The sequence below is a fragment of the Bacteroides cellulosilyticus DSM 14838 genome, from assembly GCF_000158035.1.
Lineage (GTDB): Bacteria > Bacteroidota > Bacteroidia > Bacteroidales > Bacteroidaceae > Bacteroides > Bacteroides cellulosilyticus.
The window spans coordinates 513,606-568,871 of the sequence record NZ_EQ973495.1 but is presented as its reverse complement, the minus strand read 5'-3'; the positions used below and the strand labels follow the sequence as shown (position 1 = coordinate 568,871).

At 45.1% G+C, this 55,266-nt stretch carries 32 protein-coding genes and 1 pseudogene; 18 read left to right on the top strand and 15 right to left on the bottom strand.

Annotated elements, in window-relative coordinates:
- Positions 1–21 precede the first annotated feature (21 nt).
- From BACCELL_RS24410 to BACCELL_RS24395, 4 genes are all read left to right on the top strand, one after another.
- Positions 22–2,280, top strand: coding sequence for a TonB-dependent receptor domain-containing protein (locus BACCELL_RS24410; protein ID WP_044154408.1), 2,259 nt, complete (start codon positions 22–24; stop codon positions 2,278–2,280).
- 41 nt (positions 2,281–2,321) lie between these two features.
- Positions 2,322–4,511: an alpha-galactosidase gene (locus BACCELL_RS24405; RefSeq protein ID WP_007214830.1), complete on the top strand. Its 2,190-nt coding sequence runs from the start codon at positions 2,322–2,324 to the stop codon at positions 4,509–4,511.
- Between the two features lie 154 nt (positions 4,512–4,665).
- Positions 4,666–7,431 (top strand): substrate-binding domain-containing protein, encoded by a 2,766-nt coding sequence (locus BACCELL_RS24400; protein ID WP_081450850.1) that lies wholly within the window; start codon positions 4,666–4,668, stop codon positions 7,429–7,431.
- A 68-nt stretch (positions 7,432–7,499) separates the two neighbouring features.
- Complete coding sequence (locus BACCELL_RS24395; protein WP_007217384.1) at positions 7,500–8,387, top strand: PfkB family carbohydrate kinase; 888 nt, start codon at positions 7,500–7,502, stop codon at positions 8,385–8,387.
- A 36-nt stretch (positions 8,388–8,423) separates the two neighbouring features.
- On the opposite strand, the gene BACCELL_RS24390 is transcribed toward BACCELL_RS24395, so the two are convergent.
- From BACCELL_RS24390 to BACCELL_RS24380, 3 genes are all read right to left on the bottom strand, one after another.
- Positions 8,424–8,612 (bottom strand): hypothetical protein, encoded by a 189-nt coding sequence (locus BACCELL_RS24390; RefSeq protein ID WP_007214827.1) that lies wholly within the window; start codon positions 8,610–8,612, stop codon positions 8,424–8,426.
- A gap of 102 nt (positions 8,613–8,714) precedes the next feature.
- Positions 8,715–12,272 (bottom strand): pyruvate:ferredoxin (flavodoxin) oxidoreductase, encoded by a 3,558-nt coding sequence (gene nifJ, locus BACCELL_RS24385; RefSeq protein ID WP_007214826.1) that lies wholly within the window; start codon positions 12,270–12,272, stop codon positions 8,715–8,717.
- A gap of 33 nt (positions 12,273–12,305) precedes the next feature.
- Complete coding sequence (locus BACCELL_RS24380) at positions 12,306–13,484, bottom strand: ATP-binding protein (RefSeq protein WP_007217386.1); 1,179 nt, start codon at positions 13,482–13,484, stop codon at positions 12,306–12,308.
- A 162-nt stretch (positions 13,485–13,646) separates the two neighbouring features.
- Between BACCELL_RS24380 and BACCELL_RS24375 the strand changes: the two genes are divergently transcribed.
- A complete protein-coding gene (locus BACCELL_RS24375; RefSeq protein WP_007214823.1) occupies positions 13,647–14,849 on the top strand; it encodes a hypothetical protein in 1,203 nt (400 codons plus the stop codon).
- Positions 14,850–15,739: 890 nt separating this feature from the next.
- Here the strand turns inward: BACCELL_RS24375 and BACCELL_RS24370 are convergent.
- A complete protein-coding gene (locus tag BACCELL_RS24370; RefSeq protein ID WP_007217388.1) occupies positions 15,740–17,215 on the bottom strand; it encodes a glycoside hydrolase family 10-like protein in 1,476 nt (491 codons plus the stop codon).
- 171 nt (positions 17,216–17,386) lie between these two features.
- On the opposite strand from BACCELL_RS24370, the gene BACCELL_RS24365 reads away from it, so the two are divergent.
- The 3 genes from BACCELL_RS24365 to BACCELL_RS24355 are packed head-to-tail and all read left to right on the top strand — an operon-like array spanning position 17,387 to position 19,545.
- On the top strand, positions 17,387–18,817 hold the full coding sequence (locus BACCELL_RS24365) for a carbon starvation CstA family protein (protein ID WP_007214820.1): 1,431 nt from the start codon (positions 17,387–17,389) through the stop codon (positions 18,815–18,817).
- Positions 18,817–19,050, top strand: a complete 234-nt coding sequence (locus tag BACCELL_RS24360; protein WP_007214819.1) for a hypothetical protein — start codon at positions 18,817–18,819, stop codon at positions 19,048–19,050. Before BACCELL_RS24365 ends, BACCELL_RS24360 begins: the two co-directional genes overlap by 1 nt.
- A gap of 9 nt (positions 19,051–19,059) precedes the next feature.
- Positions 19,060–19,545 carry an outer membrane beta-barrel protein gene (locus BACCELL_RS24355; RefSeq protein WP_007214818.1) on the top strand — a complete coding sequence of 162 codons (486 nt, stop codon included), beginning with the start codon at positions 19,060–19,062 and terminating at the stop codon, positions 19,543–19,545.
- Positions 19,546–19,724: 179 nt separating this feature from the next.
- Here the strand turns inward: BACCELL_RS24355 and uvrA are convergent, their stop codons facing one another.
- Positions 19,725–22,502 (bottom strand): excinuclease ABC subunit UvrA, encoded by a 2,778-nt coding sequence (gene uvrA, locus BACCELL_RS24350; protein ID WP_007214817.1) that lies wholly within the window; start codon positions 22,500–22,502, stop codon positions 19,725–19,727.
- A gap of 162 nt (positions 22,503–22,664) precedes the next feature.
- Here uvrA and BACCELL_RS24345 point away from each other — a divergent pair, with 162 nt between their 5' ends.
- Together BACCELL_RS24345 and BACCELL_RS24340 are read left to right on the top strand one after the other, a co-directional pair.
- Positions 22,665–24,602, top strand: a complete 1,938-nt coding sequence (locus BACCELL_RS24345) for a sensor histidine kinase (RefSeq protein WP_025726243.1) — start codon at positions 22,665–22,667, stop codon at positions 24,600–24,602.
- A 26-nt stretch (positions 24,603–24,628) separates the two neighbouring features.
- Positions 24,629–26,134 carry a glycoside hydrolase family 10-like protein gene (locus BACCELL_RS24340; RefSeq protein ID WP_007214815.1) on the top strand — a complete coding sequence of 502 codons (1,506 nt, stop codon included), beginning with the start codon at positions 24,629–24,631 and terminating at the stop codon, positions 26,132–26,134.
- 15 nt (positions 26,135–26,149) lie between these two features.
- Here the strand turns inward: BACCELL_RS24340 and BACCELL_RS24335 are convergent, their stop codons facing one another.
- From BACCELL_RS24335 to purL, 4 genes are all read right to left on the bottom strand, one after another.
- Positions 26,150–26,698 (bottom strand): chromate transporter, encoded by a 549-nt coding sequence (locus BACCELL_RS24335; protein ID WP_007214814.1) that lies wholly within the window; start codon positions 26,696–26,698, stop codon positions 26,150–26,152.
- Between the two features lie 50 nt (positions 26,699–26,748).
- Positions 26,749–27,297 (bottom strand): chromate transporter, encoded by a 549-nt coding sequence (locus BACCELL_RS24330; RefSeq protein ID WP_007214813.1) that lies wholly within the window; start codon positions 27,295–27,297, stop codon positions 26,749–26,751.
- A gap of 44 nt (positions 27,298–27,341) precedes the next feature.
- Positions 27,342–31,355, bottom strand: a complete 4,014-nt coding sequence (locus BACCELL_RS24325; protein ID WP_007214812.1) for a hybrid sensor histidine kinase/response regulator transcription factor — start codon at positions 31,353–31,355, stop codon at positions 27,342–27,344.
- A 187-nt stretch (positions 31,356–31,542) separates the two neighbouring features.
- Positions 31,543–35,247, bottom strand: a complete 3,705-nt coding sequence (gene purL, locus BACCELL_RS24320; RefSeq protein WP_044154361.1) for a phosphoribosylformylglycinamidine synthase — start codon at positions 35,245–35,247, stop codon at positions 31,543–31,545.
- 182 nt (positions 35,248–35,429) lie between these two features.
- Between purL and BACCELL_RS24315 the strand changes: the two genes are divergently transcribed.
- The 7 genes and pseudogenes from BACCELL_RS24315 to BACCELL_RS24285 all read left to right on the top strand — a co-directional run bounded on the left by BACCELL_RS24315 (position 35,430) and on the right by BACCELL_RS24285 (position 43,194).
- Positions 35,430–36,083, top strand: coding sequence for a LysE family translocator (locus BACCELL_RS24315; RefSeq protein WP_007214810.1), 654 nt, complete (start codon positions 35,430–35,432; stop codon positions 36,081–36,083).
- 16 nt (positions 36,084–36,099) lie between these two features.
- Positions 36,100–36,642 (top strand): DUF4924 family protein, encoded by a 543-nt coding sequence (locus BACCELL_RS24310; protein ID WP_007214809.1) that lies wholly within the window; start codon positions 36,100–36,102, stop codon positions 36,640–36,642.
- Between the two features lie 46 nt (positions 36,643–36,688).
- Positions 36,689–37,546, top strand: a complete 858-nt coding sequence (rfbD, locus tag BACCELL_RS24305; protein WP_007214808.1) for a dTDP-4-dehydrorhamnose reductase — start codon at positions 36,689–36,691, stop codon at positions 37,544–37,546.
- 23 nt (positions 37,547–37,569) lie between these two features.
- A complete protein-coding gene (locus BACCELL_RS24300; protein ID WP_007214807.1) occupies positions 37,570–39,144 on the top strand; it encodes a peptide chain release factor 3 in 1,575 nt (524 codons plus the stop codon).
- Positions 39,145–39,817: 673 nt separating this feature from the next.
- Complete coding sequence (locus BACCELL_RS24295) at positions 39,818–40,078, top strand: OadG family protein (protein WP_007214805.1); 261 nt, start codon at positions 39,818–39,820, stop codon at positions 40,076–40,078.
- A 37-nt stretch (positions 40,079–40,115) separates the two neighbouring features.
- The gene (locus BACCELL_RS24290; RefSeq protein ID WP_007214804.1) at positions 40,116–41,951 is read left to right on the top strand and encodes a biotin/lipoyl-containing protein; all 1,836 of its coding nucleotides are present in this window, start codon (positions 40,116–40,118) and stop codon (positions 41,949–41,951) included.
- A gap of 6 nt (positions 41,952–41,957) precedes the next feature.
- A pseudogene (locus BACCELL_RS24285) lies at positions 41,958–43,194 on the top strand (sodium ion-translocating decarboxylase subunit beta).
- Between the two features lie 130 nt (positions 43,195–43,324).
- Here the strand turns inward: BACCELL_RS24285 and BACCELL_RS24280 are convergent.
- From BACCELL_RS24280 to BACCELL_RS24255, 6 genes are all read right to left on the bottom strand, one after another.
- Positions 43,325–44,596, bottom strand: coding sequence for a TolC family protein (locus BACCELL_RS24280; protein ID WP_007214801.1), 1,272 nt, complete (start codon positions 44,594–44,596; stop codon positions 43,325–43,327).
- Between the two features lie 50 nt (positions 44,597–44,646).
- Positions 44,647–47,679: an efflux RND transporter permease subunit gene (locus BACCELL_RS24275; RefSeq protein ID WP_007214800.1), complete on the bottom strand. Its 3,033-nt coding sequence runs from the start codon at positions 47,677–47,679 to the stop codon at positions 44,647–44,649.
- A gap of 44 nt (positions 47,680–47,723) precedes the next feature.
- The gene (locus tag BACCELL_RS24270) at positions 47,724–48,776 is read right to left on the bottom strand and encodes an efflux RND transporter periplasmic adaptor subunit (RefSeq protein WP_007214799.1); all 1,053 of its coding nucleotides are present in this window, start codon (positions 48,774–48,776) and stop codon (positions 47,724–47,726) included.
- 104 nt (positions 48,777–48,880) lie between these two features.
- Complete coding sequence (locus BACCELL_RS24265) at positions 48,881–51,193, bottom strand: family 65 glycosyl hydrolase domain-containing protein (protein WP_007214798.1); 2,313 nt, start codon at positions 51,191–51,193, stop codon at positions 48,881–48,883.
- Positions 51,194–51,421: 228 nt separating this feature from the next.
- Entirely contained in the window at positions 51,422–52,798 is a 1,377-nt protein-coding gene (locus tag BACCELL_RS24260) for an SLC45 family MFS transporter (RefSeq protein WP_007214797.1), read from the bottom strand.
- 31 nt (positions 52,799–52,829) lie between these two features.
- Complete coding sequence (locus BACCELL_RS24255; protein ID WP_007217410.1) at positions 52,830–53,837, bottom strand: LacI family DNA-binding transcriptional regulator; 1,008 nt, start codon at positions 53,835–53,837, stop codon at positions 52,830–52,832.
- Between the two features lie 556 nt (positions 53,838–54,393).
- Here BACCELL_RS24255 and BACCELL_RS24250 point away from each other — a divergent pair.
- The coding region (locus tag BACCELL_RS24250; protein WP_044154359.1) for an Rpn family recombination-promoting nuclease/putative transposase at positions 54,394–55,266 on the top strand (873 nt) is incomplete at its 3' end.

Genomic DNA, 55,266 nt, shown 5'->3' with positions numbered 1-55,266 from the left:
GCAAGTCTCTTTTCTTATGTCATATCGGCAGCCTTATCATTCGCTACTATTGCAACAGCGAGCAAACCGGTAGAGAATGACACTATCAGTAGTAAAAAAACGGAGATCAGCGAACGCAATGTAATGCTGAATGCTTCGGATGCAAACAAGCCCCGTGAAATTCAGATCGGACTTCCCTGTGAAGATGTAAATGTGTATGAAAACGGATTACCCGCTGTCTATTCTTCGGCTGTGCATAAGCTGGCTACTCACTGGCGCAGCGATGCCAGCCTGGGCGAATTAGGGCTGATGACACCGTCTGAATCTGCTATTGCTACCGGAAACATCGCTTATTCCGTAAATTCTTTCTCCAAATTGGGGCAAAAGGAGTTCAAAGGAGTCTTGAATTACCGCACCAACCATTTTGGGTGGCAAAATATAGACATGAATGTGTCCGGTGGCATCGGAAACCGCTGGCTCTATACAGCCAGCATCTATCAGAACTTCGATCCGGGTAGTTTCTCTCCTAAGTTTGAAAACTTCAGTGACCGTACCCAACTTTATCATGCAGGGCTGACGCGCCTTTTCAACAATAATCGCGGAAGGTTCTCAGTTATCTATAAGTTCTCAAAAAGCAGTGCATTGGGTTCGATGATTAACGCTGCTCCGTTTATCTATGTGGGAGATGGCAGTGTGAAAGAAATTCCTGGCTTCAAGTTAGGAACTTCTTCGTATGCTCCCGAAGGTGGACGTTTTCAGTACATGGATGTGATGGACGGAAAGATGAAGAGCGGTCGGTTTGGTGACTTTACAGGCAATAAGGCGCATGAAGTGGCTATGCTGTTTGATTATACCTTCCGTAACAATCTGAACTGGACGCTGAATGCCAAGTTTATGAATGCTCCCGAAGCTAACTATGTGGACTTTGGTGGTAGCAATATCAACAAAGCCACGGTGGCGGACGGCCTTTTTCAGGATGGTTCGGAGGATGCCTATACCGGATTGGTCGAAGGCAGGCGTACCTGGTTGCATCTTGGCAAAGTGAAGAATGCATTGCTTACTTCCGAACTGAAAAAGAAGATAGGCGACCATGACGTACGCCTGGGGCTGAATGAATGGTTTTATCATTTGGATTATCACTCTTCTTCTTTTCAATGGGTAGGCACGGTTACTGAATATCCGCAGATACTGAATCGTGTGGTAGCTGACGGGACTACTGCTAAATTCAGTGGTTTCAATGAGCTGAGTCCGGAATATACCAAAGGGACCGAAAACAAACTGGCTGCCTACTTTACGGATAACTGGCAGGTAAGTCCGAAATTCACTGTCTATTATGGTGCCCGTCTGGAATATTACCGTATGTCTGCCGATCAGATTCCTTATGGTCGCTATTCCGGCTTCCACATCGGTGATACTCACGAATATACGGACAATCAAGGGAATATACTTTCTACTGAAAAGATACAGCCGCAGAAAGTAGTAAAAGATAAGCTGAACTATGCTGCAACGGCACAATTTACTTATAAGTTGACCAAGAACTTCGGGCTGACTGCCGACGGAACCGTCGCCACCCGCTTCCCACGTATCAATGAATATGCCGGAACAGGACCTACCGAAGAGCAATATAAGCGTGTGACTATCCCTTTGCTGCGTGGCGGATTGTTTTATCAGAATGACTGGATAAACCTGACTTCGATGATTACTTATATTTCCAAGTCGAATAATATAGACCAGCAGAATGTAACCAAACCGGGAACAACGCAGTCCAAGACGACCTTGCTAATTTACGATATCAAGACATTGGGTTGGACCACTTCCGCTGAAATCAATCCTTTCAAGGGTTTCCATCTGCATACCCTGTTCACTTATCAGAAACCGACTTATAACAACTACTTCATCAAATCTCCGTTTGAAGGAGTGCCTGACTTGAATGCTAATGGCAACATAGTGAAAGAAATTCCGCAGATACTGGCTGAAATAGATCCCAGTTATAACATAACTCCCGATCTGCGCTTGTGGCTCAGTTTCCGTTATTTCGGGAAGACGTATGCCAATCTGACTAATGCCCTCTATTTCAACGGTCGTTGGGAAACCTTCGGTGGTGTGAACTGGAAAGTGAATAAGCACCTCTCACTGGGGGCAACGGTAGTGAACTTCCTGAACCAAAAGGGTGCAAGCGGAACTATCAGCGGCGCCGAACTACTGGGCAAGGAAGAAGCAGGTAAATTCAAAGATCATTATATGAGTGGTAATTACTTGCGTCCATTTACACTGGAATTCAGTGCAAGCCTTTCATTCTAAATTAATTTAATATATTTTTGTAACTAAATTCATTGTACACCATGAAAAATTTACTTGTAACTCTCTTTGCATGTGCTACATTGTCGTATGCCAATGCAGCGGAAAACAAAACGATCCGTATTTCTACGGATAACACCGACCTGGTGCTTCAGGTAGGCGACAACGGCCGTCTGTATCAAACTTACTTAGGTGAAAAACTGCTGCATGAGCAGGATTTGAATAACTTTCAGTGGAATATCCATGCCGGTGCCGATGGTAGTGTAAGTAAACGCGGTTGGGAAGTGTATGGTGGTTCGGGTAATGAAGATTACTTTGAACCGGCTATCGCTATCACTCACAATGATGGCAATCCGTCCACTATGTTGTATTATGTTTCTTCCTCCTCCAAGGCGGTTGAGGGTGGTACGGAAACTGTGGTTAATCTCCGTGACGATCAGTATCCGGTAGACGTCACTCTGCACTATGTGGCTTATCCGAAAGAAAATGTTATCAAGATTTGGAGTGAAATCAAGCATCAGGAAAAGAAACCTGTCCTGCTTTCTACATACGCCTCTGCCATGCTTTATTTCAATAATTCCGCTTATTACCTGACTGAGTTCAGTAGTGACTGGGCAAAGGAAGCGCAAATGAGCAGCCAGCAATTGCAATTTGGCAAGAAAGTAATTGATACGAAGTTGGGAAGTCGTGCTGCCATGCATACGCATCCTTTCTTTGAAGTAGGGTTGGATCAGCCGGTCAGCGAACATCAGGGAAATGTATTGATGGGTACGTTGGGATGGACCGGTAATTTCCGCTTTACGTTTGAAGTGGACAATGTTGGGAATCTTCGTGTGATTCCCGGTATCAATCCTTACGCTTCGAATTATGAACTGAAACCGAATGAAGTGTTTACCACTCCCGAATTCATATTTACTTTGAGTAATGACGGTGCCGGGAAAGGAAGCCGTAACCTTCATGAGTGGGCACGCAACTACAGCTTGAAAGATGGTAAAGGGAGTCGTCTGACTCTTCTGAATAACTGGGAAAATACAGGCTTTAACTTTAACCAGGAGATACTGGCCGAGTTAATGAAGGAAGCCAAGCATCTGGGTGTAGATATGTTCTTGTTGGACGATGGTTGGTTTGCGAACAAATATCCCCGTAAGAATGATCATGCGGGTTTGGGAGACTGGGATGTGAATCACGATAAATTGCCCGGTGGCATTCCGGCGCTGGTGAAAGCTGCCAAGGATGCAGATGTGAAGTTCGGTATCTGGATTGAACCAGAAATGGTGAATCCCAAGAGCGAACTCTTCGAGAAACATCCGGACTGGGCGATCACACTGCCTAATCGTGAAACATATTATTACCGTAACCAATTGGTACTTGACCTTAGCAATCCAAAGGTGCAGGATTATGTATATGGTGTTGTAGAGAATATAATGAAGGAGAATCCCGAAGTTGCTTTCTTCAAATGGGATTGCAACAGTCCTATCACCAATATCTATTCTCCGTATCTGAAGAACAAACAGGGACAGTTGTATATTGATCATGTCCGTGGCATCTATAATGTTCTGAAGCGTGTGAAAGCGAATTATCCTGATGTCCCGATGATGCTTTGTTCCGGTGGTGGTGCCCGTTGCGATTACGAAGCGCTTAAATATTTCACAGAGTTCTGGTGCAGCGACAATACGGATCCTGTAGAACGTATTTATATCCAGTGGGGCTTTTCCCAGTTCTTCCCTGCGAAAGCTATGGATGCCCATGTGACCAGTTGGAATAAAGCGACTTCTGTAAAATTCCGTACGGATGTAGCTTCTATGTGTAAGCTTGGTTTTGATATAGGTCTGAAAGAACTCACGGCTGATGAATTGACTTACTGCCAGACGGCTGTTGCCAACTGGAAGCGTCTGCAAAGTGCCATTATGGATGGTGATCAATATCGTTTGGTGTCTCCGTATGAGGGCAATCACATGGCACTGAATTATGTAAGCAAGGATGCAAACAAAGCTGTATTATTTGCTTATGATATCCATCCGCGTTTCCAGGAGAAACTGATGACAGTCAAACTTCAGGGATTAAATCCGAACAAGCAATATAAAGTGGAAGAAATCAATTTGATGCCCTCTACTGAATCTAAATTAGAATCTAGCGGGAAAGTTTATTCCGGTGATTATCTGATGAAAGTTGGTTTGAATGTATTTGGTTTTACAGCGACTCAGAGCCATGTTATTGAGCTTACAGCTCAATAATAGCCTTATCTGGTTTGTCTGTCCTTCTTTCCGGCAATAGTAGTCTCCCTATTCTGTCCGAGTTAAAAATCGGTGGAATAGGGAGTTTTTTTAAGAAACAGATAACGATACCTATGATAATATTTTTATATTTGCGTTACTAATAACGGAAAAGATGAGAAGATATACTATCCAATTATTACTTGTTTCACTTTCCTGGTTTTGGTTGACCACTTCGTGTACCCATCGCGAAGCACGTTTCCGTATTGGAGTTTCCCAGTGCAGCGATGATGAATGGCGACATCAGATGAACAATGAAATGTTGCGCGAGGCACTTTTCTATGACGGAGTAGAAATTGATATTCGTACGGTAAAAGATGATAATGCAGAACAGATAAAAGATATCCGTAATTTCATCAAAGAAGGAGTGGACTTGCTTGTAGTTGCACCCAATGAAGCTGCACCTATCACTCCGGTAGTGGAGGAAGCCTTCGACAGGGGAATTCCCGTCATTGTTTTCGACCGCAAGATACTTTCTGATAAATATACTGCTTATATAGGTGCTGACAACTATGAGTTAGGAAAAGCAATAGGTAACTATGTTGCTAATATGCTTCATGGACAAGGCAACGTTGTGGAGATAGCCGGTTTGACAGGTTCTACACCGGCCATGGACCGTCATCAGGGATTTGTTGCTGCCATATCTCCTTATCCCGGCATTCAGCTTCTGGCACGTGAAGATGCCGGCTGGCTACGCTCTGAGGCAGGAGAGAAGATGGATACTCTTTTGGCGCGCTTTTCTGAAATAGATGTAGTGTATGCACAGAACGACCGAATGGCGGCAGGAGCTTATGATGTTGCTGAGCGGCAGGGTAGGGCAGAAGAAATGCGCTTTATCGGTACGGATGCTTTGCCCGGTGAAGGGTATGGCGTAGAACAAGTGCTGAATGGTCAACTGGATGCCACGTTTATTTATCCTACCGGTGGTGACCGTGTGATACAGATGGCGATGGATATCCTGAATAAGCGGGACTTTCCTCGTGAAACCATATTGAGTACTTCTGTTGTAGATGCTACCAATGCGCAGATTATGCAAATGCAGACCTCGCATATTGCTACCCTTGATGAAAAAATAGAAACGATGAATGGAAAGATGAGTCAGTTCCTTGATCGTTACGCTACGCAGCAAGTCATATTATATGGCAGCTTATTGGTACTTTTATTGGTAATCGGTTTACTGGTTGCCGTTTATCTTTCTTTGCGTACCAAAAATCGCCTGAATCGTGAACTGTCCCGGCAGAAGGAGAAGTTAGAGGAACAGAAGCAACAATTAACACAGCAGAAGGAGCTGCTCATTCAGCAGAAAGAACAGTTGGAACAGCTTTCCCGCGAACTGGAAGAGGCCACCCATGCCAAACTAGTATTCTTCACGAATGTTTCTCACGACTTCCGTACTCCGTTGACATTGATAGCAGATCCTATCAACCAGCTTCTTGCCGATAAGTCTCTTGGAGAGCATCCGCATCAACTACTGGAACTGATGAAGAAGAACGCTAACATCCTTCTTCGTCTTGTTAATCAAATTCTTGATTTCCGTAAGGTAGAGAACGGGCGGATGGAACTTCATTTGGAACCATTCGATCTTTTAAGTAGTTTCCGCGGCTGGAATGATTCTTTCCGTATGGCGTTGCTGAAAAAGCATATCTCCTTTTCTTTTGAAGTTACACCTGACACAGATTTCCGCATGATGGCAGATAGTGAGAAGATGGAACGTATCTATTTCAATTTGCTATCCAATGCTGTGAAATATACACCCGAGAATGGAAAAATAGTGGTTAAGCTGGAGGCGGAAACGACTAATTACCGTTTCTCTGTATTTAACTCAGGTAGCCATATTTCCCCAAAAGAGGTGGATGCTATCTTTGAACGCTTCTACCAGATAGACGGACATCAGGCCGGTACAGGTATCGGATTAGCGCTTGTCCGTGCCTTCGTAGAGATGCATGGCGGACAGATCACTGCCCATAGCAATGAAAAAGGAGCGACTTTTACCGTTCTTTTTCCGGCGCAGAGTGTTTCTCTGTATCATCCTACGGTTGTTACTCTTCCCACTGAGGAAGCGGAAGTCTCTGCTACATTGATAGAAACAGATTTACCCTTGGATGAGGAAGACACGAAAACTGCAGATCGCCCGACAGTGCTGGTTATTGACGATAATGCCGATATTCGCAATTACGTAAAAACACTACTTGCTGAAGAATATCATGTGCTGGATGCACCGGAAGCTGCTACAGGGATTCGTCTCGCAATGAAATATGTTCCCGATGTGATTGTTTCCGACGTCATGATGCCTGGTATGGACGGGATAGAGTGTTGCCGGAGGTTGAAAACCGAATTGCAGACTTGCCACATTCCCGTGATTCTTCTTACAGCATGTTCACTTGATGAACAACGTATTCAGGGGTATAATGGTGGTGCTGACTCTTATATATCCAAGCCTTTCAATTCTCAGTTGTTACTGTCCCGTATCCGGAATCTGATAGATTCCCGTCGGCAGCTTCGCCAGTTCTTCGGTGATAATCAGACATTGGCGAAAGAGAATATCTGTGATATTGATAAAGATTTTGTCTCTCGTTTTAAATCTCTGGTAGAGGAGAAAATGAGAGATCCGGAACTGAATGTGGAAGACTTAGGCAAAGATATGGGACTGAGCCGTGTGCAACTCTACCGTAAACTGAAATCACTTACTAACTATGCTCCCAATGAATTGCTCCGCCAGGCACGCCTTAAAAAAGCAATTTCCCTGTTGGCTTCTTCAGAAATGACGGTTGCGGAAATTGCTTATGAAGTCGGTTTCTCTTCTCCGTCTTATTTCACGAAGTGTTATAAGGAACAATTCGGTGAAAGTCCGACGGATTTCTTAAAACGGAAGAATTTATAGCGTTGCAGGGGGAAGAAACGATAATTATTGGCTATTTTTGCAGTCTGAAAAATGGAACTGAATATTTTATGAAATACGATCTTTGTTGTATCGGATATATTACTTTGGATAAAGTAGTTACTCCGCAGAAAACTGTGCACATGCCCGGAGGAACCTCTTTCTATTTTGCGCATGCCATCAAACACCTGAGTACGGAAGGATTCCAACTTGTCACCGCCTTGGCTGATAGCGAGATGCCGGTGGTGGATGATTTGAGGACAGACGGCATTGAAGTGAAAGTACTCCCCAGCATCCATTCCATCTGCTTTGAGAATATTTATGGCGAGGATACCAATGAAAGAAAGCAGCGGGTTACTGCTAAAGCTGATCCTTTTACGATTGAAGGTTTGCAGGATGTAAATGCCCGGATTTTTCATTTGGGTAGTTTACTGGCGGATGATTTTTCACTGGATGTTATCAAATATCTTGCCGGGAAAGGATTACTTTCTCTTGATGTGCAGGGTTATTTGCGTGAAGTGCAGAACGAAGAAGTATTGGCGGTGGACTGGGCTGAAAAAGAAGAAGCCTTGAAATATATCCATATCTTGAAAGCTAATGAACACGAAATGGAGGTACTTACGCAATGTTCAGATCCTTATGATGCTGCTGTTAAATTGGCGGACTGGGGAGTGAAGGAAGTCTTGCTGACTTTGGGAGACAAAGGCTCACTTATTTATGTTGATGAACGATTCTATGAAATTCCGGCATATCCGGTAGAGAATGTTGCCGATGCTACCGGTTGTGGGGATACGTATATGGCGGGCTATCTGTATATGCGTAAAAGAGGAGCATCTTATCAGGAAGCCGGTTGTTTTGCCGCTGCCATGTGTTCCGTCAAACTACAGAGCTACGGTCCGTTCGGTGGAACGGAGGAAGACGTACATAGCTTAATAAAAAAAGAAAATGCCGTAATTTAAGTACGGCATTTTCTTTTTTTATACAGATAGATCTGTTTATTTCAACATTGAAGGTAAATTGTCTCTTCCCCAGAAATAATAAAAGATCAGTCCGATCCAACTGGTGAGCAATACAAGAATAGCGACCAATAGTTTCTTGACGCCATCTACCTTCCATTGCATAATTTCCAATACGGCTTTGATAGCAAGTATCAGGCCTATAATCCAAATAATAAATCCAATCATAATGTTCGTTGCTTTTGTTTGAAAACAAATAAAGGCTGCATCCGGTTCACGGTGCAGCCTTCATTTTTCAGAGTTTATTATTTACTATTTTAATAATCGAAATTATTCGGCATCAGCACCCCAGTTTCCTTTAGACAGACGCTTGTAGCTGTTATAACGCCACTTGGCATTGTCTTCGGCAGCTTGGAACAGTTCAGCAGCTTCTGAAGGATATTGTTTCATTACAGAAGAGTAACGAACCTCGCTCTTCAGGAAGTCCTGGAATCCAGACCAATCCGGTTCTTTGCTATCCAGCTGGAACGGATTCTTGCCTTCAGCTTCCAAAGCCGGGTTGTAACGCCACAAGTGCCAGTAACCGCACTTAACAGCCTTTTCTTCCTCAGCTTGGCTCTTGCCCATACCCAGCTTCAGACCGTGGTTGATACACGGAGCATAAGCGATGATGAGTGACGGTCCGGGATAAGCTTCAGCTTCACGGATTGCTTTCAGAGTCTGAGCCTGGTCAGCACCCATAGCGATCTGAGCTACGTAAACGTAACCGTAAGTAGTAGCCATCAAACCAAGGTCTTTCTTACGTACACGCTTACCGGCAGCGGCAAACTTAGCGATAGCACCCACCGGAGTAGCCTTAGAAGACTGACCACCTGTGTTAGAGTAAACCTCAGTATCCAAAACCAGGATGTTAACGTCCTTACCGCTGGCGATTACATGGTCGAGACCACCGTAACCGATATCGTAAGAAGCACCGTCACCACCGATGATCCACTGGCTGCGTTTTACTAAATATTGAGTCAAGCCTTTCAGTTCCTTGCTAACCGGGCAGCCGGCAGCGATGCCTTGCTCGATGATAGCCTCGATCTGAGGTGCAAGTTCTTTAGTCTTGTCTGCGTCGTACATGTTTTCAATCCATGCTTTCAATACTTCCTTAGCCTCAGCAGGAGCATTGTCACCTTCCAGAATCTGGTTGAACAGTTTCACGATACGGTCACGCATCTTTTCATTAGCGAGTTCCATACCCAAACCGAATTCGCAGAAGTCTTCGAACAAAGAGTTTGCCCAAGCAGGACCTTGACCCTTTTCGTTCTTAGTATAAGGAGTAGAAGGTACTGAACCGGAGTAGATAGAAGAACATCCTGTTGCATTGGCTACCATTTCGCGGTCACCGAACAACTGAGTGATCAACTTCACGTACGGAGTTTCACCACAACCGGAGCAAGCGCCTGAGAATTCAAACAACGGAGTAGCGAACTGAGAGTTCTTTACGTTAGCTTTAACATCAACCAGATGTTGCTTGCTTGCTACCTTTTCAGCACAGTAATCCCAGTTAGGAACTTGGTTCAACTGGCTTTCCAGATGTTTCATAGTCAAAGCCTTGCCACCCTTCTTCGGATTACCCGGACAGATATCGGCACAGTTACCGCAACCCAGACAGTCGAGAACATCAACCTGGATACGGAATGTCATACCGTCGAATACTTTACCTACAGCTTTCAGCATCTCGAAGTTTGCACCCTTCTGCTCTTCAGCATCCAGAACGAACGGACGGATAGAAGCGTGAGGACAAACATAAGCACACTTGTTACACTGGATACAATTTTCAGCATTCCATTCGGGAACGAAAGCAGCTACACCACGTTTTTCGTATTTAGCTGTACCTTGATACCAAGTACCATCTTCGATGCCCTTAAATGCAGATACCGGCAGCAAGTCACCATCTTGTGCATTGATCGGACGAACTACTTCGTTGATGAATGCAGGATCGTTGTTTTCAGTCTTAGCGTCGTCAGCCAGGTTAACCCAAGCAGGATCAACGGTCAATTGCTTGTATTCACCACCACGGTCAACGGCAGCATAGTTCTTGTTTACGATATCTTCACCCTTCTTGCCGTAAGACTTCTGGATAAATTTCTTCATCTGTTCTACAGCCAGGTCAACAGGGATTACACCTGTGATACGGAAGAATGCAGATTGCAGGATTGTATTGGTACGGTTACCCAAACCGATTTCCTGTGCAATCTGAGTTGCGTTGATATAGTATACAGAGATATTGTTCTTAGCGAAATACTTCTTCACACGGGTAGGCAGGTTCTTGGCCAGTTCTTCGCCTTCCCAGATTGTATTCAGCAGGAATGTACCGTTCTTGCGCAAACCGCGGGTTACATCATACATGTGCAGGTAAGCCTGAACGTGGCAAGCCACAAAGTTCGGAGTGTTTACCAAGTATGTAGAACGGATCGGAGTATCACCGAAACGTAAGTGAGAACAAGTGAAACCACCTGACTTCTTTGAGTCGTAAGAGAAGTAAGCCTGGCAGTGTTTGTCGGTATTGTCACCGATGATTTTCACAGAGTTCTTGTTAGCACCTACTGTACCGTCAGCACCCAGTCCGTAGAATTTAGCTTCGAACATACCTGCACCGCCCAATGCGATTTCTTCTTCCTGAGGAAGTGAAGTGAAGGTTACGTCGTCTACGATACCGATAGTGAAGTGGTTTTTCGGCATCGGCATAGCCAGATTCTTGAATACGGCAATGATCTGAGCAGGAGTAGTGTCCTTAGAACCCAAACCGTAACGACCGCCTACGATTACCGGAGCATCAGCTGCACCATAATAGCAGTCTTTAACATCGAGGTACAACGGTTCGCCGTTCGCGCCCGGTTCCTTCGTACGGTCAAGAACTGCAATAGTCTTAGCAGTCTTAGGCACAGCAGCCAGGAAGTGCTTAGCAGAGAATGGACGATACAGGTGTACGGCAACCATACCTACCTTTTCGCCATTAGCCATCAGGTGGTCGATAGCTTCACGGGCAGCTTCGGTTACAGAACCCATAGCGATGATTACGCGTTCTGCGTCTTCAGCACCATAGTAATCGAACAATCCATATTTACGTCCTGTGATTTTAGAAATTTCATTCATGTATTCTTCTACAATAGCAGGAACTGCTTCGTAGTAGTTGTTGCATGATTCACGGTGCTGGAAGAAGTGGTCGGGGTTTTCAGCCATACCACGGGCAACCGGATTCATCGGATTCAATGCGCGAGCACGGAATTCAGCCAGAGCTTTTTGGTCAATCAGCGGAGCGAGATCGTCGTTTTCCAACATCTCGATCTTCTGGATTTCGTGAGAAGTACGGAAGCCGTCGAAGAAATTAACGAACGGTACACGAGCTTTGATAGTTGACAAGTGAGCAACACCGGAGAGGTCCATAACTTCCTGTACAGAACCTTCTGCCAACATGGCGAAACCTGTCATACGGGTTGACATAACATCCTGGTGGTCACCGAAGATACACAGCGCGTGAGAAGCCAGTGTGCGGGCTGATACGTGGAATACGCAAGGCAGGAATTCACCGGCAATCTTGTACATATTCGGGATCATCAGCAACAGACCTTGAGATGCAGTGTACGTTGAAGTCAACGCACCGGCTTGCAATGAACCGTGAACGGCTCCGGCAGCACCGGCTTCCGATTGCATTTCCTGTACCAATACTGTTTCGCCGAAGATGTTTTTGCGTCCTGCGGCAGCCCATTCGTCTACGTACTCAGCCATCGTAGAAGAGGGAGTGATGGGATAGATAGCAGCTACTTCAGAGAACATATACGAGATATGCGCAGCAGCCTGGTTACCATCACAAGTAATGAATTTCTTCTGTTTAGTCATAACTAAATTGAATTATTATTAAGTGAATAAATCTCAATATAAAAAGCCGAACATCCAGAGTGGAATCTGATTCCCCCTTCCTATTTCCGCTTTGTGCAGGGCATAGGTGACGCCGGGATTATTTTTTATTTTCATACCTTCCGGACAAATCTTGAAAGGCATCACATCGTCCACCAGGAATGACATATTCTTGTCGCCTTTGTTCACCTTGTGATCTTTCCACAGGGAATTTGCGAAGAAAGTGTCCAGCACATCTAGTTCTTCCACTTTCACGGGATAGATGGAGTACATCAGGTTGGAGTTGTGCATCATAATCTTCGATGGTTTCTTGGGGAATTCTTCTCCCTTCGGATATACCATATTGATAAGGCGTGCATCTGCCAAATATTTGATGTAGTTCATCACCGTGGCACGGGATGTTTGTATGTCGTTTGCCAACTGGCTTACGTTCGGGGCTTTCGGACCGTCTACTGCCAGCATATAAAGCAATTTCTTGATTTTTGAAAGATATTTCAGTTCAATCTGTTTGATAAGCAGGATGTCCACTTCTACCATCATATTCATGGTCTTCAACAGATTCTCCGAGAAATTGCGTTTCTCCAGAAAGAACGGATAGAAACCATGGTGCAGATAGTCCTGCAAGTAATCCAGTGGGCGTACCTTCGAAAGGATACCTTTGGCAATCTGTTCGTGGTTGCTCAAAATCTCTTCCAGTGTATAAGCACGGAACTTCATGCCTGTTTGCAGGTTCAGATACTCACGGAAGGAGAAGCCACGCAGGTTATAACTCTTCACTATATCGCGCAGTTCCAGGTTTTCCTCTTTCAGTCGCATCACGGACGAACCGGTAAACACGATTTTGAGGTTTGGAAAGCGGTCGTAGCACATTCTCAGTTCCCTGCTCCAGTCCGGATGTTTGAATACCTGGTCTATCAGCAATACTTTTCCGCCGCGGCGTTGGAATTCATAAGCGAAATCAACGATGCTGAAATAAGAAAAGTAGAAATTGTTCATATTGATAAAGAGGCAGGAACGGTCAGTGCCGAATTTCTCTTTAGCATATTGCAACAGAAACGTGGTTTTACCTACACCACGCGTTCCTTTAATACCGATAAGACGGTCGTTCCAGTTGATCTCATCCATGAGGTCACGGCGAACGGGGGCATTGGTATGCTCAACAAGATAGGCGTGTGTGCGGTAGAATGCTTCCATGCTGTTAAATTCAGTTTATCGGGCGACAAATATACGTCTTTTTTATAGAATTGCAAAGTAGAGATGGCAAAATATCTTTTTTGTTAGTGAAGTTTATATATTTGCTTTACCTTGTTTTTCTCTGTAATTTTGCGGCCTTAAATAATAAAGAACTGTAATAGTATGAAACTCTATGTATTTAACCCAGACACGGACATGGCACTTGCTAATAATGAAGAAAATTATATGGCTCCCGCTTCTGCCTGTCGCATGGCCCAAGATCTTGCTTTATTACCCGTTTGGTATGCCCAACCCGGCAGTGCAGTACTTGCTCCTTCGGCCTATAACGCTGATTACCTGCAAAAAATGAAACAATTGTTCCCCCTTTCCGTGCAATTGGTCACTGAACCGGAATTACCCGATTATGCGGAATCCCAAATTGTACCTTGGGGATGGAATCGCGCTTTCCGCAAGCGTATGCAGAAGGCCGGTATTGCCCAACATAAACTTCCTACGGAAGCAGAGTTGCGCGAGTGTCGTATGCTTTCTTCCCGTGCGTATGGGATGGCTCTTGCTATGACGTTTGAACTGAATAAAACCCTCAAATGTGTTTGTGGACGTCATTTTCTGATATCAGGGGAGGGCAAGGAATTCTGCGTTCCGGATATAGTCGATGATTTTAAGGACGGTTACCTGTTCAAGTCCGTGTGGTCGGGCAGCGGAAAGGGGTTGCGTTGGTGTCGCCGTGGTCTGACGAAATCTACGGCTGATTGGTGTCGTCGGGAACTGGTGAACCACGGGGCTCTTATACTGGAACCTATATATAAAAAGGAGGGGGATTTTGCCATGGAATTCTACTCCAATGGTAGGGGGAAGGTACTGTTTAGCGGCTACTCGCATTTTATTACGGATGAGAAAGGTGTTTATCGTGGTAATATGCTGGTTTCTAATGAAGAAGTGGAACAGTGGATTCTACGGTATATCCCTTTAGAAGCCTTTGTGTGCATTCGTGAGTATTTACAGAAAGTTATAGAAGGAATTTATGGTAGGTATTATTCCGGTCCTATGGGGATAGATATGATGATCTGTCCGGATCAGAGAGGATATCCGTACGCCATTTATCCACATGTTGAAATTAATGTGCGCATGACTATGGGGATGGTTGCCCGTCAGCTTTATGATAATTTCGTCGCTCCCGGTAGCAAAGGAATTTTTAATGTCGACAATTTCCCTTCTGCCGAGGCTTTGCGGACGCAACATGAACAGGACATGAGGGATTATCCATTGATAGTGGAGGAAGGAAGAATCGTCTCCGGCTATCTGGCCTTGGTGCCGGTTACTCCTCAAAGCAGGTACCGGGCTTACGTGCGGGTGGAGGTGCGTTAACCTCACGGAACCTCATTTAACCTCGCGGAACCTCACGTAACCTCCGACTGTCTCACATGCTATTCTTATCTTTATGGCTTTAAACTAAAACATAAAGAAAGATGAAAAGGAATTTCTATTTGCAGCATCCGCTGATGGCTATGCACGATCCCAGAATGAAATATCTGTTGAAAATGGAAAAGCTCAAGGGAACAGGGGCTTATTGGTTCGTTATCGAGAAATTGGCTATGTTGCCCGGCTCATGTGTCGATATGGAGTTTTTGCGTCCTTACTGCAAGATGCATAAGATATCTTTTGCTTATGTCAAGAAGATCATTCTCGGTTACGAGCTTTTCGATTTTGAAGAGGACGGATCTTTTGCGCCTGCCGAACTGAACCCACTGCATAAACCGGTTCAAAAGCGGGAGGAAACAGTTGCGGATAAAACGGGAAAACCGGAAGATTCGGTTCGAAAAACGGTTCCGAAAACGACCGGAAATGTATCGGAATCGTCGGTTTCCTGGTCAAAAAATGACGAAAAACGACAAAAAACGTCGAGGGAAAAGGCGGAAAAACGCACCGAAAAATCAGATAAAACGCTGAATGATAGTGTTATTAGTGAAAGTGTTGATACGGATAATAAAGAGAATATAAAAGATATACTAACAACAGCAGCAGAAGAAAAAGAAAGAAACACTGCTGCTGCTGATTTTTCCAATGTCGAGTCTCGTCGTACGGATGCCGCGGCTTGCTGTACGGTTGCCACAGTTCAGCGTTCGCAATGTCACACTTCACCGCTTCCGGTGCCGCACTTCAGCGTCCCCAATGCCGCACTTCACACTTGTTCAAGTGTGGCGTTTCACCCATTCAAGTGTGGCATTGGGGACGCTGGAGTGTGGCATTTGGGAGGGTCATCTGCCCGCTTCGCTTTCATTGCCACAACGGTCCACGGCAGTGACAGCAAAATACTTCTTTGCCGTCCAGAAGCGGACGGGAGCATACGTGTATTCCGTTCCTTGTACTCGCTGGGCAATAATATTTTCCGGATTGGAGGTATCCACCGGGTAAGTGTCCGAGCCGTAGATGACGTAGGTCGGTACATTACGTTTGTCGTTGTCCGTGGCGGGCATCCAACTGAGGTGGATGTATCCGTCCGGCAGTCGAGTGACAGTAAGGTGGGTAGGGGCTGTCGGTGGCACGTTGTCTATCCAGGGCATGGCAGGTTGCAGGGCAGGAGCGGTATAAAAGTCCTCTTCCAATACATCATACAACCCTTGTGTGTTGTCCATCAGATATTTCACACGATAATGGGCCTGACCTGCCAGTTTGTGGGTACGGATGAAGTGCATCTGACGCTCCACTTCATCCAGTGTCCAGTTTCCTTCACTGGGATCGAGGAAATAGATACCCAGTCCGGGAATGATCTGGCGACCATTACTTTGTTCCTGCCAGTCGAGAGCAAAAGGATAGAAATGGTTACCCCGGAAGTAAAGCATGGGATATATCTGATCCTGTATGCCTTCACCCAACCAACCTTGTGCATCTTGGTAAACAGTATGAAAAGCATTCCATCCGCGGGAAGGATAACGAGAGGTATCACGGTATTTTCCTACAGGGCAGGTACTTACCTTTACCCAGGGTTTCAGAGCTTTCACACCTTTGTAGAGGTGTCGGACGATTTCCGTAATGTTATCCCTGCGCCATTGGGCGAGGTCGCGTCCTTTGCCATATTTCCGGAAATCATAGGTGTCTGGGAATCGGGGAGCATTCTCCGGATAACGCAGATAATCGAAGTGGACGCCATCCACGTCATATTTTTCCACAACCTCGCGTACAAGGCTCATCAGATATTCTTTGGTTGCCGGATTTCCGGGATTGAGGAAGTATTCACGCTTATAAGGCACACAAATAGCGGATTTCTGTTTGGTTACGGAGGCATTGCCCAGATTGGCAACATGCTTGCGATTGCCTAACGGAATGGCTACCATCCAGGCATGGCATTCCATACCGCGCTTATGACACTCTTCTATGGCAAAAGCCAGTGGATCGTATCCCGGATCAGCAGCTGTTTTCCCAGTCAGAATGGAGTTGAACGGTTCTATCTTCGAGCGGTAGAGCACGTCACCGCGCGTTCGCGTCTGGAAGAGCACAGTGTTGAAGTTGGCATCTTTCAGTCGGTCAAGTATCTCGACTAGTTCTGCCTTTTGTTTTCGGATGCCTTCGGGACTGGTGGCACGGGTACGGGGCCAGTCCAAACCATAGACGGCGGTGACCCAGGCAGCGCGCACTTCGTATTTTGGAGGACGGGTAACCATCTCACCGGCGGATTGCGCGGTAAGGGGCAGAACGAATGTGATAAATAATATAGTGAGAAGTAACTGTTTCATGTTGATAGAGATTTTATTGTAATACCTAATACTTATTCTAAACAAATTCTCTTTTCCTTCTTTATTTCTGTCATTTTTAGCGGCGAAGATAAGTAAAACACTTGAGAATGTTGTGCAGTTTCCTTAGAAACTATTACATTTGCGTCCATTAAAAATAATGAATAACGCACCATGATTACATTTACGCTTTGCCTGTTGGCATTAATAGCAGGTTATTTTCTTTACGGGCGTTTCATCGAACATATTTTCGGCCCTGACGATCGTAAGACGCCTGCTTTGACTAAGACCGATGGGGTGGATTATATCCCTTTGCCCACCTGGAAGATTTTCATGATACAATTTCTTAATATTGCCGGTTTGGGTCCTATCTTCGGTGCTATTATGGGGGCTAAATTTGGTGTATCATCTTATTTGTGGATTGTGCTCGGCAGTATCTTTGCCGGAGCCGTACATGATTACCTGGCAGGTATGCTCTCTCTGCGTAATGGCGGTGAAAGCTTGCCGGAGATCATCGGTCGCTATCTGGGAGTAACTACCAAGCAGGTGATGCGCGGTTTTACAGTTCTTTTGATGATATTGGTAGGAGCTGTCTTTGTGGCCGGCCCTGCCGGATTGCTGGCAAAACTGACACCGGAATCTTTGGATGTTACGTTCTGGATAATAGTAGTATTTATCTATTATATTTTTGCCACTTTGTTGCCGGTTGATAAAATCATAGGTAAGATATATCCGCTTTTTGCTGTTGCATTGCTTTTTATGGCGGTGGGTATACTGGTGATGCTTTATGTGAAGCATCCTGTCTTACCGGAATTCTGGGACGGATTACAGAATACGAACCCTAATGCTGTTGAACTACCCATTTTCCCGATTATGTTTGTCAGCATAGCCTGTGGTGCTATCAGTGGTTTCCATGCTACGCAAAGTCCGTTAATGGCTCGTTGTATGACGAGTGAACGTCACGGTCGCCCTGTGTTCTATGGTGCTATGATTACCGAAGGTATTGTTGCCCTGATTTGGGCGGCAGCTGCCACCTATTTCTTTCATGAAAACGGAATGGGGGAGACGAATGCTGCCGTAGTAGTGGATGCTATCACCAAAGATTGGCTCGGTACTGTGGGAGGATTCCTTGCTATATTAGGTGTGATTGCCGCGCCTATCACGAGTGGTGACACCGCTTTCCGCTCTGCCCGCCTTATTGTGGCAGACTTCCTCGGAATGGAACAAAAATCCATGCGTCGTCGTTTGTATATATGTATTCCTATGTTTCTCGCTGCTATCGGTTTGTTGCTCTACAGTTTGAGCGACAAAGAGGGTTTTGACATGATTTGGCGTTACTTTGCATGGACCAATCAGACGCTTTCCGTCTTTACGCTTTGGGCGATTACCGTCTATCTGGTACGTGAAAAGAAAGGGCATTACTTTTATGTAACTTATGTTCCGGCTGTATTTATGACAACTGTTTGTATAACATACATCTGTATAGCCCCCGAAGGCTTTGGCTTAGGACCTCAGACTGCTCTCGGTGTTGCCATTCTGGCTGCTGTGGTAGCTGTGCTCTGGTTTAGTATCTGGTATTTTAAAACGACTAAAAAACTTTGGTAATGAAGAGATTTAAAAAATCTACAAGCATCACGATTGCTCTGCTTATCTATGTGAGTGCTACGGCAGCCTATTTCCTGCCGCGCAACACTGTTATCAGTGATACGGAAAAATACGTCACTGTTGCAGCATCCTATATCATTGTGTTTATCCTCTGGTTGGTGTTGCGTAAGAAAGAAGACTTGCAGCGAAAACGTAGAGAGGAAGATGAAAAGTACAATAACACCAAAAACTAATAAGTAACAATGAAAAAATTAGCATTACTCGTTTGTCTGCTTGTGGCCACAGTGGCTGCCCAGGCACAATTTGAAAAAGGAAAGTGGATCTTGAATCCGTCGATTTCCGGCTTAGGTTTGTCGCATAATACAGAGACAGACAAGACTTCATTTGGCATTGAAGCCAAAGGTGGTGCGTTTCTGCTGGATAATGTGGCGTTATTGATACATGCAGGAGCCAAATGGAATGAAAAAGGAGGTGATACGGATGTTTATACACTCGGTGTGGGCGGTCGTTATTATTTCAGTAAGATTGGTCTATATCTGGGTGCTGATGTCAACGTAGACCGTTGGGATTGGGGGACAAGCGATGATACCAAGTTTTCTTTCGGTGCGGAAGCAGGGTACGCTTTCTTTCTGTCGAGGACGGTGACACTTGAGCCGGCTGTGTATTGGAACGTAAACGGTGACCGTTCGGTATTTGGTCTGAAGGTTGGTTTCGGTTTCTACTTCTAACTTACATAACTCCTGCTATGAATAAAGCAAGCTAAGATTTTTCCGCTTTGCAGATTATTATAAATTGTCCTATGAGATAAAACAATTTGTCTTGTGGGACGATTTTTTTTATCTCATGGGACGGATATTTTTATCTCACGAGACAGAATAATCCGTCTCATGAGATGAGTTTCACTCAATTATTTCATGTGCAGTTTTTCTTGCAGGAATTGTCCTGTATAACTTGCCGCACATTTTGCCACTTCTTCCGGTGTACCTGCCGCTACCAGATTTCCACCTTTGTCACCACCTTCCGGTCCGAGGTCTATCACATAGTCGGCACACTTGATAACGTCCATGTTATGCTCGATGATTACGATGGAGTGTCCACGTAATATCAGGGCATCGAAAGCTTCCAATAATTTGCGAATATCATGGAAATGTAGTCCTGTGGTCGGTTCGTCGAAGATGAACAGGGTAGGGTCTGCCTTTTCCTGACTGAGGTAATAAGCCAGCTTCACGCGTTGGTTTTCACCACCTGAAAGGGTAGAGGAAGACTGTCCCAGTTTGATGTAGCCTAATCCTACATCTTGTAGTGGAGCGAGTTTTTTTACTATCTTCTTCTGTCCGTGTTTAGTGAAGAACTCTATAGCTTGGTTCACGGTCATTTCCAGTACATCGTAGATGTTAGCATCATGGAACTTAACCTCCAGTGTATCAGCTTTGAAGCGTTTCCCGTGGCAGGTTTCACATTCCAACACCAAGTCGGCCATGAATTGCATTTCTACTGTGATGGTTCCGTCACCTTTACATTCTTCGCAACGTCCGCCCTCACTGTTGAATGAAAAGTAGCCGGCAGTGTATCCCATTTGTTTGGCAAGTGGTTGATCTGCCCATAGTTTGCGGATTTCGTCGTAAGCCTTGATATAAGTTACAGGATTTGAACGACTGGATTTGCCAATAGGGTTCTGATCTACAAATTCTACATTTCGCAGGTTTTGCAGGTCACCGCCGATAGAAGCGAATTCGCCCGGACGTTCGCTGCACTCATCCAGTTCGCGTTTCAGGGCACGGAAGAAGATATCACGTACCAGGGTACTCTTTCCCGATCCGCTGACGCCGGTCACTACAGTCATTACATTCAGAGGAAAGCGCACGTTTACCCCTTTTAGGTTATTTTCGCGTGCCCCGGTCAGTTCTATGTAGTTATTCCATGGGCGGCGATGTTCCGGGACAGGAATTTCTTCTTCTCCCAGCAGATAACGAACGGTGTAGCTGTCGCTGTTCGGCTGCAAATCTTTCATATCTCCCTGATAGACCACTTGTCCGCCCAGGCGGCCGGCTTTCGGCCCGATATCTATGATGTAATCCGCTGCACGAATGATTTCTTCGTCATGTTCCACGATGACAACCGTATTACCCAGTTGTTGCAATTGACGCAATACGTGTATCAACTTGTCGGTATCGCGACTGTGTAGTCCGATACTGGGCTCGTCAAGGATATAGAGTGAACCTACCAGGCTGCTGCCCAGTGAAGTGGCTAGATTAATACGTTGGCTCTCACCACCCGAAAGCGAGTTGCTGAGACGATTCAGTGTCAGATATCCCAATCCGACATCGAGAAGGAAGCGGATACGACTGTTGATTTCCATGAGAATACGGGTAGCAACATCTTTGTCGTGCTTATCCAGTTGCAGGTTATCGAAGAAGTTTTTCAACTCCGTAATCGGCAGATCTACGAGTTGGGAAATATTTCGTCCTCCTACTCGTACATAGCTGGCTTCGGGTTTTAAGCGGGTGCCATGGCACTTCGGACACAGTGTTTTGCCACGATAACGTGCCAACATCACGCGATATTGTATCTTGTACTGATTTTCCTGCACCATCTTAAAGAAGGCGTTGATACCCTGGAAGTAAGGAGTGCCTTCCCATAGCATCCGGCGTTGTGCGTCCGTCAGCTCATAGTAAGGTGTAAAGATGGGGAATCCGGCTTTTTCGGCACCTCGTATCACCATATCTTTCCATTCACCCATCACTTCGCCACGCCAACAGACAACAGCACCGTCGTAAACGGACAGCGAACGGTTGGGAACCACCAGATGTTCATCAATACCGATTACTTTACCGAAACCTTCGCACTCAGGACAGGCACCGATGGGGGAGTTGAAGGAAAACATCTGGTCGCTCGGCTCTTCAAAAGCAATACCGTCTGCTTCGAATTTGGTGCTGAAGCGATACAGGCTGGTGGTTCCGTCAGGCTGATAGAACCGGAGCAGACAGGCACCGTCGCCTTCGTACATCGCCGTTTCGGCAGAGTCCGTCAGTCGGCTGACCGCATCTTTTTCTTTGGATGCTACCATACGGTCTATCAATAAAAAAACGGTATCTCCTTTCTTGGGTTCATATTCATCAATGCGTATCATCTCTCCATTTACTTCCAGACGGTTGAAGCCCTGCTTCATATCAATGTCCAGTTGTTGTTTCATTGTGCGGTCTTCACGCAGTAGTATCGGAGCGAGCACTGTGTATCTTGTCCCTTCCGGATAGCCTAACATACAGTTTACGATATCTTCAGTGGAATGTTTTTTTACTTCCTCTCCGCTAATGGGGCTGAATGTCCGTCCGATACGGGCATACAATAATCGCAGGTATTCGTATATTTCGGTAGAGGTGCCGACAGTGGAGCGTGGATTGCGGCTGCTCACCTTCTGTTCTATGGCGATGGCAGGCGGAATCCCTTTGATAAAGTCACATTCAGGCTTGCTCATACGTCCCAGGAACTGGCGGGCATAACTGCTCAGACTTTCTACATAACGACGTTGTCCCTCAGCATAAAGTGTGTCGAATGCCAGGGAGGATTTACCTGAACCGGACAACCCGGTGATGACAACAAGTTTGTTTCGGGGTATTTCTACGTCTATATTTTTCAGGTTGTTGACGCGTGCGCCTTTGATGAGTATGGAGTTGTTTTTGGTCATAATCTGAGTCACTAAAGTGAATTTAAGTTGCAAAGATAATCACTGCAATTCAAATATGTATAATGATTGGCAGGTTAAGATTTGTTATACTTTTAAATAGTTGCTGACATACAAGCGGGAAAAGCACTATTTTTATGCGCATTTTAAAAACCAATCATCCTTATGCAATACCCTCGGATATGCCTGTGTGCCATGTTGGTATGCTTGTTTTCTTGTTTCGGGACAGTTATGGGACAAGATACAATTGATCTGAAATCGCTTGCCGACAGTGTACGGAAAGCGAATGGTAAACCGAATTTTCTGCCTTTGGGTATGCACTTCCTTGAATTGGCAAAAGAACGGAAGGATACGGCTAATATCAGTGACGCTTATGCTATTCTTGCCAGTCATTATTATGAATTAGGAGATACGGACAGTTTGCGCCTGGTGACTTATGAATATATGGACTGGGCAGATCGTTGCCACCGTAATACCGATCGCTATCAGGCATGGAGGCAGTACATCCAGCGAATGACCGAAAAAGGGATGCAGGAAGAGGTGATGAAGGAGACGGATTTACTCTGCAAAGACGCCGAGAAACGGAAAGATAAATACGGCATGGCATCCGGTGAAATGTGTATAGGTTATAATCACCGTGTGTTCGGTCAGAATATAAAGCTATGCCTTGAATATTATGACAGTGCATTGAAGCACTTTGAAGAAGGCAAATATTACCGTGATGCTTATGTCGTTTCCCTCAATATCATTCAAACTTATCTGGCACGTCAGTCATATAGTGACGCTGTGCCTTATCTGGACCGGTTGGGACAGTTGGGGAAGACAGTAGAGGGGAAGGATGTTGTAATAGGAGAAGCTTTGTATATGCGCTATTATCAGTTCCGGGTTATTGCTATTTTGGGGATAAAAGGAGAGAAAGCGGCAGCACCTTATATTCGTGAAGCAAATGCTTATTATCTTAAAAATAAAGAGTCTATTTCACAGGAGGGCTGGTTCGGCTATAAAATTATGTGCAGTCAGATCTTGGGTAACATAGGCAATGCCGTGGCTTATATGGATTCTCTGATTGATTACCAGCGTTCGATAGGCAATTATTATCCGGGAAACTACCGGCAAAAAGCCATTATGCTGGAACAGACCGGACATTACAAGGAGGCATGTCGTGCTTTTGCAGAGTATTCTCAGTTGAATGATTCTGTGCGTACGGCAGAGATGGATGAACAGCTGAACAAATATACCGCTCAGTTTGAGGTTGACCGTCTGAAGATGGAGAAGCTGGAACTGAGTGAGAAAATGAGCCGTGAGCGTCTGGCTTTTGTGTTTGGGGCGGGTTGTGTGATATTGCTGCTATTGATATTGGTTACTTACCTTTATATTCGTACTCTTTCCATGAACCGGAAACTGGATGTTGCTCGTAAGGAATTGCAAAAGATGGGGCGCATTAAGAGTTCGTTCATCCAGCACGTCACGCATGAGTTGCGTACACCGCTTAATTCTGTAGTAGGTTTTTCTGCATTGCTTGCCGAAGAAGGCTTGGATGTGGAAGATGCCCGTGAATATTCCAGTCAGGTAGAGAAGAACAGTGCTTATTTGTTAGAACTGATTGATAATATTATAGATATTGCCGATATGGACTCACAGACTGCGGATATGCCCAAAGAAGCGGTGGATGTGAATGCCTGCTGTCTTGAATGTATAGATGAGTTGGGTGGGAAGCAGAAAGAAGGTGTGGAACTGCAATGGGTTCCCTCTCCGGATGTCCCGGTGATACAGACGGTACGAGCCTGGATGAAACGTGTGCTTACCCTTTTGTTGGATAATGCCGGGAAATTTACCGAAAAGGGTGTGATCCGTCTGCAATGCGAGGAAGATAAGGAGAATAATATCATACGTTTCATAATAGAAGATACTGGTATCGGCATTGAACCGCAATATCAGGAAACTGTTTTCGAGCGTTTCTTTAAAGTAGATAGCTTTACTCCCGGTACAGGTCTGGGACTTTCCATTGCCCGTCAGGTGATGGATATTGTAGATGGAAAGATTTACCTGGATACTTCGTACAATAGTGGTGTCCGTGTAGTTGTTGAATGGCCAATGAATTGATAAACCCTAATCAGATTTTATAAAGAATGAAAGTAAGAACCCTTTTGTGCGTATGTGCCCTGCTCTTTTCTCTGACAGTGGCAGCGCAATTCCAACCCGAAAGATACCCCAAACGTGAATTTCGTGCAGCCTGGATACAAGCTGTTAACGGACAATTCCGCGGAATTCCCACCGAGAAGTTGAAACAGACCCTGATCAGTCAGTTGAACTCCCTGCAAGAGGCAGGCATTAATGCCATTATCTTTCAGGTACGTCCCGAAGCCGATGCTCTTTATGCTTCGCAACTGGAACCGTGGAGCCGCTTTCTGACCGGTGTACAGGGACAAGCACCCAATCCTTATTGGGATCCCATGGAATTTATGATTGAAGAGTGCCACAAGCGTGGTATGGAGTTTCATGCCTGGATTAATCCTTATCGTGTGAAGACTTCACTGAAGAATGAATTGGCGCCGGGCCATGTTTATAATATCCATCCCGAATGGTTTGTTACTTACGGTGACCAAGTCTATTTCGACCCTGCATTGCCGGAAAGCCGTCGCCACATCTGTATGGTGATTACGGATATTGTTTCCCGCTACGATGTTGATGCTATTCATATGGATGATTATTTCTACCCTTATCCTAAACAGGGAGTAGACTTCCCGGATGATGCCAGCTTTGCCCGTTATGGCGGTGGATTTTCTAATAAAGCGGATTGGCGTCGCAGTAATGTCAATGTGTTGATAAAGAAAATTCATGAGACAGTGCGCGAATTGAAGCCGTGGGTTAAGTTCGGTGTTTCTCCGTTTGGTATTTACCGTAATCAGAAGAGTGATCCGCTGGGTAGTAAGACCAATGGTTTGCAAAACTATGATGATCTTTATGCTGATGTGCTTCTTTGGGCCCGTGAAGGTTGGATAGACTATAACATTCCGCAGATATACTGGCAGATAGGTCATCCGGTAGCTGATTATGAGACATTGGTGAAGTGGTGGGCAAAGAATACGGAAAATCGTCCTTTGTTCATCGGTCAGTCGGTAATGAATACGGTGCAGAATGCTGATCCGCAGACTCCTTCCATGAACCAGCTTCCACGTAAGATGGCGTTGCAACGTGCTTATCAGACGATTGGCGGAAGTTGTCAGTGGCCTGCAAGTGCAGTGGTGGAGAATGCCGGAAAGTATCGTGATGCTTTGATGGCTGAATACCACAAATATCCCGCCTTGCCTCCTGTTTTTGATTTCATGGATAATGAAGCGCCGGATAAAGTGCGCAAGATGAAACCGGTGTGGACAGAAGATGGGTATCTTTTGTTCTGGACAGCACCGAAGTATAAGGATGAAATGGATCGTGCCGTACAGTATGTGATTTACCGTTTCGATGCTAAAGAGAAAGTGGACATCAGTGATCCTTCTCATATTGTAGCCATCACGCGGGATAACTTCTATAAGTTACCCTATGAAAATGGAAAGACTAAATATCGCTATGTGGTAACAGCACTCGACCGACTGCATAATGAGTCGAAGATAGTGGCAAAAAAGGTGAAGCTATAAGCTTCACCTTTTTTGTTAATACAATATGAAACCTGCTATTCCGCAGCCTATAATCATCACTATCGGATTGACTTTATATTTCCGGGTACCCACAAAAGCCACCAGGAAGATGATGCAACTGACGATAAACGAGTACATATCTTCTTTAGGTGAACTAAAATTCTCTGTATTCATTAATACCAGGGCCGCTGATGCCAGTAGCCCTACCACTGCCGGGCGCAATCCACTGAATACTGCTTCAACAGCCGGATGTTTCTGGTATTTCAGGAAAAACTTACTGATAACTAACATCAGGATGAATGAAGGAAGTACTACGGCAAAAGTAGCGATGACAGAACCCCATATACTTCCGGTAGCCGTGAAGCCTACATACGTTGCCGAGTTGATTCCGATAGGTCCGGGAGTCATTTGACTGATAGCTACAATATCTGTAAACTCTTGTGGTGTCAACCACCCGTAGCGTGTGACTACTTCACCTTGTATCATCGAAAGCATGGCATATCCGCCGCCAAAGCCGAAAAGGCCTATTTTGAAGAATGTATAGAATAACTGAAAATAAAGCATAGGAGATTTATGATTTATAATTTATGATTTATGATGCGCAGCCAACTTTCTCAACTTTCAACTTTGGGATGGTGTAACCGTCCGTATAAGTATCCTCCTACACCGGCGATGATAATTACCCAGATAGGTGAGAATCCCAGTAGCCAGATGATTAGTGCAGATACAATGGGTATCCAGACATTGTAACGGTTGACTTTGGCTGACTTAGCCATACTGAATGTAGGAGCGGCAATCAGTGCAACTACTGCCGGGCGGATACCCTTGAATATCCGTTCCACTATCGGATTATCCTTAAAATTGTGGAAGAACATAGCTATGGCAAGAATAATGAGGAATGAGGGTAGAATTGTCCCTAAAGTAGTGACTATACTTCCACGAATTCCCCGCAACTTATATCCGATAAAAATGGAAATGTTAACCGCAAGAATGCCGGGAGTCGATTGGGAAATGGCAAGCAAGTCTATAAAATCGTCTTTGGCGATCCACTTTCGTTTCTCTACAATTTCTTCCTCTATGAGTGGCACCATGGCATAGCCACCTCCGATAGTGAAAACTCCTATTTTAGAAAAAAGGCCGAATGCCTCTAAATAAATATTCATAGTTTTAATGTTATAATGTGATAATATGATATCACTCTACCACTTTATTCCCCTTCTTCACCTTCTTCTTTCTGTTTCGCATATTGGCTCGGGCTGACACTGAAATGCTTCTTGAATACTTCCCGGAAGTATTTCGCATCGCTGAAACCAGTCATTTCTGCAACTTCAGTTATGCTGTATTTCTGCTCTTTCAGTAATTGTGCGGCACGTTTCAGACGTATCAATCGGATATAGTCTGCCGGAGCCTGGTCGGTCAGGGCTTTTATTTTATTATAGAAGCTGGTACGACTCATATTCAGTAATGAACAGAGCATTTCCACATTGAGTGCACCGTTATCCATATTTTCTTCCACATGCTTCTTGACGGAAGAAATGAATTTCCAGTCAAGGTCGGTGGAACAATTGGTACAAGTTGTGGCATCTTCATCATCATTCAGTTCCAGATTAGCATATTTATGTCGCAGCAAAGAGCGATTCGTCAGGATGTTGGATATCGTAGCACGGAGAATACCTATATTGAAAGGCTTCACAATATACTCATCTGCTCCGGTCTTCAATCCTTCAATGATGTTGCGGTCATTATTCAGTGCTGTGAGCAAAATGATGGGGATGTGAGAGGTTTCAATATCATTCTTTAAGACATGACACAATTCGTCTCCACGCATTTCCGGCATCATGATATCCGAAATAATCATGTTAGGCATATATTCCTTGACTATTTCGAGTGCTTGTTTGCCATCGCTGCATACTTGTATGTTATAGTCGTCCGACAGTGTATTGCGGAGATATTCCCTCAACTCATCATTATCCTCCACAATCAGGATTTTCGGAAGATCACTGTTTTGCTGTTGTTTCTGTTTAGTTGCATCATAAGCAATGTTTGGCGTAACATTCTTAGGCACTCCCGATTCAGCATAAGCAACTTTCTCACTTCCCGGTTTCGGACTGTGAATAGCTTTTCGATAAGGTTTTTCACCTTTTGGGAATGTGACTTTAATACAGGAGCCTTTTCCTTCCGTGCTTGTAAAGTTGATTTTGCCTTTATGCAGGTGAACAAGTTTCCATACCAGTAACAGTCCGATACCACTACCCGTTACTTTCGAGTTGATGGCGTTACTACCCCGGAAGTGTATTTTAAAGAGTTTTTTCTGTTCTGAGGACGGAATACCGATACCCGTATCCTTTACTTCCACACTCCAATAGTCTTCTGTTTCTGCTGTATAGATATGTACGCTTCCACCTTCCGGTGTATACTTCAAGGCGTTGGATATCAGATTTTTCAGAATCGAATCCATCTTATCCTTGTCAAGCCAGGTATTCATGTAGCGGAAATTACTTTCATAAGTCAGGCTGATACGTTTTACGTCGGCATAAGCCCGGAAAGCATTGATCATTTCCTCCATGTAGGTGCTCAACTCATATTCGGATACATATAGGGCACTGGAATAAGTGTCTGCACGTTCGAAGTTAATAAGATTGGTCGTCAGTCGCAACAGGGCGTTCACATTTCGTATGGCAGTATTCATATTGCTTCGTCCGCTCGGTGTCAGATTTTCCTTTTCACTGAGTTCTTCCAGTGGCGCTTTGATCAGTGTCAACGGGGTACGAATATCATGCGCTGTATTGATGAAGAAACGTATTTTCTCATCCGAAGCCTTACGCTGTTTGCGCAGGATAATGACACGCAATGTGATAATGACAATTGCGGCTATCACGGCGGCATAAAGTATTAATGCCCATATGCTGAGCCATAAGGGCTGTTCTATCATGATTTCCATGTCACGCTCTTCAAGAACGATTCGTCGGTCTTCACTGGAGATGGCACGTACCCGTAATGTATATTTTCCGGGATTCAAATTTGTGAACCGGATCATGCAATCTTTCTCAGGACGGCTCCATCCGTCATAGAAACCTTCCAGTTTCCAGGAATACAGAATCAATGACGGATAATCGTAGTTGATAGAAGATATCCGTAGAGAGAATATGTTCTGATTGTATTTCAGCTTTAACACTTGAGTTTCATCTATGTCCACTTCCAGCGGTGAACCCTCATCGCCGGGGTAAACGGTTTGATAGAATACGCGCAAATCGCTGAATATCATTTTGAACTCATAATTGCGTGGAATCATCATATCTTTGTGGAACTCTATTGCTCCGTCCGTACTTCCAAGAATGAAGTTTCCGTTTTTTCGCAGTACGCCTGATGTTGAATTAAAATGATCACTCTTCAGTCCCTGTTCTTTAGTCCAGTTATGAAATATCTTTCCAGCCGGGTAATAGCTTGTCAGACTGTTTTCCGTACTCAGCAGGACACTTTTGTTTCCGTCCGGAAGAATGGTATATATGTTATTGGAAATCAGCGGGCAGTTGTCTTTGTGGAAATGCTCAAACGATTTTCGCTGATGGTTATAAATGAGTAATCCGGAGTTGCTGGTCCCGATGTACAGCAAACTGTCTGGTGTCTGATAAAGCGCGTTAATGTAGAAAGACTCTATCGGCATCGATATACACTGATACTTGCCGGTTTCTTTGTCCAGCAGATACAGTCCTGTGGCAGTACCTATCCACATGTGTTGCGCATCCTTCTCCTTAATATCCGTAATTCCGCTAAGTCCCGGATAAGCACGTATATTTTTACGGTTGAAGTCTATTTGCTTTAAATTGTAATAGCCACCGGACCAGATACTGCCATCGGAAGTTTTTATGATAGAGCGTATGTACTTATCCGGACGGATATCACAATCGCCAAATGTAGAAGGAGTAAAGAACTCCACCTTCATCTGTTTTTTATTGATTTGGTAGATGCCCGAAGTGTATCCACCTGCCCAGATAATGCCGGGTGATACCTCGCACAAAGAAATGAAAACATGGTTTTTGGTTACGTTACCATTGTCAAACACGCTGAGGAATGAGTGCCATTGTTTTGTTTTGGTAGAGTAGAGGCTGATACCGTTATTGGTAGCAAACCAAAGATCACCTTCGTGATCTTCGATGATGGCATTTACCTGATCGTTGACGAGCGATTGCTTGTTGCCAATAGAATGTTTGATCCATTCATAACTGGCATATTGATTGTTGCGTACTGTGATGCCGATAGGGTAATTGGCTATCCAGATGCGTTCATCATCTACATAGAAGTCGTAAATACTATTGCCGTTCATGGCATTATAGCTATTGTAATCCGCCACGATATAGGGGGCGCACTCATAGGTCTCCACATTCATTTTATATATGCCGGCACCATCTGTAGCTATCAATATTTCTTTGTCATTGAAGGCTTTGATACGTGTAATGCTGACATCCTGCAAACCGACATTCAGCTCTACAGTTTGATGAATATTCATATCGTACAGATAAATACCCTTCTGGAATGTACCGATGAATAGTTTGCGGTTTGCTTTGTGGAAATATAACTCGTTGACTTGCATCTTCAGTTTATCAAGCCAGTTGCATGGAGAAAGGTTGAGAACGTCGTCTTTTAATTCGGCATGATGTATACCGACGTCTGTACCGATGAAATAATGGTCAGGGCCGATTTGCTCGATATCCGTAATACTTTCTCCGATATGGTTTTTGATAACGGTGGTTTTTTCAGTATTCGTATCGTAGAGATACAATGCTTCTTCGTTACAGAGCCATACAATATTGTTGCTGTCAATAAATCCATAGCTTACGGGAGTCGGATTTCCTTTTACCACTTCATCAGGTAGCTTGTATACAAGTTGAAAGCGATCATGTTTGGCATCATAGCGGAATACTCTTCCTTTTTTGCCTATCTCCCACAGTGTTCCATCCACACCAACATATAGCCAACTCAGATTGAGCATGGAGTTAACTTCTATTTCGCTGTCTATAAGTCGGTATTGCTTGAAATTTTTTCCGTCATAGCGGTCAATGCCATTGTGCGTAAGAAACCACATATATCCTTTCGGCCCTTTCTGAATAGCATATATCCTACGATTGCTCAAGCCATCTTCCACGCCGAGATATTTATAAGTTTGGGCGATGCAGAAGGAGGAAATGTATGTGAATAAAAAGAAAATGATAAATTTTCTCATAACAGTTACGGTCGTTCGTTATTGGGGGTATTTGTGAAATTAACGCAAAAATATGCATTTTGTTTGATAAAAGCAACACGAAAGCAAGAAGAATAGTGTTCGATTCCTCGCATTGTTTAGACGACAACAGGCGCAAGTTGTATATTATAACCTGCGCCTGTGCTTCACTTATAGATTGTAGTCAGAACTACTTAACCTTTTCTTCTACCCATTTACGTGCATTGACGAAGGCTTCCATCCATGGAGTGATCTGGTCGCTGTGCAGGCGGTCGGCAGGATAACAACCGTTCTGCCACGGGAAGATAGAGCGCTCTAGGTGAGGCATGATAGCCAGATGGCGCCCGTCGGCACTTGCTATGGCTGCTATGGAGTAGTCGGAGCCATTCGGATTGGCAGGATACTCGTCATAACTATATTTGGCTACCACATTATATTTATCTTCGTCATAAGGCAAAGAGAATTTTCCTTCTCCGTGAGCTACCCATATACCGAGTTTGCTGCCACTCAGAGAGCCGAACATTACGCTGCGGTTGGTAGGAATGGTAAGTCCCAGGAATCTCGATTCGAATTTATGAGATTCATTATGCAGCATTTTACCGTTTTTCTTATGTTCGGGATTTATGAGGTTCAATTCCATCATCAACTGGCAACCATTACAAACACCCAATGAAAGCGTATCTTCGCGTGCATAATACTTGTCGAGTGCTTCTTTAGCTTTCGGATTGAAGAGGAAAGCTCCTGCCCAACCTTTGGCAGAACCCAGTACGTCTGAGTTGGAGAAACCACCACAATAAACAATCAGGTTCACGTCTTCCAGTGTCTCACGTCCGCTGATGAGGTCGGTCATGGTGACGTCTTTCACATCAAAGCCTGCCAGATACAGGGAGTAAGCCATTTCGCGCTCACCGTTTGTTCCTTTTTCGCGGATGATTGCTGCGCGGATGCCTGTCGGTGTACGGCGGTTCGGGTCGATACCATATTGAGAGAATTTACCTTTGAAGCTGGGCATGAAAGCGAATTCCAGTGGCTGCATCTTGTAGTTCTCGAAACGCTTCTTGGCGCAACCGTTCATAGATTGCTTGCGGTCGAGCAGGTAAGAAGTAGAATACCAAACATCACGCATATAGTCGATACCGAACTGATAAGTAGCATCATCTTTAGATACGAGGATGTGGCGTTCGTCGGTCGGCTTACCAATCTTCACAAAACCTACTCCGGCATCTTCCAATATTTGTTTTACTTCTTCCTTATGCTTGTCGCTTACCTGGATAACAATACCCGGGTTCTCGGCAAACAGGAGTTTCACGAGGTCGTGTTCCTTCATCTTGTCGAGATTGATTTCCATACCACCTTCTACATTGGCGAAGCACATTTCGAGTAAGGTAGTAATCAGACCACCGGCAGAAATATCGTGCCCGGCAAGAATCAGTCCTTTGTTCACCAGTTCCTGAACGGCAAGGAAAGCATCGCGGAAATATTCGGCATCTTGTACAGTGGGTACTTCGTCGCCAATCTTGCCCAATGATTGCGCAAAGGCAGAGCCACCCAGTTTCAATGTATCAAAACTGAAGTCGATATGATAAATCGTTGTCTTTTCGTTGTTAACAAGTACGGGAGAAACCACTTTCTTCACATCAGAAACTTCACCGCCTGCAGAAACGATTACGGTTCCCGGAGAGATTACTTTGCTACCGTCGGGATACTTCTGAGTCATGGATAGAGAGTCTTTTCCGGTAGGCACATTGATTTGCAGTGCACAGCAGAAGTCGCTCAATGCTTTTACAGCGGTGTAGAGACGTGCATCTTCACCTTCCTGTGAGCGGCAAGGCCACATCCAGTTGGCAGAGAGGGAGATGCTGTCCATTCCTTCAGCCATCGGAGCCCATACCAGGTTGGTCAGTGCTTCGCTGACGGAAAGTACTGAACCAGCTGCCGGATCTGCCAGTGCAGCTTGCGGAGCATGTCCTAGTGAAGTGGCGATACCTTTCTCACCACGATAGTCGAGAGCAACCACGCCACAGTCACTTAGCGGTAATTGCAATTCACCCTGACATTGTTGGCGGGCAATCTTGCCGGTTACCGAGCGGTCTACCTTATTGGTCAACCAGTCTTTGCAGGCAACAGCTTCCAACTGCAATACATTCGTCAGATATTCGTGCAACTTGGATTGTTCGTATTTAGGCATTTCGTAGTGGCGTTCCACTGTTTTGTCTACCATGTAAGTTTTGGGAGACGAGCCGAACATCTGTTCTACGGCAAGATCAAACGGACGTACACCGTCAGCTTGTTGGAAAGCGAAGCGATGGTCACCGGTAGTTTCACCTACCACATACATTGGGGCACGCTCACGTTCAGCCACTTTACGTACATGCTCGATAGCTTCTTCTTCAATCAGCAATCCCATACGTTCCTGGCTTTCGTTGGCGATAATTTCTTTGGCAGACAAGGTTTTGTCACCTACGGGCAATTTACTCATGTCTATCACGCCACCACATTCTTCCACCAATTCGGAGAGACAGTTTACGTGTCCGGCTGAACCATGGTCGTGGATGGATACCACCGGATTGTTGTCTTCTTCGCAGAGGGCACGTACCACGTTGTAGGCACGTTTCTGCATTTCTGCATTGGCGCGCTGTACGGCGTTCAACTCAATACCGCTACTGTAGCGTCCGGTATCTACTGAAGATACGGAACCGCCACCCAAGCCGATACGGTAATTATCACCACCAATCACGACTACTTTGTTACCGGCTTCCGGAGCACCTTTCAGGCAGTCACGTTTCGTACCGTAACCGACACCGCCGGCAAGCATGATTACTTTATCGTAACCGTAAACTTCGTCGTTTTCCTTATGTTCGAAAGTCAGTACAGAACCACAGATCAGCGGTTGGCCGAACTTGTTGCCGAAGTCGCTGGCACCATTGGATGCTTTGATCAGAATCTGTTCGGGAGTCTGATACAACCATTGGCGTACCGGAAGGATTTCTTCCCAGGGACGATCTTCGTCTGTACGGGGATATGAAGTCATGTAAACGGCAGTTCCGGCAATTGGCCAGGAACCTTTACCACCGCCCATACGGTCACGAATCTCTCCACCTGTACCGGTAGATGCACCGTTGAACGGTTCTACGGTAGTAGGGAAGTTGTGTGTTTCAGCCTTCAGTGAGATAACACTCTTGATATCTTTTACCTGGAAGTAGTCGGGTTTTGAGTGGTCTGCCGGAGCAAACTGTTCTATTACCGGACCTTCGGCAAAAGCTACATTATCTTTATAAGCTGAAATGATTTTATTCGGATTTTCCTGTGTAGTCTTCTTAATCATTTGGAAGAGGGAAGACTCTTGTTCTACACCGTCGATGATGAATGTCCCGCCGAAGATTTTGTGGCGGCAGTGTTCGGAATTGATCTGGGCGAAACCGAATACTTCGGAGTCAGTCAGTTTACGTCCAAGGTCTTGTTCTACTTTCTTGAGGTAGTCCATCTCTTCTTTAGAGAGTGCCAGACCTTCTTTTTCGTTGTAAGCTTCCAGGTCTTCGATATGGACGATCGGTTCCGGCTTACGGTTGGTGGTGAATACTTCCTGATCCAGTCCCTTGTACATGCGTTGCAGCATCGGGTCGCGGTCAGCGTTTTCGTCCTTTACGGGGAAATACTCTTCGATGCGTGAGATACCGCTCAAGCCCATATTCTGGGTGATTTCCACAGCATTTGTACTCCAAGGAGTAATCATTTCGCGGCGCGGACCAACGAAATGTCCTTTCAGGTTTTCTTCACTTTCGGGGGTGGCTTCTCCAAAAAGCCAGCAGAGTTTGTCGCTTTCTGCCTGGGTGAGTGCGTGGTCACATTCTACGGCCATCACGCTCTTGGATGGGGTTCTGAAAAAAAGAATCATACTGATATTTTTGATTTTTCGTTCTTTGGCGCAAAGATACATAAAATCGTTGGTGCAGAGAAAGAAAAGGAATAAAAAATAGAAGGGTGTCAAAAGTAAAGTATTGAGTGTTTTATGATAATCGGTCGAAAAAACGTTAACACAATTGGTTCGTCTCATAAAAAAGTACGATATTTGCAGCCATGATTGAGATAAGGACCATATTCGATATATTATGGAAGGGTTTTATTATTGGGGTAGTTGTGTCTGCGCCATTAGGACCCGTGGGTGTGTTGTGCATCCAGCGTACGTTGAATAAGGGGCGTTGGTATGGTTTCATAACAGGTCTGGGAGCCTCGTTGAGTGACATTGCTTACGCCTTGCTGACAGGGTACGGAATGAGCTTCGTATTCGATTACGTAAATAAAAATATCTTTTATTTGCAGTTGTTCGGAAGCATCATGCTGTTAGCGTTTGGCATTTATACGTTTCGCAGTAATCCCGTCCAGTCCATCCGTCCCGTCTCAACCAACAAAGGTTCTTATTTTCATAACTTCATTACCGCCTTTGCCGTCACATTATCCAATCCACTTATTATATTCCTCTTTATCGGCCTCTTTGCACGCTTTGCCTTCGTCAGTGAGGGGGTATTGGTGTTTGAAGCGGTCACCGGATACCTGGCTATTGCACTGGGGGCGTTGGCATGGTGGTTTGGCATTACTTACTTTGTAAATAAAGTCCGTACGCAATTCAACCTGCGTGGCATCTGGATATTGAATCGTATCATCGGAGGCATTGTCATTGTCGTGTCTGTGTTTGGGTTGGTGTTTACGTTGATGGGCGAGTCACTTTACTGAGCAGAAACATAGAATCATGAAGATAGCGCAACAACTGAAAGCGAAAAATATCGCGGAATACCTTATATATATGTGGCAAGTGGAAGATTTGATACGTGCCAATGAGTGCGATATCGATAAGATCCGCGAAAACATTATCTCCCGTTATCCGGAAGAAGAACATCCGGCACTCGAAGAATGGTATGGTAATCTGGTAGACATGATGCGTACAGAAGGAGTGAAGGAAAAGGGACATCTGCAAATCAATCGTAATGTAATAGTGAATTTGACGGAATTGCACGTAGAACTGCTGGCATCACCGAAATATCCTTATTATAGTGCGGCTTATTTCAAAGCATTGCCTTTCATCGTAGAACTTCGTCAGAAGAGTGGGAAGCAGGAGGAACCGGAACTGGAAACCTGTTTTGAGGCTTTGTATGGTGTTTTATTGCTGCGTTTGCAGAAGAAAGAAGTCACGGAGGGAACCGCAAAGGCGATAGAGACTATCAGCAGTTTCATTTCTTTGCTTGCCAATTATTACGAAAAGGACAAGAAAGGGGAGTTGAAACTGGATGAATAACCGGAATAACTTTCGAAGATAGTAAATTGTAAATAATAGATAAAGCATGAGAGTATTAGTAACCGGAGCCAACGGACAACTTGGCAACGAGATGCAAGTTCTTGCAAAAGAGAATCCGCAACACACTTATTTTTTTACTGATGTACAGGAATTGGATATCTGTGACGAACAAGCTGTACAGGCTTGCATTGCAGAGAATCAGATTGATGTTGTAGTGAATTGTGCTGCTTACACAGCAGTTGACAAAGCGGAAGATAATGAAGAATTGTGCCGCAAACTGAATCAGGAAGCTCCGGGAATACTGGCACGTGCTGCGCAGGCCCATGGTGCTGCTATGATACAGGTTTCTACGGATTATGTTTTTGATGGAACAGCGCATATACCTTATAAAGAAGATTGCGAACCCTGTCCTAATTCTGTTTACGGCTTTACCAAGCTGGGGGGAGAAAAGGAAGTTATGCAGAATTGTGAGAAAGCGATGGTAATTCGTACAGCATGGTTATACTCTATTTATGGAAATAACTTTGTGAAAACGATGATTCGTCTGGGACGTGAGCGTGAGTCTTTAGGTGTGGTTTTTGATCAGATTGGTACGCCGACGTATGCAAATGATCTGGCACAAGCTATCTATGCTGCCATTAATCAGGGTATTGTACCGGGTATTTATCATTTCAGTGATGAAGGCGTATGTTCATGGTATGATTTTACGGTGGCTATACATCGCATTGCGGATATCACGACATGCAAGGTGAGTCCCTTACATACGGATGAGTATCCGGCAAAGGCACCACGTCCGCATTATTCCGTATTGGATAAGACGAAGATTAAGAAGACTTTCGGCATTGAAGTACCTCATTGGGAAGAGAGTCTGAAAGTATGTATTGAAAAACTGAATGCCCAATAATAATATTATACCAAATTTTATATATGGCCAATAATAACGAAATTGAGAGGAGAAGAACCTTTGCGATTATCGCGCATCCGGATGCCGGTAAAACATCTTTGACTGAAAAGCTATTGCTTTTTGGTGGACAGATCCAAGTGGCAGGTGCTGTAAAGAGCAATAAGATAAAGAAAACCGCTACATCGGACTGGATGGATATAGAGAAGCAACGTGGTATCTCTGTAACCACCTCTGTGATGGAGTTCGACTATAAAGAGTATAAGATTAATATCCTCGATACTCCCGGTCACCAGGATTTCGCTGAAGACACATATCGTACGTTGACTGCTGTAGATAGCGTTATCATCGTTGTAGATGGTGCCAAAGGTGTGGAAACACAGACGCGTAAGTTGATGGAAGTGTGCCGTATGCGTAATACGCCGGTCATTATATTCATCAATAAGATGGACCGTGAGGCCAAAGATCCTTTCGATTTGTTGGATGAGCTGGAGGAAGAACTTGCCATTCATGTACGTCCGTTGACCTGGCCTATCGAAAGTGGTGTGCGCTTTAAGGGAGTTTATAACATCTACGAAAACAATCTGAATCTTTTCCAGCCTTCCAAGCAAGTGGTGACGGAAAAGGTGGAGGTAGATATCAATACCGAAGAACTGGATAAGCAAATCGGTGCGCAATTGGCTGATAAGTTGCGTGGTGAGTTGGAATTGATAGATGGAGTTTATCCTGAATTTGATAAAGAAGAATATCTGAAGGGCGAACTGGCACCTGTATTCTTTGGTTCAGCTCTGAATAACTTTGGTGTGCAAGAGTTGCTGGATTGCTTTGTAGAGATAGCTCCAAGCCCTCGTCCTGTACAGGCGGAAGAACGTGAAGTGGAACCGGAAGAGCCTAAATTCACCGGATTTGTCTTTAAGATTACGGCGAATATCGACCCGAATCATCGTTCTTGTATCGCATTCTGTAAGATTTGCTCAGGTAAATTTACACGTAATGCTCCATACCTGCATGTGCGTCATGGAAAGACGATGCGTTTTTCTTCGCCCACACAGTTCATGGCACAGCGTAAGACGACTGTTGACGAGGCTTGGGCGGGTGATATCATCGGTTTGCCGGACAATGGTTCTTTTAAGATCGGTGATACGCTGACAGAAGGAGAAATGCTTCATTTCCGTGGTCTGCCGAGTTTCTCACCGGAGATGTTCAAGTATATCGAGAATGCTGACCCGATGAAACAGAAACAGCTTGCCAAAGGTATCGATCAGTTGATGGACGAAGGTGTGGCACAGTTGTTTGTCAACCAGTTCAACGGCCGGAAGATTATCGGTACGGTAGGGCAGTTGCAGTTTGAGGTTATCCAGTATCGCCTGGAGAATGAATATAGTGCGAAGTGCCGTTGGGAGCCGTTGAGCCTTTATAAGGCTTGCTGGATAGAGAGCGATAATCTTGAAGAACTGGAAGCATTCAAGAAGCGTAAGTATCAGTATATGGCGAAAGACCGTGAGGGGAGGGATGTCTTCTTGGCGGATAGCGGATATGTTCTGCAAATGGCTCAGATGGACTTCAAGAATATAAAATTCCACTTTACAAGCGAGTTCTGATTCGTATTCTGAATTGGGATTGAGAGATACAGGGATGCAAAGGGTAGAAACTTTGTATCCCTATATTTTTTTGTATATACTGTAAGTCTTCCCTCCCTTTTATAGACATCCTTGCATACTTTTTAATGAATGACCGACTGGGGTTGTTCAATCTACCGACTAGAGTTGTTCAGTTGACCCACTCCAGTTGTTCACTCTACCAACTGGAGTGGGTCGTTTATTAATAAGTACCTTTGCCGTAATAAAGTAAGGAGATTCCATGCATCAGGAAATAAGATTTTATATAAGGTATGAACTTCTTGCAAATGTTGAGAGCTATCCGGAAGAGGGGGAGCCGTATTGTGGCATGCAGAGATGAGATGGGAAGTTGTTTCAGCCGTAATACGGAATTAGAGAAAGTCTGAAAGAACTGAAGCCTGAAAGTTCTTTATTATACTTTGATTCGTTATCCGAATACTTGTTTCAATGAACTGGATCAAGATATATTGGTAATCAGTTCTATGGTAGGCGTTAATATCTTTATGGTTTCCATGCAATCCCTCCGCTTGAAGGGAGAACATGGAAACTTTCGTTTTAGCATCTTTTAGTGTTATTTTTCTATTTTATTTCATTGATAATCCGTAATTTCGGACGATTTTTTGTAAAACAGACCGAATAACTAATAATTTATAATATGGAAAATCTCAACACAGCGCTTTTGCTGATGGTGGTAGGTATGACGACAGTGTTCGCTATCCTGCTGATTGTAATCTACTTAGGTAAAGGACTTATTCTTCTGGTAAACAAGTACGCCCCTGAAGAGGTGGTGCCGGATAAGAAAGGTGCGCAAGGTCCTGCCGCAATTCCTGGAAACATTTTGGCTGCTATCAGTGCCGCTGTAACAGTGGTGACACAAGGCAAGGGTAAAGTAGCCAAGGTCGAGAAAATAAAATGATAATCTTTAATAAAAAACACACACCTATTTATTTAGTATGAAAAAGGAAATTAAGTTCAGCCTGGTTTTCAGGGACATGTGGCAGAGTGCCGGAAAATATGTGCCCCGCGTAGACCAGCTGGTAAAGGTTGCTCCAGCTATTGTTGAAATGGGCTGTTTTGCCCGCGTAGAAACCAATGGCGGAGGTTTTGAACAGGTAAATCTATTGTTTGGTGAAAATCCTAATAAAGCTGTACGTGCATGGACGAAGCCGTTTCACGAGGCTGGTATACAAACTCACATGTTGGACCGTGCACTGAACGGTCTTCGCATGAGCCCCGTACCTGCCGATGTGCGTAAGCTGTTTTATAAAGTGAAGAAAGTTCAGGGAACAGATATCACACGTACATTCTGCGGATTGAATGATGTTCGTAACATTGCTCCCTCCATCACTTATGCAAAGGAAGCAGGAATGATTTCCCAGTGTTCGCTTTGTATCACTCATTCTCCCATCCATACGGTGGAATATTACACCAATATGGCGTTAGAGCTGATCAAGGCAGGTGCTGATGAAATCTGTGTCAAGGATATGGCAGGTATCGGACGTCCGGTATCATTGGGCAAGATCGTAGCAAATATCAAGGCTGCACATCCTGAAATTCCTATTCAATATCATAGTCATGCAGGTCCCGGTTTCAATATGGCAAGTATCCTCGAAGTTTGCGAGGCTGGTTGCGATTATATTGACGTGGGCATGGAACCGTTGTCATGGGGTACGGGACACGCTGACTTGCTGAGTGTGCAGGCTATGCTGAAAGATGCAGGTTTCCAGGTTCCTGAGGTGAATATGGAAGCATACATGAAGGTACGTGCTTTGATTCAGGAATTTATGGATGACTTCCTCGGTTTGTATATCAGTCCGAAGAACCGCTTGATGAACTCTTTGTTGATCGGTCCGGGACTTCCGGGGGGTATGATGGGTAGCTTGATGGCTGACTTGGAGTCCAATCTGGAATCTATCAATAAATATAAGGCGAAACGTAACTTGCCGTTTATGACGCAGGATCAGTTGCTTATCAAGCTGTTCAATGAAGTGGCTTATGTATGGCCGCGCGTAGGTTATCCTCCGTTGGTAACTCCGTTCAGCCAGTATGTTAAGAATCTGGCGATGATGAACGTGATTGCTATGGAAAAAGGTAAGGAACGTTGGGGTATGATTGCTGATGATATCTGGGATATGCTGTTGGGTAAAGCTGGTAAATTGCCGGGTACGCTAGCTCCCGAAATCATTGAGAAAGCCGAACGTGAAGGCCGTAAGTTCTTTACCGGAAACCCACAGGATAATTATCCGGATGCGCTTGATAAGTATCGCAAGATGATGAAAGAGAACAAATGGGATTTGGGCGAAGATGATGAAGAACTTTTCGAATATGCCATGCATCCGGCACAATACGAAGCATACAAGAGTGGCAAGGCGAAAGAAGACTTCCTGGCAGACGTGGAAAAACGGAAGGCGGAACTTAATAAGTCTCCGTTGGACGACGCCAAACCGAAAACACTTACCGTTCAGGTAGATGGACAGGCTTATCGCGTAACGGTCGCTTACGGTGATATTGATTTGCCGGCAGATGCTACAGCGAAAGTGGAAGCTCCCGTAGGCGAAGGACAAGATGTACCTGCTCCGTTGGAAGGCAAGTTCTTCCTGACGAAGAATGCCCAGGAAACCCCGATAAAGGTAGGTGATAAAGTGAAGAAAGGCGATTTGCTTTGCTACATTGAAGCTATGAAGACATACAATGCCATTCGTGCCGATTTTGACGGTACTGTGACGGCTATTTGTGCTACTTCGGGTGACTCTGTTGCAGAAGATGATGTATTAATGAAGATAGGATAAACAGCGATGGAAGAAATATTTGCAAGACTCTACGATATGACGGCTTTCAGCAACATCATTGCTGATCCGTCGTTTCTGGTGATGTATGCCATTGCTTTCATTCTGCTGTATTTGGGTATCAAAAAGCATTACGAACCTTTGCTGCTGGTACCTATCGCTTTCGGTGTGCTCATTGCTAACTTTCCCGGTGGAGAGATGGGCGTCATCCAGGCAGATCAGAATGGAATGGTTTTGGTAAATGGAGTAATGAAGAACATTTGGGAAATGCCGTTGCATGAAATTGCACACGATTTGGGACTGATGAACTTCATCTATTATATGTTGATTAAGACAGGGTTCCTGCCGCCTATCATCTTCATGGGTGTGGGTGCTTTGACCGACTTCGGACCGATGCTTCGTAACCTGCGTCTCTCTATCTTTGGGGCGGCAGCGCAATTGGGTATCTTTACTGTATTGCTGGTGGCTGTGTTGATTGGTTTCACACCGCAAGAAGCGGCTGCATTGGGTATTATCGGTGGTGCCGATGGTCCTACGGCTATCTTTACCACTATCAAGCTGGCTCCGCATTTGCTGGGACCGATTGCTATCGCAGCATATTCTTACATGGCATTGGTGCCGGTAATTATTCCGTTAGTGGTGAAATTACTCTGTTCGAAGAAGGAATTGATGATCAATATGAAGGAACAAGAGAAACTCTATCCTTCGAAAACCGAAATCAAGGAACCTGCGTGTACTGAAGATTATTTTCCCGATTGCAGTAACTACGATCGTTGCTCTCTTTGTGCCGACGGCAGTGCCTTTGATTGGTATGTTGATGTTCGGTAACTTGATAAAAGAAATCGGTACGGATACCAGTCGTTTATTCGATGCGGCAGCGAACAGTATTATGAATGCGGCAACTATTTTCTTAGGACTGAGTGTAGGTGCCACAATGACGAGTGAAGCGTTCCTGAATTGGACGACTATCGGCATTGTAGTGGGTGGTTTCCTTGCATTCGCACTTTCTATTTCAGGTGGTATCTTCTTTGTGAAGCTGTTCAACCTGTTCAGCAAGAAGAAGATCAACCCGCTCATTGGTGCAACTGGACTGAGTGCTGTGCCTATGGCAAGCCGTGTGTGCAATGAGATTGCTACGAAGTATGATCCGAAGAACCATGTGCTGAATTACTGTATGTCCAGTAACATCTCCGGTGTTATCGGTTCGGCGGTGGCTGCGGGTGTGCTGATCTCGTTCTTGGGATAAGGAGAATAGATACGCGGACGACGCGGATTGAGGCGGACGAACGCAGACTTTTTAGGCGCGGATTACACGGATTCTTTCATTACAATAAAGAAATAAATCCGTGTAATCCGTGTAATCCGCGCCCGACTTTTTATTCACTAATCACTTTCTTGTATTCTGCCACTGCCATTTTCTCTGCCAGATGCGCATTGATCAGGTTCGTATGTGCCTGTGTCCACGACAATTGTGCGGACAATACATCTGCCATACTGGACTTCCCTTCATTATAAGAGAAAGTGACAAGGTCCAGGTTCTCTTCGGCAAGAGCCATATTTTCCTTTGCTGTCTTTACTTGTTGCTCCGTTTCCGTCAGTTTTGTAGTGGCGGCGGAGAGCTCTTCAAGAATATTATCAGTGATATAACTTTGTTGCAGCTTCTGGATACCAATGAATGCTTTCTGTTGCCGGTTTGTCTTGAAACGCGCCCCCCAACGGAAGATGGGGATACTGACGTTTACTCCGGCTACAGGCGTATGAGGGATTTCCTGTCCCATGTACGTGATACCGGTATCCCAACCTGTGGCAAGGAACATGCTTACCTGAGGATTGTACTTGCTGAGGGCGGCATGGCGTTGTGCCTCACTCCGGGCAATGTTTACCGTTGTGCTGGCATAATCGGCGCGGCGTGGAAGTACATCGTCAAGTCCAAGAATGTCGACGGGTTCACTGGCTATACTGATTTCACTTAGGCTATCTACGGGAGTATTGGGTGCTACTCCCATCAAAATGTTCAGTTGTTGTAAGGCAAGGGTATAGTTCTGACGGGCCTTGATATACTGCAATTCAGCTTCTTTCTGGCGGGTGGAAATCATCAGCAGGTCTGTACGACTGATAGCGCCATCATTGAAGCGATCCTGAATAATATCGTGCTGCTTCTTTATGATATCCTGAAATGTAGCAGCAGCCTCAAGACTGGCATAGGCGGCTGAGGCATTCCAATAAACAGCATCGCTTTGATAATGAATTTGGTCGAGAGTTAGTTCAGTGGTGAGTTGGCTTAACTCTTCGTCAGCCTGTGCCATACGCTTCTGAGCTATTAGAGAACCACCCGTATAGAGGGGTTGTGCCAAAGTTGCGAGTGCCTGATAGGTGTAGGGGCGGTATTCACCTTTCGGACTGTTCCACTTATCCAGGTGGTTGAGGTTGGCGGTACCTTCGGCTGTGATGTCTATTTGTGGCAGGAAGCCGGTATTTGCTATTTTTCGCGCTTCGGTGTTTGCCATGGTTTTCAGACGCTGCTGTTTCAGCACCTGGCTGTAGGCTTCTACTTTGTCACGATATGCTTCGCGGCTTAAGAACTGCTGGGCTCCGGCTTTCAGACCGAAGCTGCAAAGTAATGTAAGTATGGTTATTATCTTTTTCATAATTATCTCTTTATTTCTTATTTAAGCGAATAGTTAAGAGTATCCGGAGTTTATCCTTTGATCTTATGTATCGCACAATATGCCACCGGAAGCACGAACAGCGTCAATGCTGAGGCTACCAGCAGACCACCCATGATGGTTGCCGCCATACCACCGAACATAGCGTCGAATAGCAACGGCAACATACCCAGAATCGTAGTTCCGGACGCCATGGCTACAGGTATGATACGGCTGGTTGTAGCACTGATTACCGCATTCAGCGGCGCTTTTCCGGAAGCAACTTCTATGTCGATTTGATCTACCAATACAATTGCATTTTTGATATTCATACCAATCAATCCCAGTAGACCGAGAACAGAGAAAAAGTCGAATGATTTACCAAGCAAGATTAATCCCAGTACGATTCCGATAAAGATAAGTGGCAACATCAATAGGATGACAATTGGCTTGCGGTAGGTTCTGAATAGGAACAACAGGGTAATAAACATTAAGAAAAACGTTAGTGGCATATTAGCTGCCAATGCTGCATTACTTTCTGCCTGACTTTCCTGTTCACCAAAATACTTCATGGTATATCCTTCCGGTACCTGAATTTCTTCTTGTACTTCTTTCCATATCTTATTGAATGCTGCTATGGCATTTACTCCCCGGCGTGGATCGGCTTGCGCCATCATTACCATCTGACGGTTATAGTCTTTTACATTCGAGAACTTATATTGGAAATCAAATTCACTGACTACTTGTTCCAGGGTAGTGGTTTCCTGTGTTGTTCCGAATACGGGTAGTGTACGCAGGTCGTTGATGCGGAAAGAATCGACTGTGTTATCCTTTAGCAGGATGGGCAGCACCTGATCGCCTTCACGATATTCGCCTAATGTCATACCGCTTGTACCGATCTGAATGCTCTGTGCCATACTTTGCCGGGAGACACCTAACGGTTGGGCACGTTCCGGACTGTAAACGGGTTTCCATACAGGAATCTTATTCCCCCATGAATTGCGTACGTTGATGAGATTATTATCCCGATGCATGATTTCCAGGACTTTGTTGGTCAGCATCACCAGTGAATCGACATTATTACCGATAAAGCCGATTTCAATGGCGGCGTCTACCGCAGGCGATAGCTTAAACAAAGTGGTACGGGTGATGGCATTCGGATAGTTTGCCTTCATATACTGGTCGAAGTTCTCTTCGTATTCCTTTGTATATTTACTGTCAGTCAGTTCGATAAGTATATTGGCAAAGTTGGGCTTAGGACCGACGGAAGTAGATGCCAGATAGTAACGTAACGGCGTACTTCCGAATGTGGTGGATATTCGTTTCACTTCCGGTTGTTGCAGGAGGTGCGCTTCCACCTGTTTCATTTCCTTTTCTACGTCACGGATGCTGTAACCGTCCGGATAGAATATATCGGCACGGAAATAGGGCTTATCCAGTGAGGGGAAGAAGTTTTGCGGCATCATTCCCATGATGACCAGTGAGATGATAAACAGGATTACCATACTACCCAGTGTAAGAGTCTTCTTCTTGATAAGTACTCCAAGGATAGAGGCGAACTTGTGATAGAAAGGTTTATCATACGGGTCTTTATTGGTATCGCCGGATTTGGCTTTCAGAATAAAGTTACCGAAAGTGGTGGTTTGTGTGAGTGCCAGTATCCAGCTTAATCCCAAAGAAATGGCAAGTACGACAAACAGGGGTTTCACGATTTCCGCTACGGCAGAAGGGGCGAGGTACAACGGCAGGAATGAACAAATGGCGATGAACGTAGCGCCAAGTAATCCCCATTGCGGTCCGGTAGCTCCATCTATCAGTGCTTTTCGCCGGTCTATACCTCGGGCAATGGCTATTTGTGCATTGTCTGTCACTACAATAGCATTATCCACCAGCATACCCATGGCAATGATGAAACCTGCCAGTGAAGTACGGTTCAATCCTACTCCCATGAAAGACATGATGAGCAGCGTACCGCCAATGGTGAATATCAACGAACTGCCGATAAGTATACCTGCACGCAACCCCATTACCAACATGATGATAACGATTACAATGAGGAGGGATTCTATCAGGTTAATGATGAAACCATTATTTGCTTCCTGAGCTATGACATTTTCCGGATACAGACTTTCCAATTCCAACCCTACCGGAATAAGGGGAAGAAGTTCAGCCAGTTTCTGATCTACCAGTTCTCCAGTCTTTACTACATCTTTTGTCGGGTCGGTGGAAACACCGATACCTATGGCACGCTTTCCGTTGACGTGCATGATGTTGCCGGGAGGATCCATATATCCTTTTTCAATGACGGCAATATCACCCAGTTTCACCTGTCCGCCCGGAGTGGTAATCACTTGGTTCCGGATGTCATTGACGGTAGTATAGGTTCCGTTGGCTACAATACGCAGTTGTTGTTCACCGGCATTGATTTCACCTGTATTGATAATCTGGTTTTGCGATTGTAACAGACTTGCTACTTGCTTCGGATCTATACCCATACCGGCCAGTTTATTGACGGATATATAGATATTTACCACCTCGGTTTGTGTACCGAACAAGGCTACTTTCATAACTCCGTCAGCAGTGATAACCTGGGTTTTGATACGTTCTGCCCAGTTGCGCATTTCTTCGTAAGAGAAACCGTCATCGCCTACCAAGCCATAGTATATGCCGAATACATCGCCGAAATCGTCCGATACCGTGGGAACGGAAGCGCCGGCGGGTAGTTGCGGTTGTATGTTGAGCACCTTACGGCGCAATTCATCCCACTTTTGCGGAATCGACTCTGCGGAAAGGGAAGGTTGAAGCTCGAATGTTATCTTGGATAGTCCGTACATGGACTCCGACTTAATTTTATATACACCACTCATCGACTGTATCTCGCGGGAGATCGGTTCAGTGATCAGTCGTTCTACTTCTGCTGGTTCCGCCCCCGGGTAGCGGGTCATTATGACCGCTGACTTGATGACAAAGGGTGCATCCTCTTTCTTTCCCAACCGGTCGAATGATAGTATACCACCGATTAGCAACACAGCCAGGAAGAAATAAATAATCTTGGTGTTGTCTAATGCATATTTAGCTAAATTCATATGATTTATATTTGGGCGACCTCAAGGTCGCAGTGGTTGGTAGTCTAATTGATAACTTTCACCGTTTGTCCGTCCACCAGTTGGTGCACTCCGGCAATTACAATAGTTTCTCCCGGCTGTATACCGGCAGAGATAAGAGCATTGGCTTCTCCGGTAGGAGAGTATACGGTTACTTCCCGCTTGCTTACCTTATTGTCTTTTACTACCCACACATAGGTCCTCTGGTTCTCGCTTTCACCGAATATGGCACTGAGCGGAATATTCACAAGCTTTTCTTCCAAGAAGGGAGCTACGTCCGAAGCCAGCTTGATTTTGCACGTAAATCCCGGTTTCACATCGTATAGGGAACGGTTGAAAGCAGGATCTTCGATCGTAATAGTTACCGGGATACCTGTTCCGGCTGTAGAAATATCCAGATATTCTTCCAGTTTTGCATTGAATGTCGTGCCCGGATAGGTATCGAATACCACTTTGAATGTTACGTCCTTTGCCCGAAGTAGATAGAGATAATCATCCGGTACGGTGAATTTGATGCGGAGCTTCTGTGTATTCACCAATTGTACAATGCCTTCCCCAGAGTTCACGCGCTGATAGTTTTCTACCAGACGTTTTTCAATAGAACCGTCGAAGGGAGCGGTAAGTTTGGTATCCCGCATATTATTGCTGGATAATTCATAAGCTGACTTTGCCTTTTGATAATTGGCAACGCTGATCTCATATTCCTGCACGGAGATAGCTTGGCGTCCCAACAGGCGTTTGTTACGTTCTACCTGTGCTGCGGCAGTCTCGTAAGCGGCTTTGTCGGCGGCGTATTGCAGGGAAATGTCACGCGGATCAATGGCGGCGATCAGCTGTCCTTTCTTTACCCGCTGACCTTCTACCACAGGCAGATTTATGACCTGTCCGCTGACACGGAAGGCCAGTTTCACGTATTCTACGGCTTCTACAATACCGGAGAAGTCTTTCCGGATGACCGATTGGGAGCTGGCAGTAGCTGTCTTGACAGGTCGGATCAGCGTGGCATCGCCCTCTTTCTTGTGCCCGCATGATGTGGCAAGCAGCATCACGCTGATGGCGAACAAATAGATTTTCTTCATACTAATGTATAGTTGTTCGTTTAGGTATAAAAAACATAAAACCGGAAAAACAGATAATTGTTCTCCCGGTTTATTTTGTTACGCGTTGTTAATGATACAGGCTTCTACTCCTCTATCCTGAGCAACAAATCGGTGCCCAATTTGAGCTTATAAACGTTTTCATATACTTGTATGTTCAGTTCTTCTCCGGCAATAAGTGAAATATTTATTTCTTTGCCTACATGCATATGAAGTGTACGTCCCTGATAATTTATCTGGAAGGAGTAACTGTTCCACTTCTCGGGAATGACTGGGAAGAAAGAGAGTATGCCCTCCAGAATCTGCATCCCGGCAAAGCCTCGTACAATGGCAAGCCAGCTGCCCGGCATACTGGTGATATGCAGTCCTTGGTGAGTTTCGTTGTTGTAATCATCCAGGTCGAGACGGGTGGCATGCAGAAAGAGTTGGTAAGCCTTTTCCACTTCTCCGATGCGGGCGGCAAGAATGGAGTGGATGTGCGGGGAAAGTGAAGATTCATGCACCGTCATTGTTTCATAGAAGTCGAAGTTGCGGCGGACTGTTTCCTTATCGAAATTGAAATAATACAGATATAGGCCCAACAATACATCGCTTTGTTTGATGTAGCATGAACGAAGAATACGATCCCACGACCAGTGCTGATTGATGGGGCGTTCTTCGGGTGGAATGGCATCGGTACTGTTCAGTTCCTTATCCAGGAAACCGTCATTTTGTACAAAGATCCCCAGTTCTTTATCTTCCGGCAGATACATACGGTTGATAATGTCGCGCCAGCGTTCAGCCTCTTCTTGTTGGCGGAGGTTGGTGACACGGCGTACACGCGCATATTCGTCGGGGTATTCTCCGGCAATGATCTCAAGATAGTTAAGTGTCATCCGCAGGCACTGCACACACGAGTAATTGGTGTACCAGTTATTATCTACGTTGTTTTCGTACTCATCCGGTCCGGTGACACCCAGTATCACATATTTCTGTTTTGGTTTGGAGAAAGATACACGCTGGCTCCAGAAACGGGAGACGGCGATCATTACTTCCAGTCCGTATTTGGCTACATAATCTTTACTGCCAGTGATTGCAGCATGCTGTGCAATGGCATAGACGATGATATTATTGCGATGTATTTCTTCAAAGGTAATTTCCCATTCACTGTGGCATTCTTCACCGCTGTAAGTAACTTGCGGGAAGAGGGCGGCACCCTCTTTGAAACCCAGTTTGCGGGCATTCTCTATCGCTTTCGGTAGTTGGTTATAGCGGTATATCAACAGGTTTTTCACAATCTCCCTCGGAGTAGAGAGTAGGAAGAACGGTACACAACAAAGTTCCGTATTCCAGTATGTGTTTCCACCGTATTTTTCACCAGTGAATCCTTTCGGACCGATATTCAGGCGCGGATCATCACCGCGGTACGTCTGGCATAGTTGAAAGATGTTGTACCGGACACCCTGTTGTGCTTCCGGATCGCCTTCGATAACCACATCCATTTCTTTCCATATATTGGCCCAGGCTTGCTGATGATCGTTTTCCAGCTTATCCCAGCCGTCTATTTTAGTCTGACGGGCTTTGGTGACGGAATGTTCTATCAGTTCCTGGCGTTCATCATAGAGCGACGAACTTATAACGGTATATTTGATGAGCATTACATTGTCTCCCGGTTTCACATCTGCCCCGATGCTGAACCCGGTTTGTTTCTCCTTTTCAATGCGTATCGGGTTCGAGGTGGTTTCTTTGCCGTTCTTGAAGAACTGATAGGTCATGGCATAGCACACTTGCGCATCTTCACGTCGGGTTTGCGTCCATAGATAAGCACAATCCTTTGTGACGCCGGAACGGAGGATATTCCATATCTTCTCGTTTGGATCATCATCCTTATTGACTATGACTGCATCCAAGGAGGGAATCAGTGATATTCTTCCCGTATAATTGATGGAGGTGACGCTGTATTTTATCAGACATAAATCGGGGTGAGCCATATTGTTGATATGCTCCACATGTACCCGTATTTGGTGTCCTTTGGGAGATGTGATTTCGAAGTCCCGGTAGGAGATACCCGCTTTCATATCAAGCCTGCGGCTGAAGCTGTTCACGTCCCATTGTGCCAGGTCCAGTTCTTCGTCGATAAGGCGCAGACTGACACGACTCCAGTCTGCTGCATTGGGAATACGGGTATAGAAATGAGGGAAACCGTTTTTCCACCAGCCTACACGCGTTTTATCAAGAAAGGTGATACCGGCAACGAATGAACCACGGTATGAGTCGCTTGAATAAGGTTCCTCGAAATTGCCCCGTTGGCCGAAGCGACCGTTCCCAAGACTGAATATACTTTCTGACATTCGCAGGTTGTCGGCGTGAAAGTTATCTTCAATAATATTCCATTCATCGGTTTTAAGGTATCTTTTCATGGTGTGTATCTCAATGGTGATTATGGCCGTAAAGATAAACAAATAAACGGATAAACGGCAATGATGAGGAAAAAAAGAAGACAAAGAATATCTAAAGAATAAGATGTGTTTGGTTCTTTTATAAGAATCGCCCCGATCTTTTTAAAGGAACGGGGCGATTATCGTAGAGAAAAGAGTTGTTTGTCGTAGAGGGATAGATATCTCCTTTTAAGTATGTTTTCGCACGGATTATGCTTTTGCTTGTTCTCCTTTGGTCTCTTTGATTAAATATACACAAACGGCACCGATAATCAACATCACGCCTGCCATGACAAGCATATTTATTTCAGGCGGTAACATGCCTTTCGGGGTGAACAGAGCCAGAATACTACCACCTAGCGTAGCAGCTACAATCTGCGGAATACAGATCGTTCCGTTGAACAGTCCCAGATAGGTACCCATGTGTCCGCCGCTTAGAGCATTGGTCAGGATGGTGAAAGGCAATGCCAGCATAGCTGCCCATGCGCAACCGATAAGCAAAAAGGAGATGAATAATACATATTGATTGTGAACGAAATACGTGGAGATGAAACCTATTCCACCCAAAACAAGACTGAGTGAGTAGATCAGTTTGCGGTTCTTGAACATCGGGATACATACAGCCCAGAGTACAGAACCAATGGCCTGTACGGCAAACAATACGCCTACCCAGTCGGCAGCATTCTGATATTGGATACTCTTAGTGTCCAGCACTACTTTGTTTGCGCCGTTCACCACAGTTTCAACAGTAGGAGCATCGAATACATTGGCAGCTACACTACCATTGGTATAGGTCCACATGAACATGAAGGCAAACCAACAGAAGAACTGGACCAAACCTACTGTCCAGAAAGCTTTCGGTGCTTTCACCAGTAGTTTCACCATATTGATCTTTTCCTTTTTTTCCTCTTCGGTGATGCCATGGTATTCCGCATATTCGGCAGGTGGCATTTCTTTCACCTTTACTGTGGTGTAGATGACGCAAAGTATCAGAATGGCTGCTCCGATATAGAAGGAATATATAACTGAGTCGGGAACTACACCTTGGGGAGCTATGTTGCTGATGCCTATCCATGTAAAGATGAACGGGAACAGGAAACCTACCAAGCTACCGGCATTGCACAGGAAACTCTGGATAGAGTAGGCAAGGCCTTTTTGCTTTTCGTTTACCATGTCGCCCACCATCATTTTGAATGGCTGCATCGCCATATTGATGGATGTATCCAGAAACATCAACGATACTAATCCGAATATCATTGCCGTGCTGACTGCCATACCGAAGCTACCGGCATTCGGCAGCAGGCACATTACCAGTACGGCTACCAGTGAACCGACAAAGAGGTAAGGAATACGTCGTCCGAAGCGTGTCCACGTTTTGTCGCTTGCAGCACCTACGATGGGCTGCACGATGATACCTGCCAATGGTGGCAATATCCAAAAATAACTTAAATTGTGCGGGTCTGCACCCAATGTCGCAAAAATACGGCTGATGTTCGCACTCTGCAAAGCATACGCAATCTGTACGCCAAAGAAGCCGAAGCTGATATTCCACAGCTTCCAAAAGCTCAAATCAGGTTTTACTTTCATTCTTTATTTTATGTATTAGATATTTATTCAGTTATTTCGTTGTTCCCCTCACTACAAGATTCGTTCTCACAATCTTGTTGCTACTCTTATCATCGCCCCCTTCCAGTTTACCTGTCAGAATGCTGAAAGCGCTTTTTCCAACTTCTTCTCCATGCTGTTCTACGGTGGTCAGTTTGGGATCTGTGCTTTGGGCGATGGCACCGTCGGTAAATCCGCAGATCGATACTTCGTCGGGCACTTTCTTTCCAACCAGTTTGCAGGCATACAGAATGCCTGAAGCTGTTTCGTCATTGATGGCGAAGAAACCGTCGGGATGCTCGGAACCTTCCAGTATGTCAGGGGTGATGGATATGGCACGTTCCCGGGTATCACACAACATAATCATGCTGTCGTCTACGGGAATCTTGTATTTCTTCATGGCATCCAGATAGCCATTCCGGCGGTTCTTGGTGATTTCCAAATGCGGGGCTGCTCCATAAAACAGGATACGCTTGCAGCCTGTCTGTATCATATACTCTACAGCAGCAAAAGAACCGGCATAGTCGTCCACTACCACCCGCTCTGTTTTCAATCCGGTGCAGATGCGGTCGTAGAACACAATGGGAATATTGTTATTCAGCAAGTCCTGATAATGGTCGTATTGGGAAGTATCTTTTGCTAATGAGGCAATCACACCACAGACGCGGGCGGCAAGGAATGAATGTACGATTTTCACTTCCTGTTCATAAGATTCGTTGCTCTGCGCTACCAGAATATTGTATCCTGCTTCGGCGGCAGCCTTTTCAATGCCACTCAGCACGCACGAGAAAAAGTGATGTACCAGTTGCGGCACAATTACACCGATTGTATTCGAACGGCTGGCTCGAAGATTTACTGCAAGTACGTTAGGCTTATAATTATGCTCGCGGGCGTAAGCATGTATAAGGTTGCGGGTTTCCTGGCTGATATCCGGGTTGTCCTTCAACGCTCTTGACACGGTAGAGGGCGAGACGTTCAACGCCCGTGCTATGTCCTTGATGGTAATCTGCGGTTTATTCATGGTATTCTCTAAGTATTCCTTTATCCAAAGGTAGTGCAAACCAAAAACAATACAAAATAAGCTTGCTTGTTTTTTTATTGCTGAGGTGCAGCTTATCTTATTGAACTGACTTATCCGGTTGCAAAAATAGCTGAATACATGAAATATCGCTTCTTCATTGACAGTTATCGGGTTAGTGATTTGCGCAAACGTTTGCAAACGTTACAGAAAGTCCCGTTGTCTTTATGCCGGTATTGAACCGGTAGGGAAAGATGTTATCAATATATGAATTTTTAACAAGTGCTTCGGCTTTTGTGATTGCCATTATGCTGGCGACCACAACGATATTGCCGGAAAGCGGATTGGCTAAACTTCGTAGAGCCCGTAATATCCTTGTACCTTCTTATTTCGTGCCAATACCTGACAGCCGCACTGAAGCTGACTTTGCAAGGAATGCCAACCGGCGTCTCTTTTTATCCTGTCCCTTTCACTTTCTTTCGTATGTTTGTTGCCCTTTTCCGCAAGAAGATGTACCTTTGTGGGTAAAGTTATGTATTCCAAATTAATAATTAGAGAAATGGAAGAACTTCAAGACAAATATGTACGTTTCGACTGGGCCATTAAGCGCCTGTTACGCCAGAAGGCAAACTTCGACGTGCTTGAAGGTTTCCTCACCGTGTTTCTGGGTGAGAAAGTCACTATTTTGGAAATTCTGGAGAGTGAAAGCAATCAACTGTCCGCTGAAGATAAATTCAACCGTGTGGACATCAAGGCCCGTAACAGTAAGGACGAGATCATCATTATCGAGATACAGAATACCCGCGAACTTTATAATCTGGAGCGGATTCTTTATGGCGTTGCCAAGGCTATCACTGAGCATATCTCGCTGGGTGAAACGTACTATAAGGTGAAGAAAATCTACTCCATCAGCGTTCTCTACTTCGATATCGGAAAGGGAAACGACTACCTGTATTACGGTCAGAACCATTTCGTAGGCGTCCATACGGGCGACCACCTTCAGGTGAATGTCAAGGAGCGTGATGCCATTGTCTCCCCCATGCCAGCCGAGATATTTCCCGAATATGTCCTTATCCGTGTGAATGAGTTCGACAAAGTGGCTGTCACACCACTTGAAGAATGGATGAAATATTTGAAGGACGGTACCATTCGCCCCGATACCACCGCTCCCGGTCTGAGCGAGGCTCGCGAGAAACTGAAATACTTCTCCATGCCCCCTAAAGAGCGCATGGCTTATGACGAGCATCTGAGCGCCGTGATGATTCAGAACGATGTGCTGGATTCTGCCAAACTGGAGGGAAAGATTGAAGGACGTGCGGAAGGACGTGCGGAAGGACGTGCAGAAGGACGTGCGGAAGGACGAGATGAAGAACGTTTTTCCATAGCCCGCAACATGAAGCAACTGGGTATTCCTGTTGACGTGATAGTAAAG

Bases quoted from the DNA above. Each gene is read 5' to 3' on its own strand.
- BACCELL_RS24360 (WP_007214819.1), top strand. From the start codon at position 18,817: ATGAAGAGATTTAAAAAATCTACAAGCATCACGATTGCTCTGCTTATC.
- BACCELL_RS24380 (WP_007217386.1), bottom strand. From the start codon at position 13,484: ATGGAAGCATTCTACCGCACACACGCCTATCTTGTTGAGCATACCAAT.
- BACCELL_RS24300 (WP_007214807.1), top strand. From the start codon at position 37,570: ATGGCCAATAATAACGAAATTGAGAGGAGAAGAACCTTTGCGATTATC.
- BACCELL_RS24260 (WP_007214797.1), bottom strand. From the start codon at position 52,798: ATGAAAGTAAAACCTGATTTGAGCTTTTGGAAGCTGTGGAATATCAGC.
- nifJ (WP_007214826.1), bottom strand. From the start codon at position 12,272: ATGACTAAACAGAAGAAATTCATTACTTGTGATGGTAACCAGGCTGCT.
- BACCELL_RS24345 (WP_025726243.1), top strand. From the start codon at position 22,665: ATGCAATACCCTCGGATATGCCTGTGTGCCATGTTGGTATGCTTGTTT.
- rfbD (WP_007214808.1), top strand. From the start codon at position 36,689: ATGAGAGTATTAGTAACCGGAGCCAACGGACAACTTGGCAACGAGATG.
- purL (WP_044154361.1), bottom strand. From the start codon at position 35,247: ATGATTCTTTTTTTCAGAACCCCATCCAAGAGCGTGATGGCCGTAGAA.
- BACCELL_RS24325 (WP_007214812.1), bottom strand. From the start codon at position 31,355: ATGAGAAAATTTATCATTTTCTTTTTATTCACATACATTTCCTCCTTC.
- uvrA (WP_007214817.1), bottom strand. From the start codon at position 22,502: ATGACCAAAAACAACTCCATACTCATCAAAGGCGCACGCGTCAACAAC.
- BACCELL_RS24255 (WP_007217410.1), bottom strand. From the start codon at position 53,837: ATGAATAAACCGCAGATTACCATCAAGGACATAGCACGGGCGTTGAAC.
- BACCELL_RS24375 (WP_007214823.1), top strand. From the start codon at position 13,647: ATGAAACTCTATGTATTTAACCCAGACACGGACATGGCACTTGCTAAT.
- BACCELL_RS24365 (WP_007214820.1), top strand. From the start codon at position 17,387: ATGATTACATTTACGCTTTGCCTGTTGGCATTAATAGCAGGTTATTTT.
- BACCELL_RS24400 (WP_081450850.1), top strand. From the start codon at position 4,666: ATGAGAAGATATACTATCCAATTATTACTTGTTTCACTTTCCTGGTTT.
- BACCELL_RS24405 (WP_007214830.1), top strand. From the start codon at position 2,322: ATGAAAAATTTACTTGTAACTCTCTTTGCATGTGCTACATTGTCGTAT.
- BACCELL_RS24295 (WP_007214805.1), top strand. From the start codon at position 39,818: ATGGAAAATCTCAACACAGCGCTTTTGCTGATGGTGGTAGGTATGACG.
- BACCELL_RS24390 (WP_007214827.1), bottom strand. From the start codon at position 8,612: ATGATTGGATTTATTATTTGGATTATAGGCCTGATACTTGCTATCAAA.
- BACCELL_RS24315 (WP_007214810.1), top strand. From the start codon at position 35,430: ATGATTGAGATAAGGACCATATTCGATATATTATGGAAGGGTTTTATT.
- BACCELL_RS24290 (WP_007214804.1), top strand. From the start codon at position 40,116: ATGAAAAAGGAAATTAAGTTCAGCCTGGTTTTCAGGGACATGTGGCAG.
- BACCELL_RS24340 (WP_007214815.1), top strand. From the start codon at position 24,629: ATGAAAGTAAGAACCCTTTTGTGCGTATGTGCCCTGCTCTTTTCTCTG.
- BACCELL_RS24265 (WP_007214798.1), bottom strand. From the start codon at position 51,193: ATGAAAAGATACCTTAAAACCGATGAATGGAATATTATTGAAGATAAC.
- BACCELL_RS24280 (WP_007214801.1), bottom strand. From the start codon at position 44,596: ATGAAAAAGATAATAACCATACTTACATTACTTTGCAGCTTCGGTCTG.
- BACCELL_RS24330 (WP_007214813.1), bottom strand. From the start codon at position 27,297: ATGAATATTTATTTAGAGGCATTCGGCCTTTTTTCTAAAATAGGAGTT.
- BACCELL_RS24335 (WP_007214814.1), bottom strand. From the start codon at position 26,698: ATGCTTTATTTTCAGTTATTCTATACATTCTTCAAAATAGGCCTTTTC.
- BACCELL_RS24275 (WP_007214800.1), bottom strand. From the start codon at position 47,679: ATGAATTTAGCTAAATATGCATTAGACAACACCAAGATTATTTATTTC.
- BACCELL_RS24370 (WP_007217388.1), bottom strand. From the start codon at position 17,215: ATGAAACAGTTACTTCTCACTATATTATTTATCACATTCGTTCTGCCC.
- BACCELL_RS24270 (WP_007214799.1), bottom strand. From the start codon at position 48,776: ATGAAGAAAATCTATTTGTTCGCCATCAGCGTGATGCTGCTTGCCACA.
- BACCELL_RS24310 (WP_007214809.1), top strand. From the start codon at position 36,100: ATGAAGATAGCGCAACAACTGAAAGCGAAAAATATCGCGGAATACCTT.
- BACCELL_RS24355 (WP_007214818.1), top strand. From the start codon at position 19,060: ATGAAAAAATTAGCATTACTCGTTTGTCTGCTTGTGGCCACAGTGGCT.
- BACCELL_RS24395 (WP_007217384.1), top strand. From the start codon at position 7,500: ATGAAATACGATCTTTGTTGTATCGGATATATTACTTTGGATAAAGTA.